We start from the raw sequence: 57,671 nt of genomic DNA on the forward strand, positions 1-57,671 counted from the left end.
ACCGCTCTTGATCTTGATCCCGGAGCGAAGGAACCCGAGCCTTAGCGAGGGCCGTACGTCAGGGCAAAAGACCTTTGGTTACTTTGGGGCGTTTGCCAAAGTGACCCGCCGTAAGGGCGGAACCCTAAGCAGCCGTTACCGCAGCAACGGATATGCCCCCAAAACCCAAATCAATCAGAGCGACGCAAACCACTGCGATACATAAAAACCAAAGCCAACCCCAGGCAAACCATCGCCAACACCCGAGAAAACGAAAGCTCAATCGCCGGATTCCCCAACCAGCCAAAATTATCAATCAGCATCCCCATCCCCAGCTGCCCGACAATCACCGCCACCGTCGCCACAGCCGTCCCCACCACAGGCACCGCCCCAACCATCACCATCATGTAAACCACCCCAAAAAGCGCCCCGGTAAGCTGCCACTTGGGCACGTCCAAAAGACTCACCGCCTGCGCCGGCTCAAAAAACAAAATCAACAACCCGGTCGAAACCGCACCCACCACAAACGTCAGCAAACTGCTGCGCAACACCCCGACCGTCTCACCGAGGCGCCCATTGATCGCCGCCTGCACACTCAACACCGCACCGGCCAGCACCACCACTGCCAACAAAATAACCAGACTCATCTCATCAACCCCGCGCAATCAAAACAAGTGCCACCACAATCAACCCCAACGCCAGCCAGCGCTCGGCATTGACCTTCTTGCGCGTCGCGCCGAACCAGCCGAAATGGTCGATCAACACACTCTTGCCAACCTGACCGGAAAGAATCGCGATCATCGTCATCGCAATGCCGATATGCGGCGTCGCCAACGTCAGCACCACCACATACATCGGCCCCAGAAATCCGCCAATCAACTGCCAGCGCGGCAGATCGGTCAGTGCCGGGCCTTTCTGCGGCCCTGCAAACAACAGCAGCAAAAACAGAATCGCCGACCCGACGCCGAAGATGCTCAAGGTCGCCCACAGATGTCCGACCTGCGCGCCCAACGGCCCGAGCAACCCCGCCTCCACCGACAAACCCATGCCTGCCAGAATCACCAGCGGCAACAGCAACAAACGCAACCCCGGTTTGACCGCCGGCGCGCTCACACTCACTTCATCCAACGTCTGCATCACAAATACCCAAGCCAATAAACGATGGCGCGAATTATGGGTTGGCGCCGCTGTGCGATAAATGGGAGCATCCGGACAACACTTTTGCGTAACTCGCACAGCAGGATGATCCATGCACGGGCTCAATGAACTGGGATTCAAGGCACTCAGGCTGTTTGTGGCGGTGCTCGACCACGGCAGTTTTTCCGAAGTCGCCCGCCGCGAAGGTGTAGCGCCCTCGTCGATCTCCCGGCAGATCCAGTTGATGGAGCAGGCGCTGAACCAGCAATTGCTCTACCGCCACACCCGCGCCGTGACTCCGACCGAAGCCGGGCGCATGCTCGGTCACCATGCGCGACTGGTGCTGGTGCAACTTGAAGAGGCCGAACAGGCGTTGCAGGAACAGCAAAGCGAACCCACGGGACTGGTGCGCATCAACGCCCCGGTAGTCTTCGGCCAGCGGCACCTGACGCCATGGCTCGGTCGCTTGTGCGAGCGTTATCCGAAGCTGCAACTGGATATTCAGCAGACCGACCACTACGTCGATCCGCTGCAGGAAGGCGCCGACCTGCTGTTCCGCATCGGCCCGCTGCACGACTCGAGCATGCAGGCACGGATTCTTGCGCCGCACCGCTTTCAGGTCGCCGCCAGCCCGGCGTACCTGCAACGCCACGGCACACCGCAGCATCCCGAAGATCTCGCCCGGCATCAATGCCTGGCCTACAAAGGCGCGACCGGCCAGCAGCGCTGGTTTTTCCGCCAGGGTCAGGAGGACTGGACGCCGTACTCGGTCAGAGGCCCGATCACCGGCAACCACGCCGACACCCTCACCCAAGCCGCCGAACAAGGCCTGGGGCTGGTGATGTTTCCGTCGTGGCTGATCGGCGAAGCAGTGCGCGAAGGCACGCTGGTGCCGGTGCTGGGGGATTATCAGGTGTCGAACAGTCTGGAGCCGCAGCAGATTGCCGTGCTGTGGCCGGGGAGCCGGCGGTTGTCGGTGAAAGTGCGGACGGTGATTGATTTCTTTATCGAATGCTTTGGCGAAGTGCCGTATTGGGACAGACCCTGAACTCGCCAAAGTCAAAAGCCAGCCCTCACCCTAGCCCTCTCCCGGAGGGAAAGGGAACCGATTGGGGGTATTGGAGAAATACGCCGACCTGAAAGATTTGCTTTGAATCCACAATCGGCTCGGTCGTTCAGGTCGGCGTTTAGCGCAAGACACTGCGGTCAGTCCCCTCTCCCTCCGGGAGAGGGCTAGGGTGAGGGGGCTTTCAGGGGTCAGATCCGGAACTGACCCACCAACTTGCCCAACCGCTGCCCCAACTCCGCCAGACTGCGCGAAGTCTGCGCCCCCAACTGTGTCTCATCCGCCACGCTGTCCACCGCCACCGCAATCTGATGCACGCTGCGGTTGATCTCTTCGGCCACCGCCGTCTGCTCTTCCGCCGCACTGGCGATCTGCGCGTTCATCGAGTTGATCGTCGCGATCAGCTCGGCCATCGTATCCAGTGATGCACCGGCCTGATTGGCCTGCGCTGAAGTGCCATCCCCCGCCTCGCTGGAACGGCGCATCGCCTCGACCGCCGACTGCGTGCCGGCCTGCAAGCGATCGATCATGCCCTGAATTTCCTGGGTGCTGATTTGCGTGCGACTGGCCAGCGCACGCACTTCATCGGCCACCACCGCAAATCCGCGCCCGGCTTCACCAGCCCGCGCCGCTTCGATCGCCGCGTTCAATGCCAGCAGATTGGTTTGCTCGGCAATCGAACGAATCACCCCGAGCACACCGACAATCGAGGTCACGTCCTGCTGCAGGCTGTCGAGTGACACACCGCTGTTGCGGATGTCATCGACCAGCGCATGAATCTGTTTGATGCTGCCGGCCACCACACGTTTGGCGCTCTGGCCTTCTTCATCGGTTTGTTGTGCCGCGACGGCAGCGTTCTGCGCGCTCTTGGCGACTTCCTGAGCGGCGGCGGACATTTCGTTGATTGCCGTGGCGACCTGATCGGTCTCGTGACGCTGACGTTCCATCGCCTGATCGGAGCGCTGAGCCTGATCCGATACCTGCGTGACCAGCCCGGTCAGTTGCGTGGTCATCTCGGTGATCTGCCGCACCAGGCCATGGATTTTGTCGACGAAGCGATTGAACGAGCCGGCCAGCTCGCCGAGTTCGTCCTGGCTGGTGATGTTCAGACGCCGCGTCAGATCGCCCTCGCCCGCCGCGATGTCGTCGAGGTTGGCTTTCATCAGGGTCAGCGGGCGCAGAATGGTATTGGCCAGCAGCATTCCCGCAGCCGCGATCACCAACAGCACCACCACCGCGACGCCGACGATGCTCAGCACCACGCCTTGCATGCGTTCCTGCACTTGCGCCTCGACCAGCGCAACTTGCGCTTCGATGCCGTCGAGATTCACCGACGTACCCACGGCCATGTCCCACTTTGCCAGGTATTCGGTGTAACCGAGTTTCGGCACCAGTACCTGGGCGTTGCCCGGCAGTGGAGAGCTGTATTGCAGGTAGTGAGTGCCATCCTTGGCCACGCTGACCAGACCGCGATTGACGTAGACGCCATTCGGATCGCGGTTGTCCTTGAAGCTTTTGCCCACGCCTTCGGGGTCGTTGGCCTTGAACAGGCGCACGGTCTCGGAGTCGTAGCCGAAGAAGTAGCCGTCCTTGCCGTAGCGAATGCCCGACAAAAGCTTGATCGCCTGCGCTCGCGCCTCGGCGTCACCGGGAGCGGCTGCGTCGTACAGCGGTTTGATGGTGGTCATCGCCACGGCGACGTAACTTTGCAGGGTGGCTTTGGCGTCGGCGAGCAGACGTTCGCGGGTCTGCTCAACCTCTTTGTGCGCCTGCTCCTGGAGGATGAACAGCGTCGTCAGGCTGATGACCAACGCAAAGAGCAACACCGGAAGGACGGCAAGGGACAGGACTTTAGCCTTGAGGCTCAGGCGCATGGGGGGCTCACTCTTTTGATTTTATTGGCGTGGTTAAAGGCTTTAACGGCACACGCAAGCAAAAGTTGAGTCTGGAGATGCCTCACATCCCAGTGGGAGCGGGCTTGCTCGCGAAGGCGGTGTATCAGAAACACAAATGTTGACTGACACGACGCCTTCGCGAGCAAGCCCGCTCCCACAGTTTGGGATTTGTGGTGGTCAGAGGATCATCGCGGCCACCCAGCCGAACGCCAGCAGCGGCAGGTTGTAGTGCAGGAACGTTGGCACCACGGTGTCCCAGATGTGGTGATGCTGGCCGTCGATGTTCAGGCCTGAGGTCGGCCCGAGGGTCGAATCCGAGGCTGGCGAACCGGCGTCACCCAGTGCGCCGGCCGTGCCGACGATGCAGACAATGGCCAAGGGGCTGAAACCCAGTTGCACGCACAGCGGCACGAAAATCGCTGCCAGAATCGGCACGGTGGAGAACGACGAACCGATGCCCATGGTCACCAGCAACCCTACCAGCAACATCAGCAAGGCACCGACACCCTTGCTGTGATTGATCCACGACGCCGACGACTCGACCAGGGTCTGCACTTCACCGGTGGCCTTCATCACTTCGGCAAAACCGGAGGCGGCGATCATGATGAAGCCGATCATCGCCATCATTTTCATGCCTTCGGTGAACAGGTCATCGGTCTCGCGCCACTTGACGATGCCGGACACCGAGAAAATCAGGAAGCCGGCCAGCGCACCGATAATCATCGAGTCCAGCAACAACTGAACGATGAACGCCGCTGCGATGGCCACGCCGGCGATCATCAAGCTCATCGGGTTGTATTGCACCGCGACCTGCTCGACCTGTTCGATCTTCGTCAGGTCGTACACACGCTTTTGGCGGTAACTGATGAACGCCATCGCCAGGCCGAACACCATGCCCAGCGCCGGAATGCCCATGGCGTGGGTGACATTGATGCCGCTGATGTCGACGCCGCTGCGTGCAACGTTGGCCAGCAGAATCTCATTGAGGAAGATGTTGCCGAAGCCCACCGGCAAAAACATGTACGGGGTGATCAGGCCGAAAGTCATGACGCAGGCAATCAAGCGGCGATCCAGTTGCAGCTTGGTCAGCACATATAGAAGAGGCGGCACCAGCAGCGGAATGAACGCAATGTGGATTGGCAGGATGTTCTGCGAGGCAATCGCCACCACCCACAACAGGCCGATCAGCAGCCATTTGACGCTGCCGCCACCGGTGCTGTGCTGCCGGTCGACCATCGCCAGAGCTTTATCGGCCAACGCATGGGCCAGGCCCGACTTGGCAATCGCCACGGCGAAAGCGCCGAGCAACGCGTAGGACAACGCCACCGTCGCGCCGCCGCCCAGCCCGCTGTTGAACGCCTTGAGCGTGGCGTCGATGCCCAGACCACCGGTCAGGCCGCCGACCAGCGCACCGACGATCAGAGCGATCACCACGTGCACGCGGGACAGGCTGAGGATCAGCATGACGCCGACTGCTGCAATCACTGCATTCATTTCACTACCTCAAAAACACTGCGATGGAAACATCACCGCCAGACAGGATGAGTCCGCCAACGATTCACCGGCGGATTTGCAAAGAGGGTCTTATTAGAAGGGCGCGCACTGTGCCGCAGAGTGGCGGCGGTGTCAAAACAACTGCCTGCTGCGCAATGGCTGAAATCTTTCTGTAGATAAGATATTCCCTGTGGCGAGGGGATTTATCCCCGTTGGGTGGCGAAGCCGCCCCATGCGATCGTTCAGGAAAAATCGTATTGGCAGGTTTTACGACTGCTTCGCAGCCGAACGGGGATAAATCCCCTCGCCACAAGATACACGAACGCAAAAAAGGGGATTCCAGCCACAACATGCGGCAATTGGTCATATTGTGTTTCAAGGATAAAGAAAGCCGAAACACGGCCGTTACATTGCAAAGTCTCAGATATTTATCGAATAAGGACGTCTCCATGTCGCTCAGACAACTTTCCATCCAATGGAAAATCACCCTGCTCGCCGGGCTGTGCCTGGCCGGTATCGTGACCCTGTTGGTGGGTCTTTCGCTGTACCGCATGGAGCACAGCTCCGAGCTGGTGAAGGCCTCCAGCATGGAGATGCTCACCGAATCGGCGCAGGCGCGCATCGAGTCTCAGGGCGAAGTGCAAGCCGCCGGCATTCGCCAGCAATTCATGGACGCCTATCAGTACGGCCACGGTTTCTCGCGTCAGGTGCTGTTCCTGCGTGAACAGGCCGAGAAGCGTTTCCTTGATGCCTTCGACCTGCGCGAAGACATGACCCGTCAGGTCAAATCGGCCCTGCAAGCCAACCCGGATCTGCTCGGTCTGTCGCTGGTGTTCGAAGCCAACGCACTGGACGGCAAGGACGAACTGTTCGCCGGGCAAGCCGAACTCGGCAGCAACGACAAGGGCCGCTTCGCCCTTTACTGGTCGCAGCCGACACCGGGCAAAGTCACCTCGATGGCGCTGCCGGAAAGCGACATGGCCGACACCAGCACCGGCCCTTCCGGCCAGGCAGCCAATGCGTGGTTCACTTGCCCGCGCGCCACCCTCAAACCGTGCGTGATCGAACCGTACTTTTATGTGATCGACGGCCAGAACGTGCTGATGACCAGCATCGTCTTCCCGCTCACGGTCAACGGCAAAGTCATCGCCTCGCTGTCGGTCGACATCAACCTCAACAGCCTGCAGGCGATCAGTCAGGGCGCGAGCAAAAAGCTCTATGACGGCCAGACCGCCGTGAGCATCATCAGCCCTGCCGGCCTGCTCGCCGGTCACAGCCCGGACGCCGGCAAACTCAGCCAGCGCCTCGACGCAGTGGACAAGGCCAGCGGCAGCGAATTGCTGCGTATGCTGGCCGCCAGCACCAGCGTCAGCAGCCTGCACACCAACGGTCAGTTGAAAGTGCTGTCGCCGTTCCAGCCAATCCCGGGCGGACCGGCGTGGGGCGTGTTGCTCGACGTACCGGAAAAAGTCCTGGTCAGCCGTGCCGAAGCCCTCAAGCAGCAACTGGACGCGAGCAACACGTCCGGCACGCTGATCGAACTGAGCCTCGGCGTACTCGCCGCGCTGATCGGCCTGTTGCTGGTGTGGCTGATGGCGCGCAGTGTGACCCGACCGATCCTCGGCGTGGCGCACATGCTCGAAGACATCGCTAGCGGTGAAGGTGATCTGACCCGCCGCCTGGCCTACGACAAAAAGGACGAACTCGGTCAGTTGGCCGGCTGGTTCAACAAGTTCCTCGACAAGCTGCAGCCGATCATTGCCGAGGTAAAACACTCGGTGCAGGACGCACGCAACACGGCCGACCAGTCTTCGGCCATTGCCACCCAGACCAGCGCCGGCATGGAACAGCAATACCGCCAGGTCGATCAGGTTGCCACTGCTTCCCACGAAATGAGCGCCACGGCGCAAGACGTCGCCCGCAGCGCCGCGCAGGCCGCCGAAGCCGCCAAGGATGCCGACCGCGCCACCCGCCAAGGCCTGACCGTGATCGACCGCACCACCGCGAGCATCGATACCCTCGCCGCCGACATGAGCGCGGCGATGATCCAGGTTGAAGGTCTGGCCGCCAACAGCGAGAAGATCGGCACCGTGCTGGAAACCATCCGCGCTATCGCCGAACAGACCAACTTGCTCGCGCTCAACGCCGCGATTGAAGCGGCGCGCGCCGGTGAAGCCGGACGCGGTTTTGCCGTGGTCGCCGACGAAGTGCGCAACCTCGCCCGCCGCACGCAAGAGTCGGTGGAAGAAACCCGTCAGGTGATTGAGCAACTGCAAACCGGCACGCAAGACGTGGTCGGTTCGATGGGTAATAGTCACCGTCAGGCGCAGGGCAGCGTCGAGCAGGTGGGTCAGGCCGTGACTGCGCTGCGCCAGATCGGCGACGCAGTGACGGTGATCAGTGACATGAACCTGCAGATCGCCAGCGCGGCGGAAGAACAGAGCGCGGTGGCCGAAGAGATCAACAACAACGTGGCGACGATCCGTGATGTGACAGAGTCGTTGTCCGGGCAGGCGAACGAATCGGCGCGGGTGAGCCAGTCGCTCAATAGCCTGGCGAATCAGCAGCAGAGTCTGATGGATCAGTTCCGGGTTTGATTCGCAGGTTGCGGGGTGTCAGTAGGATACCCCCCTCACCCCAACCCTCTCCCCCCAAGGGGGGCGAGGGGGAAAGGGAGCTGATTTGTGTTCTGTTCAAAACCTGAGTTCGTCTTGATAGTTCAGGTCGGTGTAATTCGAACAAACAACACCGTCAGTCCCCTCTCCCCCCGGGAGAGGGTTAGGGTGAGGGGTTTTTGATGGTTAGAACGCGCCCATGTAATCGCGCTTGCCCACTTCAACACCGTTATGACGCAGCAGCGCGTAAGTGGTGGTGACGTGGAAGAAGAATTGCGGCAGGCCGTAGGTCAGCAGGTAAGACTGGCCGCTGAAGCGCTTCTCTTTCGGCGTGCCCGGACGGGTGACGATTTCGATGCCTTCCTTGCCATTGATCTGCTCTGGCTTGATCTCGCCGATGAAGGCCAGAACCTTGGCGATCAGGGCTTGCAGCTCGGCGAAGGTGGTTTCGGTGTCGTCGTACTTCGGCAGTTCGACTTCAGCCAGACGTGCGGAAACGCCTTTGGCGAAGTCGACGGCGATCTGTACCTGACGCACCAGCGGGAACATGTCCGGGTACAGGCGCGCTTGCAGGAAAGCGTTCGGGTCGATGTTTTTCTCGGTGGCGTGGGCTTCAGCCTTCTTCAGCACATCGCTCATGGCGTTGAGCATTTGTTGAAAAACCGGGACGGATGCGGCGTACAGGGAAATGGTCATGGCAGTCTCGTGTGGTGGCTGGGTGGAACGTGGAGGCGATTATAGCCATGCTTGATGACCACACGGCTTGCCTTTTGTTTGGCAAGGATTAGGCTAGGCGCCTTCGACTGCAAAGGGAACGCGCGATGACCACCGAACAAGAATCCACCTTCGACGAGCCACGGCTCAACGCCACGGAAATCCGTATTCTGGGTTCGCTGATCGAGAAACAGGCGACCAGCCCGGAAACCTATCCGCTGACCCTCAACGCCCTGGTGCTGGCCTGCAATCAGAAAACCAGCCGTGAGCCGGTGATGAACCTGACGCAAGGTCAGGTCGGCCAGAGCCTGCGCGCCCTGGAAGGTCGCGGTTTTGCCAGACTGGTCATGGGCAGTCGCGCCGACCGCTGGGAGCACAAGGTCGACAAGGCGCTGGAATTGGTGCCGGCACAGGTGATTCTGAGTGGACTGATGTTTTTGCGCGGCCCGCAAACCGTCAATGAACTGTTGACCCGCAGCGGCCGCATGCACGATTTCGAGGATGCCGAGCAGGTCGTGCATCAGCTGGAACGCCTGATCGCGCGCGGCCTGGCGGTGCTGATTCCGCGTCAGGCCGGTCAGCGCGAGGATCGCTATACCCATGCGCTGGGCGATCCGGCGGACATTGAGGCGATTTTGTCGGCGCGGCAGAATCCTCAGGAGCGCGGTGCGAGTGGCGGCGTCTCGGTCGAACGCATTGAAGAGCTGGAGGCGAGGATTGCCGCGCTGGAAGAACGCCTGGCCCGCCTCGAGTAACCAACACGAATCCCATGTGAGAGCGGGCTTGCTCGCGAATGCAGTGGATCAGTCAAATCCGTTTTGAATGACCCACCGCCTCCGCGAGCAAGCCCGCTCCCACAGGGGGTTATTCATCAATTTTGGTATCTGCGTACTACTCGCCGTCCCAGTAATCCACCCCATCCGCCTGCCGCGCCACGGCAACGAAGCCTGACGCATTGCCCTCGGCATCGACCGTGAAGTTATCCATCACCGCGTATTTATTCGAATCCGGGTACTCACAAATCTCCGGTTGCTGCTGGGTACTCACCGCCAGGTAACGCAACTCGGCCTGGCTGGTATTGATGATCTGATGGGCCATTTCCGGGCCGCCCGGCGGGCAGGCGATGACGTCGCCTGCGCGAATCGGAAAACGCTCCGCGCCCAGACGTACCTCGCCCTCCCCGGCCACCACGTAAAACATTTCCTCATTGACCCGATGGCTGTGAAACGGACTGCCGCGCATGCCCGGCGGTAGCGCGTACAAACGATAACCGAGCTTCTGCGCACCGAGTTGCTGACCGACGCGGGCCATGCGCTGCTGGTAACGCCCGGCGGTTTCGCCTTCTGGCGCCAGGGCTTGCGGGAGCGGTTCGAGTTCGACCTGATGCAGGTTGAGGATGCGTGGATGCATGGCGGGCCTCGGTCACGTTTTTTTTGTGGGGCGCAAGTCTGTGCTTGCCGGGGAGGCAGTATAGGCGAACAGGATCTGACACCGCGTCGCGGCATTCGCGAGCAAGCCCGCTCCCACACAGGATCTCCAGTCAACACAGAATCCAGATATGGCCGAGATCACCTGTGGGAGCGGGCTTGCTCGCGAAGAGGCCAGCGCGACCTCCCCCATCAATCAGCTGCGGGCAAATGCCACCGCCGCCTGAAACTGCTCCTCGGTCGGCCGCACACCGGTGTACAACACAAACTGCTCCAGCGCCTGGATCGCAATCACTTCCAGCCCGGTAATCACCCGCTTGCCCTCCGCTCGGCCGCGCACGATCAACGGCGTTTCCGACGGAATTGCCACCACATCGAACACCGTCTCTGCCGCTTCGATCACTTCAGGCTCAAAGGACAACTGCCCCGCTTCCGGGCCACCGTCCATGCCCACCGGAGTCACGTTGATCAGCATCTGCGGCCGCTCTTCGCCCAGGTCAGCCTGCCAGCGGTAGCCCAGCGAGTCCGCAAGGGCGCGCCCGGCGCGTTCATTGCGGGCGACGATCAGACCATTTTTATAACCACCGTCGCGCAACGCGCTGGCCACCGCTTTGGCCATGCCGCCACTGCCGCGCAGGGCAAATGTCGAGTCCTTGGGTACCGCGTGGGTTTCGAGCAGTTGGGCGACGGCGATGTAATCGGTGTTGTAGGCCTTGAGATACCCCTGAGTGTTGACGATGGTGTTGATCGACTGAATCGCCGCCGCCGAGGCGTCCAGCTCATCGACCAGTGCAATGCAGGCTTCCTTGAACGGCATCGACACGCCGCAGCCGCGAATACCCAAGGCACGGATCCCGCCGACCGCGCCAGTCAGGTCCTGGCTGCTGAAGGCCTTGTAGTAGAAATTCAGGCCCAACTGCTCATACAAATGGTTATGAAAACGCAGACCGAAATTCCCCGGCCGCCCTGACAGGGACATGCACAGCTGAGTGTCTTTGTTCGGGTTCATCTGCATGAAACTTCTCCTTCAAACGCACTTTCGGATGGACGGGATTAGCCAGCCCATCGGGTTCTGAACGATCATAGAGGCCTGTTTACAGCGTGTTGAACGGCCATGAAACGGCCCGTTAAAGAAGCCGGTACAGACCTTACACAAAATTTACCCGGCGGCTGTGCTGAATTTCAGAATTTCGCTGTCATAGAAGTATCCCCGCGACAACTGTGGGCCTGGTGCAGGCCCAGCCGCCGGGTCGAAGAACCGAGGAACTATCATGATTCGTAAACTCCCTATCGTGGCCCTGCTGATCGGTGCATTTGCTGTCGCAGGGCAAGCAGAAGCCCATGGCGGCAACTACTGGCAAGGCCCGGCGGTGTTTGGCGCGATCGTCGGCTCGGCCATCATCGGCTCGGCGCTCATCAACCAGGATCGCCCGGTATACGTGCAGCAGGCACCGGTGTATGCGCAACCGGCCCCGGTTTACGTGCAACAGCCGCCACCACCGGTCTACTACCAGCCCGCGCCGGTGTACGTGCAACAACCGGTTTATGTGCAACCGGCTCCGGTGTATTACGGCCCGCCGCGTGGTTACTACGGTCGGCCACACTATTACGGCGGCCCACGCTGGTAATCGCAGACAAAGCCCCGCTTTTACAGCGGGGCTTTTTTATGACCGTCGGTCGGCCAGCGTCTGAAAAAATCGTCTCAATGTCGCTGTGAGGACAGTTTCAACCGCTAAAGTCGGCATGATTGAGTTGACCGTTATGTACTTTTCCACAAAACGGTCATTTTTTTGTCATGACGGAACTGCAATCTGAATCCGTCCGTAAACAACAGGTTGATAACAACAAGGACGACGACATGCCTACGCAAAACCCCCACCGCATAGTCGGCCTGTGCACCTCCAGCAAGGTGTACAGCGCGCTGACCGAGCTCAAGCATCTGGAAGGTCACCGCTGCGCCAAGTTTCTTTCGCTGCTGGCGGAGAATCTGGTGCACAAAGGCTTGCTCAACGAACGCGAAGTCATGCAGATGCTCGATCAAGTGGTCGATTGAACCCAGCCCTCACTGGCGTCAATGACCACTATCGAAAGCGTTGATTGTCCCTGAGAACAGCGATTCCCTAAGGTAGCCCCATCGTTTGATGGAGGTTCTTGTCATGGCTCAGGTTCAAATCATGTCTGTCATCGGCAGCGCCGTTCCGGCACCGCTCAGAGCGCTGGGATTGCTCGCCTGCTGGTATGTGGTGCGCGATGGCGAGGCGATCAGCGGCCCGCTGACCTCATTGCCGGCCGCCCAGGCGTTGTCGCAGCAAATGCTCGGCGCGCCGTTTCACGCCTAAGGCAGCTGGACTTTGGGCTTGGTCTCAATGAACAGCGCCCAGCTCGACATGAACAGCGCGGCAATCAACGGCCCGATGACAAAGCCGTTCAGGCCGAACACCGCCAGCCCGCCCAGCGTCGAGATCAGAATCATGTAGTCGGGCATGCGCGTGTCCTTGCCCACCAGAATCGGTCGCAGCACGTTATCCACCAGACCGATCACGAACACCCCGAACAGCCCCAGCACCACGCCTTGCCAGATCATCCCGCTGAGCAGGAAGTACACCGCCACCGGCGCCCAGACAATCCCCGCCCCCACCGCCGGCAACAGCGACAGAAACGCCATCAACACCGCCCACAGCAACGCGCTGGGGATATCGAGAAACCAGAAAATTGCCCCGCCCAGTGCCCCTTGGGTGATTGCCACCACCAGATTGCCTTTGACTGTCGCACGCACCACGCGGTTGAACTTCAGCTGCAAACGGCGCTTGTGATGCTCTTCCAGCGGCACCGCAATGCGCACCTTGCGCACCAGTTCGGCGCCGTCACGCAGAAAGAAAAACAGCAGGTAGAGCATGATGAAAAAACTCACCACGAACTCGAACGTGCCCTGACCGAAACTAAATGCCTGACTGGCCAGCACCTGGCTGCCCTGCATCGCCGTTTTGACGATTTTCTCGCGCACACCGTTGAGTTCGCCCATGCCGAAGCGGTCGAGCAAGTGCTGAAAATACTGCGGCAGGCTGTGTTTGAATTGCGCCAGGTACGCGGCGACGTCCAGCTTGCCGCTTTCGATGTTGCTGTAGAGCATCGCCCCTTCCTGTACCAGCAACACACTGAGAATGATCACCGGCAAAATCGCGATCACCAGACAGATGCTCAGGGTGCACAGTGACGTTACGTTGCGTTGCCAGCCGAATTTCATCTGCAGCCGGCGTTGCATCGGCGCAAACAGAATGCCGAGGATCACCGCCCAGAACACCGCACCGTAGAACGGCAACAGGATCCAGATGAAGGCCACCGTGACCAGCACCAACAGTACGGTGAGGGATTTGAATTGAAAACTCTTTACGTTCATGTCCGGTCCATGTCAGTCAGGCGTCATGCACGCCCCGGTTGTTAGTCCGCCGGGGCGTGCACGAGTGCCATCTTTATTCATGGAGCATAGTTGCGGATCGGCACCGGCTGTTTATCGAACCGGCAGCTTGACGATCTGCCCGGTGCTCAGCACGTCACCGAAGGTGTCTTCGATTTCCGCCAGCGCTGCCTTGTGCAGCGCGTCCTTATCGATGGAAGCACCGTTGGCGCGAGTGATTGCACGGGTTGCCGAGGCATCGGACGCGACGATCACGTTGTAGCCCAGCGGCGCGGCATCCCGTGCGGCGCCGGCGACACAGGCGTGGGTCATCAGGCCGGCGACGATCACTGTTTCAATCCCGGACTGCTTCAGGCGCTCATTCAGGTCGGAGCTGCCGAACACACTGACCGTGTTCTTTTGCAGCACCACGTCAGTGGCGCGTGGCTGCATATCCTTGTGAAACTTCACCGTCTCGCCATCGATGGCAAACACCGGCGAACCGGCCGGAGCGACGTGCTGAACGTGGAACACCGGAATCTTGTGGCTGTCGGCGAAAGCAATCAGCTCACGGGTTTTCGCCAGCGCCGCCGCGCCGTCCGGGATCGGCATCTTGCCGCTGAAGTATTCGTTCTGGAAATCGATCACCAGCAGTGCGGATTTGCCCGCCGGCAAATGATCGGTCGGCGTAGCGCCGGACATCGCCCGGATGGTCGGATGGCTGTCGGCCACGGCGGTGGTGCTGGCCAACACACCGGAAAATGCACAAGCAGCGAGGAGACGACGGGTAAAACGTTGCATGGGGCAATCCTTTTTGAGTGGAGTGGATGAGCCAAGATTAAGCAGGCCTGGCCTCCTCGAACACCGCGAAACCGGCACATGATCTGTGCTGCTTTTGCACAGACCCGCCCCACGCATCGAAACGTAGACACAGATCAATAAAACGCGCCGTCACTCGCATTACCCTGCCGCGCTTTTGTGATCGACGCCGCCATGACTCCTACGCCTGCCCTCACCGCCCCGGAACTGCTCGCCCCCGCCGGCACCCTGAAAAACATGCGTTACGCCTTCGCCTATGGCGCCGATGCGGTCTATGCCGGGCAACCGCGTTACAGCCTGCGAGTGCGCAACAACGAGTTCGATCACGCCAATCTCGCGCTCGGCATTCGTGAAGCGCAGGCGCAGGGCAAGCGCTTCTACGTGGTGGTCAACATCGCGCCGCACAACGCCAAACTGAAGACGTTCCTCAAAGACCTGGCGCCGGTGATCGAAATGGCGCCGGACGCACTGATCATGTCCGACCCAGGCCTGATCATGCTGGTGCGCCGGCACTTTCCGCAGATGCCGATTCACCTGTCGGTACAGGCCAACACGGTGAATTGGGCGAGCGTCGAGTTCTGGCAGCAACAGGGTTTGAGCCGGATCATCCTGTCGCGCGAACTGTCGCTGGAAGAGATCGGCGAAATCCGCGAACACGTGCCGGGCATGGAACTGGAAGTGTTCGTCCACGGCGCGTTGTGCATGGCCTATTCCGGTCGCTGCCTGCTGTCGGGATACATGAACAAGCGCGACGCCAATCAGGGCACATGCACCAATGCCTGTCGCTGGAAATATTCGGCGCAGGAGGCCACGGAAAATCAGCTCGGCGAAATCGTCCAGACCTTCCAGCCCGAGCCGACCCTGGGCCTCGGCGCGGCGACTGATCAGGTGTTTCTGTTGCAGGAAGCCAATCGCCCGGACGAATTGATGCCAGCCTTCGAGGACGAACACGGCACTTACATCATGAACGCCAAAGATTTACGCGCGGTCCAGCACGTCGAGCGACTCACGCGCATGGGCGTGCATTCGCTGAAGATCGAAGGCCGGACCAAATCGCACTTCTACTGCGCGCGCACTACTCAGGTCTATCGGCGGGCGATTGATGACGCGGTGGCCGGGCGCGAGTTTGATCGCAGCCTGATGAGCGATCTGGAGTCACTCGCACAACGCGGCTACACCGAAGGCTTTCTGCGTCGTCATGTGCACGACGAGTACCAGAATTATCAGAACGGCAGCTCAGTTTCGGAGCGCCAGCAGTTCGTTGGCGAACTGACCGGTGAACGACGGGAGCGTCTGGCCGAGGTCAAGGTGAAGAACCGCTTTGCGCTGGGCGATCACCTGGAACTGATGACGCCCAAGGGCAATTTCCACTTCGACCTGCACGAACTGCACAACCTCAAGGGTGAAGCGATTGAAGTCGCGCCGGGAGATGGTCATACGGTGTACGTGCCGATTCCGGATGCGGTGGATTTACGCTTCGGGTTGTTGATGCGGGATGTGAGCGGCGCCTGAGGGGGACTCCCGCCGCACTGCTCCCGGATTACCCCTGAGCCGAAAACCGGTCACGGCTGTTGGTCAGGTGCAGCCACATGGCTGCGCGCGCGGCGTCCGGATCCTGACGCTTGATCGCATTCAGGATCGCCTCGTGTTCAAGATTGGCCAGTTGCCCGAGCTTGCTCAGATCCACCGCGCCACGCTCAGCCGCATTGACCCGGGTTCGCGGAATCATCGCGCTGCCCAGGTGCTGCATGATTTCGCTGAAGCAGACGTTGCCGGTGGCTTCGGCGATCAGCAGGTGAAAGCGCCGGTCGGCCTCGACGCAACTGTCGTTATTGGCCAGCAAGCGCTGATAGTCATCCAGTGCCTGACGCATGTGCAGCAGTTGCTGCTCGCTGCGTCGTTGCGCGGCCAGCGCCGCCGCTTGTGTCTCCAGGCCCATGCGCAATTCAAGAATGCTGCGCACCCCCAGCGCCGTGTCGACGTTCAGGCGCAACCCCTGCTCCGGCGCGCGCTCGATCACGAACGTGCCGATGCCGTGCCGCGTCTCGACCAGACCTGAAGCCTGCAATTTGGAAATCGCCTCGCGCACCACCGTGCGACTGACACCGTATTCCTGAACGATGGCGTTTTCCGACGGCAACTTGTCACCGGGCAACATCTGCCCGAGCAGGATGCTCTGGGTGAGTTTTTCCACCAGGTCGTGGGCCAGGTTGTGCGCACGTTTGCGGGCGGGGGCGTCGAGGTCTTCTTGCATGGTCGGTTCCGGTGAGCGGGGCTTGCGGATCGTAGCACCGAGCGGGGGCTGACACGTTCGATTTTAGTCGTGAAAGAGCGATCAACTTGTATGACAACACTCAAACAACTTCATCAAACGATTGCTAAACCGTAGTGCGATACGGCTCAACGCCCTCACCTCGTTAAAAATCTCACACCCACAAACCCCAACATATACGGTTATTAAAATCGAAAAAAGCATAAAGAACACTGCCTTCAGAGAAAATTAATCAGCTCATCCCACTTGTAGGACAAAAAATCTCAGTTGTATGATGTCTATCAACAACGCAGCACCTAGCTTCGCCCCGCATAAAAATAATCAGTGGGAGAAAACCAAGTGAAAACCTCCGTCTCCGGAATGAACGACGGCGTTGATGCAACGCTGGCGTCCGCCATCTCGAAAGTGAAACGCCACGTCCTGCCGCTCTTCGTGATCATGTTCATCGTCAATTACATCGACCGGGTCAACATCGGTTTCGTGCGCACGCACATGGAACACGACCTCGGCATCGGTGCGGCCGCCTACGGCTTCGGCGCCGGGCTGTTCTTTATCGGATACGCACTGTTCGAAGTGCCGTCCAACCTGCTGTTGCAGAAAGTCGGCGCGCGCATCTGGCTGACCCGGATCATGCTCACCTGGGGCCTGGTCGCCGCCGGCATGGCCTTCATCCAGAACGAAACCCACTTCTACGTGCTGCGCTTCTTGCTCGGCGTGGCCGAGGCCGGGTTCTTTCCCGGAGTGATTTATTACTTCACTCGCTGGCTGCCCGGCGTCGAGCGCGGCAAGGCGATTGCGATCTTCCTCAGTGGCTCGGCCGTAGCCTCGCTGATATCCGGCCCATTGTCCGGCCTGCTCCTGCAAATCAACGGGCTGGGCATGCACGGCTGGCAATGGATGTACTTCATTGAGGGGATGTTTTCGGTGTGCCTGTGCGTATTCGTCTGGTTCTGGCTCGACGCCAAACCCCACGACGCGAAATGGCTGACCCGCGCTGAGCAGGATGCTCTGGTCAACGCCATCGACGACGAACAAAAGGCTCGCGAGGCCGCCACACCGATCCGCCCTTCGATGGGCAAACTGCTCAAGGATCGGCAGATCATCCTGTTCTGCCTGATCTACTTTTTCATTCAATTGACGATCTACGCCGCGACATTCTGGCTGCCGAGCATCATCAAGAAAATGGGCGAGATGAGCGACTTCCAGGTCGGCCTCTTCAACTCGATTCCGTGGCTGCTGTCGATCGTCGGCATGTACGCCTTTGCGTCGCTGTCCGCCAAGTGGAAACACCAGCAGGCGTGGGTGGCCACCGCGCTGTTGATTGCGGCGGCGGGGATGTTCATGTCCACCACCGGCGGGCCGGTCTTCGCCTTCGTCGCGATCTGCTTCGCAGCACTGGGTTTCAAATCCGCTTCGTCGTTGTTCTGGCCGATTCCCCAGGCGTATCTCGACGCACGAATCGCTGCCGCCGTGATCGCGCTGATCAACTCGGTGGGCAACCTCGGTGGCTTCGTTGCGCCCACCACGTTCGGCCTGCTCGAAGAACACACCGGCTCGATCCAGGGCGGTCTGTATGGATTGGCCGCCACGTCGATCATCGCCGCGATCATCGTCTTCGCTGCACGTACCACACCGAAACCCGCCGCTGAAATCGCCGTGGCCGATGCCGCGCCAAAACACGCCTGACTGCATTTTTAAAGACTGCGTATTCGAAGGATAAAAACCATGACCGCACACGACACTGCCAAAGCCCCGATCATCACCGACATGCAGGTCATTCCGGTGGCCGGCCACGACGGCATGCTGCTCAACCTGAGTGGCGCCCACGGGCCGTTTTTCACCCGCAACATCGTCATTCTCAAGGACAACGCCGGCCACACCGGCGTCGGTGAAGTGCCCGGTGGCGAACGCATTCGCCAGACGCTGGAAGACGCACGCAGCCTGGTGATCGGCAGCCCGATCGGCACGTATCAGAAGATCCTCAATCAGGTGCGCCAGACCTTCGCCGACCGCGATGCCGGCGGCCGTGGCCTGCAGACCTTCGACCTGCGCATCACCATTCACGCGGTCACGGGTCTTGAAGCCGCGCTACTGGATTTGCTCGGCCAGCACCTCGATGTACCGGTGGCGGCCTTGCTCGGCGAAGGTCAGCAGCGCGACGAAGTGAAGATGCTCGGTTATCTGTTTTATGTCGGCGATCAGCGCGAAACCACCCTCGCCTATCGCAGCGAACCGGACGCCGACAACGACTGGTTTCGCGTGCGCCACGAGAAAGCCATGAGCGCCGACGCGGTGGTGCGCCTCGCCGAAGCGGCGCATGCGAAATACGGTTTCAAGGACTTCAAACTCAAGGGCGGCGTGCTCAGCGGCGATGCTGAAATCGAAGCGGTGACGGCGCTGGCCGAACGCTTTCCCGAGGCGCGCATTACCCTCGATCCGAATGGCGCCTGGTCACTGAAAGAAGCCATTCGTTTGTGCCGCGATCAGCACCGCGTGCTGGCCTACGCCGAAGACCCGTGTGGCGCGGAAAACGGTTATTCCGGCCGCGAAGTGATGGCCGAGTTCCGCCGCGCCACCGGGCTGAAAACCGCCACCAACATGATCGCCACCGACTGGCGCGAGATGGGCCACGCGATCCAGTTGCAGTCAGTCGACATCCCTTTGGCTGACCCGCACTTCTGGACGATGCAGGGTTCGGTACGCGTGGCGCAGATGTGCCACGAGTGGGGGCTGACCTGGGGTTCGCACTCCAACAACCACTTCGATATTTCCCTGGCGATGTTCACCCACGTCGCGGCGGCGGCCCCGGGCGACATCACCGCCATCGACACCCACTGGATCTGGCAGGACGGCCAGCGCCTGACCAAGGCACCGCTGCAAATCGTCGACGGCTGCGTACAGGTCCCGCAGAAACCGGGGCTGGGCGTGGAGCTGGACATGGATCAGTTGGCCAAGGCCCATGAACTGTACAAAGGCATGGGACTGGGCGCGCGGGATGACAGCGTGGCGATGCAGTTTCTGATTCCTGGGTGGACGTTTGATAACAAGCGGCCGTGTCTGGTGCGCTGATCATCCATTAAATCCACCACTGTCCCTGTAGGGGGGTATTTATTTCAACCGGAGATGTGCAGCAGCCAGTCCTTGAACGCTGTCATCGCTGCGGTCTCCGGCCGCGACTGCAACCGCGTCAGCCAATAACTGCCGGTGGTGATTTCAATCGCAAACGGCTGGTAAATCGTTTCCGCCGCCAGTTGCCGGGCGAACATCAGCGGTGGCGCCAGTGCCACCCCGCCACCCTGCAACGCAACTTCCATCATCGCCAGCGAGGAATCAAAGACCATGCTCTGCGGCGGCGCGGCCTGCGTCGCCAGCCCGGCCGCATGGAACCACTCTGGCCACTCATCGGTGCGAAACGAGCGCAGCAGCGTCTGTTGCAACAGATCGCCCGGCGTGTGCAATTGCCGGGCGATCTCCGGCACGCACAGCACCGACAACGGCGCATCAAGCACGCGCGTCGCCTCGATGCCGTGCCACGCCCCGGCGCCAAAACGGATTGCATAATCCAGCCCTTCAGCGGCGACATCCACGCGGTTGTTGTGGGTTGAAAGGCGCAAATCTATGAGCGGATGTTTCGCCCGAAAGTCCGCCAGTCTCGGCATCAGCCACCCTACCGCGAACGTCCCGACCGCGCCGACGGTCAACATTTCACGGTATTGACCACCGGCGAGGCGTTCGAGAATCTGTGCGATGTGGTCGAAGGATGTGCTCAACACCGGCAACAGCGTTTCGCCCTCACCAGTCAGCATCAGCCCACGGGGCAAGCGTTTGAACAAGGTCACGTTAAGTTGCGCCTCGAGGCTTTTGACCTGATGGCTGACGGCAGCCTGGGTGACACACAGTTCCACGGCGGCGCGGGTGAAGCTCAAATGCCGCGCCGACGCCTCGAAGGCACGCAGCGCATTGAGCGGCAATTGTGGTCGAATCATGCCATGCCCCAAGTTTTTCTAATGGCTCATGCGAAATTTCGTCGTTTGTCGATTGCCACCGGACTGCCTAAATTAGCCGCGCTGATCAGCCGTCCCAGTGGGAAAATCGCCCGCAGTGTAGCGGGATAAAACAATCAACACTCATGGAGAGTGATTCATTCATGCCATCCATCCCTTCGAGCAAAGCCATTTCCTGCAGCGCTTTCGGCCTTTTCTTTGGCGCCACCGCTTGCCTGGCCGCCACACCCACCGACGCGCAACTGCAAGCGCTGGTCAACGAGGCGGTCAAACCGGTGATGCAGCAACAGAACATCCCCGGCTTGGCCGTAGCGCTGACCATCAACGGCCAGCCGCATTACTTTAACTACGGCGTAGCCGCCAGGGACACCGGGCAGAAAGTCAGCGAAAACATCCTGTTCGAAATCGGCTCAGTGAGCAAAACCTTCACCGCGACCCTCGCCGGTTACGCCCAGGCGACGGGCAAACTGGACCTGTCGACCAAGGCCAGCCAACTCTGGCCGGCGCTCAAAGGCAGCGTTTTCGACAACATCAGCGTGCTGCAACTGGGCACCTACAGCGCCGGTGGTTTGCCGCTGCAATTCCCTGACGAGGCAGATTCGGCAGACAAGATGCTCGGCTACTACCAGCAATGGAAACCGGCGTATCCGCCGGGCAGCCATCGTCTGTATTCCAATCCGAGCCTGGGCCTGTTCGGTTACCTGACGGCGAAAAGCCTCGGCCAGCCATTTGCTCAGGCGATGACAGAAACCCTGTTGCCGCAGCTGGGCCTCAAGCACACCTTTATTCAAGTACCCGCTTCCGAAGAGAACCTCTACGCCAAGGGGTACGACAAGAACGACCAACCCGTGCGAGTCAGCCCCGGCGCTCTGGACGCCGAAGCCTATGGCATCAAGACCAGCGCAGCGGACTTGCTGCGCTACGTCGAGGCGAACCTGAAACCGGCCAGTCTGCAACAACCGCTGCAAAACGCCGTCGCCGCCACCCATACCGGTTACTACCGCGTTGGCGACATGACCCAAGGCCTGGGCTGGGAGCGTTATGCCTACCCGATCAGCCTGAGCCAATTGCAAGCCGGCAACTCGACGCCGATGGCGATGGAGGCGCACAAGGTCAAATGGCTGAACCCACCGCAGTCGGAACCAGCGAATGTGCTGTACAACAAAACCGGCGCGACCGGTGGTTTTGGCGCGTACGTGGCGTTTGTGCCGTCGAAGGATCTGGGCATCGTGATCCTGGCCAACAAGAATTACCCGAATGCGGAACGGGTGAAGATTGCGCATGAGATTTTCAGCGCACTGAAGGATTGATCCAAAGCTGTGGCAAAGTTTGGGGCAAACAGCATGCAAAAAAATGGGCGACCTCAAGGTCGCCCATTTTCGTTTCAGTCGTTATAGCCACGCCTGTAGCTTTCATTTGTCCCTGGGTCGCAGGGGGGTAAGTCAGACATTTCGACAGGCACATGTTGCAACTACTTTTGATGAGCGACTGAATTTGTTGTATCTACACTGCACCGAATCAATCCGTGGCCGGGGATGACATAATGCGCGGCAAAGCATGCAAATCGACTGACCGCCAAAGGGCGATGTAATGGACATTTTCAGTTTCAAGCTTAAAGACATTGGACGATTTGCTGATTTATACATTCGGTTAGCACCAATGCCTCAGCATCCCTCAAACGTCACTGTATTTGTAGGGAACAACGGTGCTGGAAAAACTACCCTTCTAAAATCACTTGCCACATCGCTTAGTTGGTTAGTGGCCAGAATCCGCACCGAAAAGGGTAATGGAAGCCATATCGCAGCTGAGGACATTCGGAACGGCGCGTCGAGAGCATTGATTCTGCTGGCTGTCGTAGATGAAACAGTGGCAACTACAATCCCTCCTGAAATTGACCCTGAAGAAGTATTGTTTAATTGGGGGGTGGCCCGCGCTAGGCAGGGACGGAAGTCGTCGGTTCAAAGCACCCTAACTGAAACCACTCGCCTCGCAGACCACTACCGCAGTCTATTGACCGAAAACGACAAAGCTTCCCTCCCCTTGATCGCCTACTACCCGGTCGAACGCTCCGTCCTCGAAATCCCGCTGAAAATCCGCACCAAACACACCTTCGACCAACTCGACGGCTACGACAACTCGCTCAACCGAGGCGTCGATTTCCGCCGTTTCTTCGAGTGGTTCCGCGAGCGCGAAGACAGCGAAAACGAGACCGGCATTTCCGACACCGCTCTGGCCGAAATCTCCGAGAAGTTCGGCACCGACAGCGACGTCTGGAAAACCCTGGCCAATCTGAAAGCCTCTTCCCGCGACCGCCAGCTGACCGCCGTGCGCTCGGCCATCGCCGCCTTCATGCCCGGCTTCAGCAACCTGCGCGTCCAGCGCAAACCGCGCCTGCACATGGCCATCGACAAGGACGGCGTCACGCTCAACGTCGCCCAACTCTCCCATGGCGAGAAGTCGATGATGGCGCTGGTCGGCGACATTGCGCGTCGACTGGCAATGATGAACCAGTCGCTGGACAACCCGCTGCACGGCGACGGCATCGTGCTGATCGACGAGGTCGATCTTCACCTGCACCCACGATGGCAGCGCAGCCTGATCCGACAGTTGAGTGAAACCTTCCCCAACTGCCAGTTCGTCCTGACCACCCATTCGCCGCTGGTAATCAGTGATGCCAAAGACGTGCTGGTTTATGTGCTCAATGACGGTGAAATCCACGAACATAACGGCCTTTATGGGCTGGACGCCAATCAGGTGCTGCTGGAAGTCATGGACACTGACATCCGCAACAGCGAAGTACAAAAGCGTCTGAACCGCTTGCTGGAGCGCCTGCAGGACGGCGATCTGGAGGAAGCCAAAAAACTGTTTGCCGAACTGGCTGACGAACTGCCGGATGGCCATATCGAACTGGCCAAAGCCGCGCTGCTGTTGCGCAAGCTGGAGTTACGTCGTGCGTAAGATCACAAAAGGAATTGAACCTGCGTTACTCACTCAATGGAAGCGCGCCAACAAGACTTCAACCTACAAGGATTTACCCGCCGAAGAGCGGCAATCGGTACGTGCCGCCTGCATCACCGAACAGTTGGGGCTGTGCGCTTATTGCTGCCAGTCCATCAACGTTAAAGCGGCACATAACGAACACGTTGCCGCGCAGGATCGCTTCCCGGCACGTACTCTGGACTTCACCAATATCGTCGCCAGTTGCGAAGGCCCGAAACATTGCGGGCATCAACGCAAAACCCGGCTTCTGAACCTGACACCGTTCATGAGTGAATGCGAGACCGAACTCAAGTTCCAGATATCGGGACTGGTGGTGGGCAAAACCCGACGCGCCGAAGAAACCATTGAAGCGCTGAATCTGGGTCACACCGAGGAGAGTAATCGCGGCCTCATCGAAAAACGCAAACGAATGGTGGATGACCTGATTTTCACCAAAGGCATGAAACCCACCGAACTGTTTCTCGAAGACGAAGAGCTTCTGGGCCTGCTTCTGGAGGAACTGGACAAGCCTGAGGACGGCCAGTTGCAGCCCTTCTCACCGGTATTGGTCAATGTCATTCGCCAATACCTGGTTACCCCCTGAAAAGATGACGGCACCGCACGTTCATTGCTGACGGCTCCGGCCACTTCGCGAGCAGCCCTGCGTCTACAGGGTTGTTTGCAGAGCCGCCCAATCTTGCATCCCCCCACAAACCAAGTAGCATCGCGCTCTTTTTTCGCAGCCCTTGGCCACGCATCCGATCTGCCGCGCCGTCCATGGCGTGCGGACTATGCTGAAACAGGGCATGAGGGCTGATCGATGAAAGTGCTGTTGGTCGATGATCACGCGGTGGTACGCATGGCAGTCGGGATGATCCTGGCCCGTGAAGGGCATGAGGTGGTCGGCGAGTGCGACAACGGCGTCGAGGCGTTGAGCAAGGCGTTCGAGCTCAAGCCTGATGCGATTGTGCTCGATCTCGATATTCCGCAACTCGATGGCATGGCGGTGATCGACCGTTTGCGCATCGGTGGCAGCACCGCTCACGTGGTGGTGCACACTGGTCTGAAAAGTCCCGCCTACGCGGCGCAGTGCCTGCGGGCCGGGGTCGCGGGTTTTCTGTCCAAAGGTGATGATCCGGCAGAAATAGTCACTGCGCTCAAAGCCGTGGCCAGTGGCAAGAGCTGGTTTCCGGTCGGCGCACTGAGGTCGGTGCGTCACAGCGACTTCGCGCAGGACGATGCGCAACTGCTCGACGGCGTCTCGCGGCGCGAACTCAAGGTGTTGCACGGCCTGGCGCAGGGCAAGAGCAACAAACAGATCGCCGATGACATGCTGCTCAGCAACAAGACCGTCAGCACCTACAAGACCCGTCTGATGCAAAAGCTCAATGCGAGTACGCTGCTTGAGCTGATCGACTTCGCCAAACGCAATCACCTGGTCTGACCATGGGACACTGCCGACAACTGCTCAGTATTTTCATTCTGGGGCTGCTGGCACTGGCGGTGTGTGCCGAGCCGCTGACCTTGCTCAGTCGCACCACCGACGAACAGCTGACGCCACCGCTGAGCGGTGCGCAACGGCAATGGCTGACGCACAAAGCGGTTCTGCGCGCCGGGGTCTATGCACCGGATCGACCGCCGCTGGACATCACCGCCAATCAAAAGGATTACGAAGGCATCTCGGCCGATTACCTGCAGATTTTTGTCCACGCCCTGGACTTGCGTGTGCAGGTCGAACACTTTGCCAATCAGGCCGAAGCCCTCGCCGCCCTGCAGCGCGGTGATGTCGATCTGGTGCCGCGCATCAACCACCTCGAAAACCACTACAGCGATCTGCGCATGAGCGCACCTTACGCTTACGACCAAGCGGTACTGGTCAGCCGCTTCGGTACCCACTGGGCCAACAATGCACCGCCAACCGGCACCACGGTGCTGTTCGATCCGGACTGGATGCTCGAGAGCCGGGTCGCGGCAATGTTTCCCGATTATCCGCACGAAGCCGTCGCATCGACGCAGGTTGGCCTGGGGCTCGTGGCCTACAGCGAAAACAAAGTGCTGCTGACCGATGCAATTTCTGCGCAATACCTGCTCGAACGCAGTTACCAGCAAAGCCTGAAACAAACCGTCCAGCGCGACTCCGAAGGGCTCGGTTTCAGCTTCGCCGTGCAACGCGATCAAGTGCAGTTGCTGAACCTGCTCAACAGCGTGCTGGCGCGGATCTCGCCGCAGGAGCGCGCGCACATTGCCCGGCGCTGGGGCATCGGGGCCAATCCGAAGCTCGGTTACAACCGCTTGCAACTGACGCCTGCCGAGCAGCAGTGGATCAAGGAACATCCGACGCTCGATGTACTGGCCAGCGACTTGTATTCGCCCTTCAGCTTCTTCGATGCGCAAGACCAGTTGCGCGGCATGTCCGCCGATTTGCTGGAGATGATCAACGACCGCACCGGGCTGGTGTTCCAACCGCGCAAGATCACCTCGGTCGACGCGATGACCCGCCGCGTTCAACACAACCCGGCCAGCCTGATCGCCGCCATCACCTACAGCGAACGCCGTGAAAAAGACATGGCGTTCTCGCGCCCCTACGTGGTCAATCCGTTTGTGCTGGTGACCCGCGTTCAGCCCGAGCACGAAGGCATGAGCGGGATCAAAGGCCAGTCGGTCGCGATCATCAAAGGCTCGGAAGCCGCCAATTGGTTGCGACGGGAGTGGCCGGACGTGCGCACCGTGGAAGTCGATACCGCAATTGAAACCTATGAATTGCTCGCCGAGGGCCAGGTCGAGGGCGTGATTCAGCCGCAGATGGGCGCCGCCTATCTGATCGACCGCTACTTTCGCGGACGCCTGCAAATCGACTCGGTGCTTGGCTCACAACCGGCGCTGATCAGCTTCGCCACCGGTAAACAGAACGCCACGCTGGTGTCGATCCTCGACAAGGCCTTGCTCGACATCCCGCCCGGCGAATTCAGCGACCTCGCCAACCGCTGGCAAAATCCGCAAGACAGCGATGGCGGCTGGAGCACTTATAAACACTGGATACTGCGGGCGCTGATGCTGCTGGTGGCGGTGCTGCTCGGCATCGTCGCGTGGAACCTTGGCCTGCGCCGGCAAATCGCCGAACGGCTCAAGGCGCAGAAAGCCCTGAGCGATCAGTTGCTGTTCATGCAGGCGCTGGTCGACGGCACGCCGCACCCGATCTATGTGCGCAACCGCAAAGGCCTGCTGCTGAGTTGCAACCGCGCCTACCTGCAGGTGATGCAAGTAGAGCTTGCGCAGGTGCTGAACAAGGGCCTGATCGAGGCCGACATCCTGCCGCTCGACAACGCCCACAATTACAAACGCATCCACCGCGCGACACTGGAAAGCGGCGAGCCTTCGTTCGACAATTTTCCGCTGCGGGTCAAGGGCCACACCTACCACATCTATCACTGGGCTCTGCCCTACCGCGACTCCGACGGCGCCATGACTGGCGTGATCGGTGGCTGGATCGATCTCACCGAACAGCAACATTTGCAGCACGCCCTGCTTTCAGCCAAACAGCAGGCCGAAGCGGCGAACCGGGGCAAGAGTCATTTTCTGGCGGTGATGAGCCATGAGATTCGTACGCCGATGAGCGCACTGGTCGGCGTGCTTGAACTGCTGCGCAATCGGCATCCGCAACACGGCGAAGAGGCCGAGTTGATCGACATCGCGCAGAAGTCCGCCGGCGGCATGATGGAGTTGATTGGCGAAATTCTCGACCTGACCAAGATCGAATCCGGTCAGTTCGAACTGCGCAACAGTCGCTGCAATCCACAGCGTCTGGCGCGCACCGTGGTGCAGGGGTTTGCCAGCCTCGCGCAGCAAAAACACGTCGAGCTGACGTTCAATGCGGTCGATGCCGATCAGGCCGTGGAGCTGGACTCGCTACGCTTTCGGCAGATTCTTTCCAATCTGTTGAGCAATGCGATCAAGTTCACCGAGCAAGGCTCGGTCAGTGTCGAATTGAGCCTGCGGGTCAAAGGCGACATCGCGCAGTTGTACCTGAGCGTGCGCGACACCGGCGTCGGCATGGACGAGCCGCAGCGATTGCGCCTGTTTCAGCCTTACACCCAGTTTGAATACAGCGACCGCGAAGTGCAGATCGGCAGCGGTCTGGGCTTGTCGATCTGTCAGCAACTGACGGAACTGATGGGCGGCCAGCTCACCTGCGAGAGCCAGCCGGGACAAGGCTCGTGCTTCACCCTGAGCCTCAGCCTGCAACGCTTGCCCGATGAACCAACACCGCCGCAAATGCTCGGCGAATCCCTGCCGCCTCTGCCTTCGCGGCATGTGCTGATCGTCGAGGATCACGAGTTCAATCGCGTGGTGCTGCAACGGCAACTGGAGTCCTTGGGAATGCGCGTCAGCTGTGCCGAGAACGGCCTCGAAGGTCTGCGCCTGTGGGCAGAAGACGACTTCGACTACCTGATCACCGACTGCAACATGCCGCTGCTCAATGGCGACAAGATGACCCGCCAACTGCGCGCCATCGAAGCCGCCGAAGGACGCGCTCCGACCCACGTTCTGGGCCTGACCGCCAATGCCCAGCCACAGGAAATCCAGCGTTGTCTTGAAGCCGGGATGAACGATTGTCTGTTCAAGCCGCTGACCCGCAGTGTGCTGGAGCGCTACCTGCGCGAAGCCGAGCAGGTGCGGCAAACCACGGCACCGTGTTTCGATCCGTCGAAGGTCAGCGCCATCACCGCCGGTGACGCGGCACTGACGCGGCAATTGCTGGCCACTGTTCTGCGCACCAATCAGCAAGACTTTGAAACGATGCAGGCGCTGTTCGCCGCTGGCGATTTTCAGGCCATGGCCCGCTGCTGCCACAAGATTCTCGGCAGTGCGCGAATCATTCAGGCCACGCCACTGATCGCCGCGTGCGAACAGCTGGAAAGCGCCTGCGAGTCGAGCACCACGCGCCAGGAAGCCCACCGTCTGTTCGAAAGGTTCGTCCAGCAAATGAAGCGCCTGCAAACGGCGCTGAAGGATCAGTCGATCAACTGCGACTGAACGGCTGCGCAGTGGGCACCCATCGTGTGTGCGACAGAAAAGCCTGCTTTTTGTAGGACGCTTCCCACAAAAACTTGGGACGTGTCTGCGTTCAACCGTCCTTGCACCTGAGCAGAATCCGCCGTCTCTTCTCCCTGTAGTCGGCGGATCATTATGTTTGCGTTGGGTGTACGGTTTTCACGGGTTTCGGTATCGGCTGCCTTGTTGATTCTGGGGGCCGCGCCAACGCGGGCCGACGCCGCCAGTTGTGACTCGACAACTTGCCTGACCACGCCACAAGCCAACGTGCGGGTCGATGACGGTAGCTGGTTCGCCGTCGGCACTGGCGGTGTGCTCAGCGCCAGCGCTGTGAGTCTCGGCACGATCCGCCTGCTCGATGAAGGCAAAGCCACGCAAATCACCGTGAGCAACAGTGGCAGGCTGGAAGTCCTCGAGAACGGCCAGATCGATAACACCCTCGTCGAAGACGGCGTGATGGTTGTCGCCGGCGCGGCCACGGCATTGACCACCCATGTTCTCAATGGCGATCTTGAAGTGGCGCAGCAAGCGGTGATCAGCGATACCGGAATCGACGGCGGCAGGCTGTACGTTTACGGCGATGGGTTGGCCAAGAACACACGGGTGAGCAACAGCCAGGTGACGGTGTACCAGTCCGGGACGATGCAGCGCACGCTCATCAATGCGGGCGGCGAGGTCTCCCTCGCCGACTCCGCGACCGCCATGGACACCGAGGTCAACAGCGGCGCGGTGTTGAGCAGCATGGCGGGCACTTCGGTGTTCAACACCACCGTCAACTCCGCCGGCCTGATGGTGCTCGGCGCCGGCGCAGCGGCCAGCGACTCGACAATCAACGCCGGCGGGCGCTTGCAGCTCAAGGGCGATGCAACCTTGCACGGCGCCAACCGCGTCGACGGTCAGGTCGAGTTCGCCGACCCGGCCGTGACCGGCGCATTCCACACATTGAACATCGACGGAGCGTTGAGCGGTAACGGGCACTTTTTGATGAGCACCGATCTCGCTGCCTTGCGCGGTGACCTGCTCAAGGTGCAAGGCCCCATCAGTGATGTGCACACCCTGGTCGTCGCCGATTCCGGCAATGTGCCCAGCGGCACGCAGCAATCACTGTTGCTGGTCGATGGCAACGGTGGCAGCGGTGACTTCCAGCTCTACGGCAACACCGTCGATGCCGGGGCGTATCGCTATTCGCTGCAGAAACAGGGAGACGACTGGTATTTGGGCAAACCACCGGAAAACATTCCGGATGTGGACATCGAAGATCCACAGACACCCGGAAGTCCTGATCCCGTCGTGATTCAACCGCCGACCACTCCACCCGTTTCGCCACCACAAAACCAGGCCGACACCTTGAGCAAAGGTGCCAACGCCGCCGTCGCCGGGCACGCGGCGAGCGCCGCACTGCTCGACGCGCAGAAGCACAGCACTCAGCAACATCTTGCCGATCTGCGTTCCGGGCGAGATCAGGGTGGCGTGTGGCTTCGTGGGTATGGCGCCGAGCAGCATATCGACAGCGGCAGCAGCCGTGCCTTCGAGCAGCAAGTCAACGGAATGGAAATCGGTGCCGACCAGGCGTTTGCCCTGGCTCACGGCACGCTGTATGTCGGCGGGCTCTTCGGTCAGGGCCAGGGACGGCAGGACTTCGGCGAACGCAGCAAAGGCAACATCGACAGCACCACACTCGGAGCCTATGCCAGTTATCAGGCACACGAGGGGATTTACGTCGATGGCGCGCTGAAGTACTCGCGGCTGGACAACGAAATCAGAATCACCGGCAACCTCGGCGATCCGGTCAAGGCTCACTACGACAGCCATGCGGTCACTGCCGAAACACAGATTGGCAAGGCAATCGAGTTGGGGCGCGGCTGGTTTGTCGAGCCACAGGCCGGGCTGCAAGTGGCGCGAATCAGCGGCGGGCATTACACCGCCAGCAATGGCTTGTCGGTCAATCAGGGAACCATGACTTCGCTACAAAGCCGGGTCGGCGGGCAATTCGGCCGCGAACTGCAACTGGACAAGGGTTTACGTATCAAGCCTTACGTGAAAGCGACATGGGTGACTGAGCATGCTGGCGACAGTTCGGTGCACGTCAACGGCGCAACACTCGACAGCCGACTGCCGGGGTCACGAGGGGAACTGGGCGGGGGCGTGATGCTGACCGTTGCGCAGAATCAGCAGATGTATGTCGAGGGGCAGTACGTCAAAGGTCGCGATATCGAACAGCCATGGGCGGTCAGCGTCGGTTATCGCTACAACTGGTAATCACCGAAAGGATTTCAATACGGGAGCGGTCTTGCCCGCTCCCTCAGAAACTCAATGCGACCTTGATTCAGTCATCCGGCATTTCCGGTGGCTTGGCCGGTTTGGCGGGTTTTGTCGGTTTGGCACCTTTCGCGCCTTTCGCGGCCGGTTCGGTGGCTGCTGGTGTAGTCGCCACGGACGGCGGTGCGATGTCCTTCTCGGTCGCCGGCAAGGCATCGACGGTGTCGAAGATTTTCTTCAGATCGACCGACTTCGCTTCATCCCCCGACGCCGAGAGTTTGGTCTCGCCGTCCTTGCCCAACAGGAACACTTTCGGGTACGCCCCGGCGCCCAGCTTCAGTGAGCGCAGCAACGCCATGGTGTCCTGCTGGCCGAGATCCTTGCCGTCCAGCTGACCGGCCATATTGAGGATGGTGTAGACCTTGATGTTGCGATCGGCGACGCCCTTCTTGTTCGCCGGATCTTCCAGCGACTTTTTCAGGCCGACCCACACGGGGTCAACGGTGCTTTGCGCGATCACGATCAGGGGTCGGGCGCGGCCCATGTCCCCGGCAATCGGGGAATCGTTGTCAGCGGCGAACAAGGGGCCGGCAATCGCCAGCAAGAGTGTCAGGGTCAGTGACCTGATGAGCATGCGCATCTCCTTTTGATATCCACGCTCTAATGATTGCGCATCGTGGCGATTGTTCCGGGCGCGCCCGGCAAATATGTTTCGCCTTGTCAGAAGCTTAGGTCAGGCCCGACATTGCGCAACCGCAACGCTGCGATCACGACTTGGATTTGATTACCTTTTATGACCACATTAGGGTGGTCGTTTCGCAGACGAAATGGAGTTCACCCGCATGCACATCGATTACCTGTGCGACCACCCCGAACTGATTGAAGAACTGGCCACCCTCAACTTCAAGGAATGGGGCGAGTTTCGTCCTGGACAGACCGTTGAACACCGTATCGAACACATGCGCGCGTCGTGCGGCAAGGGCGCGATTCCCAGCGTGGTGGTGGCGCTTGATGGTTCGCGGTTGCTGGGCGGCGCGCTGCTGATCGAAAAAGATCTGAAGCTGCGCCCGAACCTGACGCCATGGCTGGCCGGGGTTTACGTGAAGGCTGAAGCGCGCAATCGCGGAATCGCTTCGCAACTGGTCAAGCGTGTGGTTGCAGAAGCGGCGGCACTGGGTGTGCCTGAGTTGTACCTGTACACCGACACCTCGCAGTCGCTGTATGCGCGACTGGGTTGGCAGGTGGTTGAAAAGTTGGTGTACGAGGACTTGCCGGTGACGGTGATGAAATACACCACTCAGAACGCCAGTTTGTAACCGATCAACACCAGCATCGTCGCCAGGCACGGGCGCAGGACTTCGTCGGAAATGCGCCCGGTCAGGTGGCTGCCGAGCCAGATGCCTGGCAGCGAGCCGACCAGCAAAAAGCCCAGCACGCCCCAATCCATATTGCCCATGCTCGCGTGGCCAAGCCCTGCGACCAGGGTCAGCGGCACGGCGTGGGCGATTTCCGTGCCGACCAGGCGACGGGTCGGCAGCAGCGGATAAAGAATGAACAGCGCAACCGTGCCCAATGCTCCGGCGCCAATTGACGTCAGCGCAACCATGGTGCCGAGGATCAGACCGGTGATCACGGTCATCACGTTCAGCCGCGAACCGCTCGGGTTGTAGTTGCCACCGGCGCGTTTGTGAGCGAATTCGAGCAAGCGCTTTTTGAAGAAAATTGCCAGTGCCGTGGCGAACAGGACAAAACCCAACGCCTGCTTGATGATGGCGTTCATCGCGTCCGGCGCGGTGTGCAAGGTACTGAGGAACCACAGGGTCATGGCCACCGCCGGCACGCTGCCGAGGGTCAGCCAGCCGGTGATGGCCCAGTCGATATTTTTGTTCTTGCGATGCACCAGGACACCGCTGGATTTGGTAATGGCGGCGTACAGCAGGTCAGTGCCGACCGCCGTTGCCGGGTTGATGCCGAACCACAGCAGGATCGGCGTCATCAGCGAACCGCCGCCGACACCGGTCATGCCGACAATAAAACCCACCACCAGCCCGGCGATCACCAGGCCGAAATTTGCCAATTCCATTAAACCGTCCAGAAAAACGACAGGAAAAATCTGGCCCGCAGCATAGCGATTTTTCTTATAACCACATATATCGATGCGGTCTATCGTTATGCCATATCGCAATCATCGGGATCCCTTGTGGGAGCGGACTTGCTCGCGAAGGCAGTGTCTCATTCAACTCATCTGTCGACTGGCACGTCCTCTTCGCGAGCAAGCCCGCTCCCACAGGGGTTATGTGGTGCCTGGTGAATCAATGCACCCGCCGCCCCGGTTTGAAGCTGTGGGTTTTATTGATCCACACCGTCGCCAGGGCGATGAGGGACAGAATCAGCAGCGCCCACGGAAACGACATCGCCCCTGCCCGATCCAGCAACAAACCGCCAAACAAGCCGCCGCCGGCAATCGCAACGTTCCATGACGTGGTAAGCATGGCCTGCACCACATCGACGTGCTCACCGGCCGAATCCGCCGCTGAAGTCAGCAGCAACGTAGCCGAACCGCCAAACGACAACCCCCACACCGCCATGCACGCGTAAATGATCAGCGGTGAAGGCGCAGCCAGCGCCAGCACCAGCGCCGTCAGGGCAAATACCGCGAGGCTGATCAACGTCAGCCAGCGCAACCAGCGATCCACCAGCAAACCTATGATCCAGATCCCCACCAGCGAGCACAGGCCAAATACCAGCAGCACCAGATCGACCCGCTCAGCGAGGCCGGCCTGCATCAGAAACGGCGAGATGTAGGTATAGAGAATGTTGTGCCCGAGCATCCAGGTCAGCACCACAAACAGCACCGGCCGAACGCCCGGCAATCGCAATGATTGCAGCAACGGCAGGCGCTCGGCGCTGGGCTGACCGGGGCGATCCGGCACTGCCACGACAATCCACGCCGCCAGTACCAGAGCCAGCGCCGACATGATGCCGAACGAAGCGCGCCAGCCGATCAGATTGCCCAGCCAAGTCCCCGCCGGCGTACCCAGTGACAACGCCACCGGGGTTCCCAGCATGGCAATGGCCAGCGCCCGCCCCTGCTGATGCACCGGGACAATTCCGCGCGCATAACCGGCCATGATCCCCCACGACAGTCCCGCCGCCATGCCGGCAAGAAACCGCGAAGCGAGGGTCAGCCCGTAATGGCTGGAAAACGTGGTGACGGTGTTGAACAGCAGAAACCCACCGACCGTCATCAGCAGTACCCGCCGCCGAGGCCAGCCGCGTGTGGCCACGGTCAGTGGAATCGCCGCGACAATCGAACCCAGCGCGTAGAGCGTCACCAGTTGCCCGGCGAGCACTTCGCTGACGTTCAGGCCCGCACCGATTTGCGGCAAAAGGCCGGCCGGCAGGGTTTCGGTAAGGATGGCGATAAAACCGGTCATGGCGAACGCCAGCAACGCGGCATAGGGCAATTTGTCCGCGCGGGTGGCGGCGTGGAGGCGAGTGAAATCGGCGCTTGCGGGGTCGGTCATGACAGGTGCAGCTCCCTTTGAGTCGAATATGGCGAAGAATTGTATACAACCTATCCGACCGCCACTCTACCCGACTCGGTTCACTGCACCGGCAAAAAATTCAGGAACAGCAGACTTTGCGCGTAATTCAAGCCGATCCGCCGATAGCGCTCGTCGAGCATTTGCGTGAGCAGATCGAGACGCGCGACGACTTTGCCGAACTCGGTGGCGAAGCTCAGGTTGCTGCCCTCCTCCGAAATCTCATTGGAGAACAGCAGCGGCTGGCCCTCCTTGTTCTGCCGCTGGGACAGAATCCAGGTGGCCTTTTCGATGTTGCGCGCGGCGTTGTGGACGAAGGTCGGGTTGATCGCATCGGTCATGTAGAACTCGATGCGATTGCCGTGGGCGGTCACCAGCATGCTGCCGATGGCATAAATGAATGCGCCGACACGGTCGCCAAGAAACTCCGGGCTCATGGCATAACTGAGCGCGGCCAGATCCTTGCGCCCCCCCAGCACCGGCAACGGTTGTTGCTGCTCGATGGCCAGGCGCACCTGTTTCACGGCGGTATTGATGTTGAGGAAACCGGATTTGCGCAGCTCTTCGGGGTTGCGCAGGTACAGCTTGCCCATCAGGCGATAAAGACTGTTGAGGTTGTCGCGCATAGCCAGCGTGGCCATGCGGTCGACGCTGGTCTGCAGAAATTCCTGCGGCTGCCCGTCACGCATCTGGGCGAAGAAACCGTTGCCGTCCTGATGCGTGCAACCACTGAGCAACAGCGACGACAGGCACCCCAGCAGCAGGCATGGACGGGGAAGAACACGGGTGATCCAGTGAAAAACTCTCGGCATGAATTCTCGAACAGGCACATTCCTGTGCGGCGGGAGTCACCGCATCCTGGCCATGGATAGAGCCGTCGATTGCAAAAAAGTGCAGTGCCGACGCCGTTTCCCGACCTTCGGCGCTATGCCCTCATTGATTTAGTCGGACTTTATTTTTGCAATAAACGTTTAATCCGCTATAAATTTTCACTCGCAGCTCAATTAGCATGACTATTAATCCGATTTGAAAACAACAACAAAAAGGAAGGTCAACCATGCTTCAATCCCGTCACCTGCTCTCCGGCCTCGGACTGTCCCTGATGATCGCCACCCTTTCTGCCAATGCGGCGGGCCTCAGCGCCGAACACAAAGCCTTCGGCAAAACCAACGACGGCACCGCCGTCGAGCAATACATCCTGCGCAACAGCCACGGCATGCAAGCGACCGTCATCACCTACGGCGCGACCCTGCAATCGCTGAAAGTGGCGGACAAGCACGGCAAATTCGACGACGTCGTACTCGGCTTCGATGATGTCCAGGGCTACCAGAAAGGCACCGCCTACTTCGGCGCGACCATCGGCCGCTTCGGCAATCGCCTCGCCGAAGGTGCGTTCGAACTCGACGGCAAGCGCTACCAAGTGCCGCGGAACGACAAAACCAACGCGCTGCACGGCGGCACGCTGGGCTTCGACAAGAAAGTCTGGAAAGCGCAGGAAACCAGGGACAAGGATTCGGTCGGCGTCACCCTGACCTATCTGTCGGCGGACGGCGAAATGGGTTTCCCCGGCAATCTCACCACCGAGGTGACTTATCGCCTCACCGACAACAACGAACTGCGCATCGACTACAAGGCCAGCACCGACAAACCGACCGTGCTCAACCTGACCAACCACAGCTACTTCAACCTCGCCGGCGCCGGCAATGGCGACGTGCTCAAACAGGTCGCCACCCTGCACGCCAGCCATTACACCCCGGTCACCGCCAAACTGATCCCGACCGGTGAACTGGCACCCGTCGCCGGCACGCCGATGGATTTCACCCGCCCCACCGCGATCGGCACGCACATCAAGGCTGATCATCCGCAGTTGAAGTTCGCCGAACCGAAACAGGGTGGCTTCGATTTCAACTGGGTGCTGGATACAAAGGGGGATATCGGCAAAGTCGCCACCGAGGTCAGTGATCCGCAGACCGGTCGGCATCTGCAGCTGTTCACCACGGAGCCGGGGGTGCAGTTCTACACCAGCAATTTCCTCGACGGCACGGTCAAGGGCAAGGGTGGCAAGGTGTATCCGCACTGGGGCGCGTTCACCCTGGAAACCCAGCACTATCCTGATTCGCCGAATCAGCCAGCGTTCCCCAGCACCCGCCTCGATCCGGGGCAGACCTATGCCCACAGCGTGATACTCAAGTTCTCCGCAAAATAACCTGCCCGCTGTAGCTGATTGTTCCCACGCTCCGCGTGGTAACGATCAGCCTCTCATCTGGAAGCTTTCGGAACCCCTGGGCTATCCTGCTGCCCACTAAAGGTATCGACACTTTCAGATAGGAGGTTTGAATGCGTACCCTCGAATTGGCCGGCGTGCAGGTTCCAGTCATCGGTCAGGGCACTTGGCGCATGGGCGAAGACCGCTCGGCGCACAAACGTGAAGTTGCCGCGTTGCGCACGGGTATCGAGCTGGGCATGACCCTGATCGATACGGCAGAGATGTACGCCGAGGGCGGTGCCGAAACAGTCGTCGGCGAAGCCATTTCCGGCATTCGCGATCAGGTGTTTCTGGTCAGCAAGGTCTACCCGCACAACGCCAGTCGCAAGGGCATCCCGCAGGCTTGCGAGCGCAGCCTGCGCCGGCTCGATACCGACTACATCGACCTTTATCTGTTGCATTGGCGCGGCCAGTATCCGCTGGAGGAAACCGTCGAAGCGTTTGAACGCCTGCGCGAGGACGGCAAGATCGGCCGTTGGGGTGTGTCGAACTTCGACGTCGATGACCTCGAAGAACTCTCAAGCTCAGCCTGCGCGACCAATCAGGTGCTCTACAACCTGGAAGAGCGCGGCATCGAATTCGACCTCCTGCCGTGGTGCCAACACCAGCGCATGCCGCTGATGGCGTACTGCCCGATTGGCCAGGGCGGTGCGATGCTGGCTGAACCGCTGCTGAATCAGATTGCCATTCGTCATGGCGTCACTCCCGCACAGGTTTCGCTGGCGTGGATTCTGCGTCAGGATGGGGTGATTGCGATTCCCAAGGCTGTGCGCCCCGAACACGTGCAACTCAATGCACAAGCGGCGCAGCTGCAACTGGATGCCGGGGATCTGACGGCGCTGGACCAGGCGTTTCAAGCGCCACAACGCAAGCAGCGGCTGGCCATGGTCTGAGCCGCCGACTGGCGAGGGCTTCGCAATGAGAAGCACGGATCAGCACGACCCCTTCAATCTGCAACGTTTCATCCAGGCTCAGGACCCGGTGTTCGAACGGGTCCAGCGCGAACTCGACGAAGGCCGCAAACGCAGCCACTGGATGTGGTTTGTCTTCCCGCAGCTCGCCGGGCTGGGCGGCAGCGAAATGTCCCGACGCTTCGCCATCGGCTCGGCCGATGAAAGCCGCGCTTATCTGGATCATCCATTGCTCGGCGCGCGGCTGCGCACCTGCACGCAACTGGTGTTGAATGTGCAGCAACGCTCGATTGCCGAGATTTTCGGCCATCCCGATGACCTGAAATTCCATTCTTCGATGACCCTGTTCGCCCAGTTCGCCGATGAAGACAGCCTGTTCAATCAGGCGCTGGAGCGCTACTTCCACGGCATCCTCGATGAGTGGACGCTGCAACTGCTCGACTCAAAACAGGCCCAGTTGCCCCCCGATCAGGGTTGAGAAGTCGTCGTCGACAAACGGCAGGATCGCGTCCGCCACCGGTTGCAGTTGCCGGGTGATGTAGTGGTCGTAATCGATGGCGGCGCGGCGCACCTCCAGCGGCTCGGGTCCGGCCAGGGTAATGACGTAGCTGATCCATCCGCCGTTCTGGTATTGCCGTGGGCGCCCGTGCTGCGCGTTGTAATCGTCGGCCAGTCGCGCCGCGCGCACGTGTGGCGGCACGTTGCGTTCGTAGTCGTCGAGGGTGCGGCGCAGGCGTTTGCGATAGACCAGTCGATCATCGAATTCACCGGCCAAGGTCTTGCGCACGTAGTCACGCACATAATCCTGATAGGGCTTGCGCTGGAAGATCCTTTCGTAAAGCTCCTGCTGGAACTGGCGGGCCAGCAGCGACCAGTCGGTGCGCACGGTTTCCAGGCCTTTGTAGACCATTTCATCATTGCCGTCGGCGCGGGTGACCAGCCCGGCGTAGCGCTTCTTGCTGCCCTCTTCCGCGCCACGAATGGTCGGCATCAGAAAGCGCTTGTAGTGAATTTCAAACTGCAATTCGAGGGCACTTTCCAGCCCGTATTCTTCGCGCACATGCTCGCGCCACCAGTCGTTGACGTGCTTGACCAGCGCATGGCCGATGTTCGCCGCTTCTTCCTGCCCGTGGGGGCGACGCAGCCAGACGAAGGTCGAGTCGGTATCGCCGTAGATCACTGCATGGCCCTGCTCTTCGATCAGCTTGCGCGTGCGCAGCATGATCTCGTGGCCACGCAGGGTGATCGACGACGCCAGGCGCGTATCGAAGAAGCGGCAACCGCTGGAGCCGAGCACGCCGTAAAAGGCATTCATGATGATTTTCAGCGCCTGCGACAGCGGCGCGTTGTGCTCGCGCTTGGCCGTCTCGCGCCCCTCGGCGACTCGCGAGACGATGGCTGGCAGGCAATGCCTGCTGCGCGAGAAACGTGCGCCCCGGAAACCCGGCACTGACTCGGCATCGTCCGGGTGCTGCAAACCTTCGATCAGCCCCACCGGATCGATCAGAAAGGTGCGGATGATCGACGGATACAGACTCTTGTAATCGAGCACCAGCACCGATTCGTAGAGGCCCGGTTGCGAGTCCATGACGAAACCACCGGGGCTGGCCTGCGGCGGGTTGGTGCCCAGGTTCGGCGCGACGAAACCCTGCCGGTGCATCAGCGGCATGTACAAATGGGTGAAAGCCGCCACCGAGCCACCGCTGCGATCCGCCGGCAGGCCGGTTACGCTGGCGCGTTCGAGCAAAAAGGTCAGCAGTTCGGTCTTGGCGAAGATCCGTGTGACCAATTCGCAGTCCTTGAGGTTGTACTTGGCCAGCGCCGGTTTGTCCTCGGCGAACATGCGGTTGATTTCGTCCATGCGCTGGTACGGATTGTCGATGGACTTGCCTTCGCCGAGCAGGGTCTGCGCGACGTTCTCAAGGCTGAACGAAGGGAAACTCCACGTTGCCGAGCGCAGGGATTCGATGCCATCGATGATCAGCCGCCCCGCCGCCGAGGCGAAGTAGTGGTTGCGACTGCCGTGTTCGCGCCACTGCATTTCTTCGCCGCCGCGGCCGATTTTCAGTGGCACGCCGAGACGTCGCGCGTGTTCGTGGAGGATACGCAGATCGAACTGCACGACGTTCCAGCCGATGATCGCGTCGGGGTCGTGCAGCGCAAACCAGTCGTTGAGCCTCTTAAGAATGACGGTGCGCGAGTCGCAGTATTCGAGGTCGAAGTCGACAATGCTGGCATCGCCGTTCGGCGCGCCGAGCATGTACACCTGGCGCTGACCGCAGCCCTCCAGAGCAATGGAATACAACTCGCCGGTTTCGGTGGTCTCGATGTCGAGCGAGACCAGACGCAGTACGGGTCGGTACTTGGCATCGGGTTTCAATTGGGCGTTGAGCAAAACGCCGTCGGTATCGGCAGTGCCGTTGAACAGTACCGGCGCGGTGATGAAACGCTCCATCAGGTAGCGTTCCGGCGGGCGTACGTCCGCTTCGAAGACATCGACGCCGGCGCGGTTGAGCGCGGTTTCCAGACGCATCAACTGGCCGTGTTGCTGGCAATACAGGCCGAGCACCGGGCGATGTTGGAAATCCTGCAGGGCCAACGGGCGCAGTTCGACGTTCTTTTCGTCATGCAGCAGGCGTTCGGCCGCTTCACGCTGCCCGGCAGGGATAAACGCCACCGACGGCTGATGCGGCAAGCGCACACGACGCGGCCCGGCGTCCGTCGCCAGCCAGAACTCGACTTCAGTGCCCGCCGGCGTATCGCGCCAATGTCGCGTCAGGACGAAGCCCTGCTGTAAATCCACCACTGCGACCTCAGGAATTGAAACAGAGGGGCATTCTACGCTGCCCCTTCATCGCCCGCGTTTTCAGTTTGGAATACTTTGTGGTGGAAGGACTTATCTGTAATGAGAGGATTTATCTGTGGCGAGGGGATTTATCTGTGGCGAGGGGATTTATCCCCGTTGGCCTGCGCAGCAGGCCCAAAAAGAGACAACCGGGTTTTACTGATACACCGTGTCGAATGGTTCTGGGGCTGCTTCGCAACCCAACGAGGATTTATCCCCTCGCCACAGGTCATCTTTCACCGGGTGATGGGCGTTTTTTTTGGAAATGACGTTTTTTGCGTGCTATCTGCCGCTTTGCCACCTTGCCCTGCGCGCTTGCGTCTACGATGCTTGGATAACAACGACAACACCTGAGTAACCGCCATGAAGACCGTCGCCCAACTGCTCAAGCTCAAAGATCAGAAAAATCAGGAAGTGCACCAGATCAAACCTGATCACATGGTGCTCGAAGCGCTGATGAAGATGGCCGAGAAAAACGTCGGCGCCTTGCTGGTGGTGGAAAACGACGAAGTGGTCGGCATCATCAGCGAACGCGATTACGCGCGCAAACTGGTGCTGCATGGCCGCTCTTCGGTCGGTACGCCGGTTCGCGACATCATGGTGGCGAACGTGATCACCGTGGATACCCACCAGACCGTCGACACCTGCCTGGGCATCATGTCCGACAAACGCCTGCGCCACTTGCCGGTGGTGGAGAACGGCAAGTTGATCGGCTTGTTGTCGATTGGTGACCTGGTCAAGGAAGCGATTGCCGAACAGGCTGAGCTGATCAAGCAGCTGGAGCAGTACATTCGCGGGGAGTAACCCCCGACACAGCAAAAATCTCCTGTGGGAGCGGGCTTGCTCGCGAATACGGTCTGTCAGTCAGAGATGTCTGGACTGATACAGCGCATTCGCGAGCAAGCCCGCTCCCACATTTGTTTTGCGTTGTTCAGGCTGGCCAATGCCGGGCGAAGACCGGCGCCAGCACGGGATGCCGGTCAATCCGCTGCAACCACGCATAGAAACCCGGTCGCGCCTGACGCAAATGCTCGCGGCTCCCGGCCCAGCGCGTCACCACGGCCGCCAGTACATCCAGCGCTCCGGGTGTTTCGTCGTCCAGGTACAACTCGCCGGAGAACTCGTCGGCGAACACCTCCCAACTCCAGTGCAAGCGCTCCCGCGCGCCGGCCATCAGGTTCTGTCGCGACGCTTCGTCAGGCATCACCAGCCAGCGCTCGGGATAATCGACAACGCCGATGGCGGCGTAGCAGTTGCTGACAATGTAGATCAGACCGCGAATCGCCTGATCGCGAGCGGCAGCCTGCGCCGGCAGCAAACCGGACTTGGGAAACGTCAGTCCCAGATGAATCAGGATCGCCGCACTCTCGGTGATTGCACTGCCGTCGGGCAACTGCAGGGTCGGGATCTGTTTCATCGGATTGAGCTTGGCCAACGCTTCAGCCGCCTCGGCACTGGCCTCGATATCAATGAAGCGATAAGCGATCTGGCACAACTCCAGCGCCGCTTCAATCGCGGCTGCGCCTGAATTTCTGTGCCCGTAGAGCTGGTACATAGCCGATCCCCCGAATAAAGCCTCTGCCAAGGGTAGATGGCGGAGGGCCCAGTGTAGAAAAAATCTGCGTGTGTATCGGTTTTGGCACGCTTTTCCCATGCATCCGCGACTTGCGAATTCAACCCTCGCAAACAGCGCTCACGGTGCCCATCCCGCACCAAGAGCAATCATCGGACGCTATCCGCGTTCTTGTAAGGTGCGATACCGAATCAAAAGTTCGTGTATCCGAGCTGGCAACAAGGAGTTCACCGCGTGAATCTTCAATCGCTTTGCCGCACTACCCTCTATTTACTCATTCGTGCACAACGCCGGGTTCATCTGAACAATCCCGGCGGCCTTCGCAATTACTTTATTACCTGACATCACGACAGCGCACTGCCTTCGGTAATGAGTTATTAGCCGATGGTTGCGTGCTATTTAATTTTTAAATATGAGTCGAGAGTTTATTTGCGCAAACGCAGATTGATTGAACGGCAACAGGATTGTCGAACAATAACTTCCCGCCTCTTTGCAAGTGCACCAAAACTGTTCCACCGACTTGAATCGCTCAACACTCCAGACATTGATTTCATTTAAACAAGAACAAGGAATATGCCTCGTGATCCGCTAAAACATTGACCTGCACCAATTCAGCCCGCCGCGCACCAGCAAGTGCCCTGGCCGCAAGCCAAGCCGCCGCTCTATTCCGTCAATCAGCCGGATAGTGCGCCCAGCCTGACTCGCCTTTAAGAAAGCTCCGCCAAACGGAGTAACGGGGATCCGTGCTCTAGAGAAAATGGCAACAACGTTAAAACTTATATAAATGCGACATGGGTAACACTGATGAAATAACAACTCTACATTTCAGCAATATCTGGCACAGCCGTTGCTATGTGTAACAGGTATGAGACACCCATAGCGGTCTCAGGCAATAGAAGAACACCAGGGAATGGCTGATGAACACACGAAGTCGATGGCGCTAAGCCATTAAGTTTGCACAAGCCTAATTAACCGGATAGTTCCACTATCGGCTTTTGCACACCCCAAAGAAAGTTGCACCCACCCACTCGAACATCACCCACATGTTCGGACGGCAGCTTATTGCCCTTCATCAACCCGAGGGAGCTTTAATGAACGATGCGGTAAAGCACAGAACCCTGCCGGGGCCGTTGCGGGAAGCGCCGGTCCCGCCGCCACCGGGCAGGCCGGCCTTTAAAGCCAATACCTCACAACCCGGTGGTTTGAACAAACAGCAAATGGTCTTGTTGGTGGCCGTGTCGGCGCTGATACATGGCAGTGCCTGGTGGTTTCTCCAGCAATCACGACCAGAACCGCTGCCAACGCCGCCACAGATCCCGGAAATGACTGTCGAGCTGACCAGCCCGACGCCACCCGCGCCGCCGACGCCGGAACCACCGCCGCCTCCACCACCGCCCGAACCCGAGCAACCAGTGGAAGACGAGGACGCGGTCAAGCCACCACCGAAACCGGTGGAAAAACCCAAGCCCATCGAGAAACCGAAACCGGTCGAGAAACCCAAACCGGTGAAAAAAGTCGAGCCGCCGAAAGCGCCGCCCGCCCCGGCACAACCGGCCGCCCCTGCCGCGCCCGCCACACCAAGCGCGCCACCGGCTCCGGCTCCGGCTCCGGCTGCGGCACCAGGCCCGGTGAAGGAATCAGCAGCAATTTCCGGCCTCGCCAGCCTCGGCAATCCGCCGCCGGAATACCCGTCGCTGGCGCTGCGGCGCAACTGGGAAGGCAGCGTGGTGTTGCGCATTCAGGTGCTGGCCAACGGTCGCGCTGGCTCGGTCACCGTGACCAAGTCCAGCGGCAAGCCGCAACTGGATGACGCGGCTGTCGCGGCGGTGAAGAACTGGAAGTTTATTCCGGCCAAGCGCGGTGACACGCCGATTGACGGCTTCGCCACCCAGACCATCGATTTCAAATTGCCGCAATAACCAACACTCAATCAACGCACAACCGAATAACGCAAGCGAGGTGTAACCATGAACGATTTGTCTTCGATGATTGTCCCCGGTGTGCTCTGGGGTCTGGTGCTGTTTTCCGTGGTCAGCTGGGCGATCCTGCTGGTCAAGTCGGCGCAATACCTGCGCCAGAAAACACAGAACAAACAATTCACCAAAGCCTTCTGGGGCGCGCCGGATCTGCTCACCGCCGCCGAACACGCCAGCCAGTATCCAGGTTCGCTGGCGCGCATCGCCAGCAGCGGTTTCGAGGCGCTGCTGGTGGAAGACTCGCCGCGCACCACGCAACAACTGGCACACACCATCAACCGCTCGGATCGGCTGGAGCGCAACCTGCGCCAGCAGATTCAGAAGGAACGCCGCTCGCTGGAAAATGGCCAGGCGATTCTCGCCAGTATCGGCAGCACCGCGCCGTTCATTGGTCTGTTCGGCACCGTGTGGGGAATCATGGAAGCGCTGAAAAGCATCGGCGAAACCGGTTCGGCCAGCCTTGAAGCGGTCGCTGGGCCTATCGGTCACGCGCTGATCGCCACCGGCGTGGGTATCGCCGTCGCGGTGCCGGCGGTGCTGATTTACAACTTCTTCTTGCGTCGCCTGAAACTCGCTTCGGCGGACATGGACGACTTCGCCCACGACTTCGACGCCCTCGCCTCGCGCAGCGCGTTTTCCATCAGCCGTCAGGCCATCGCCAGCAAAACCACAGCCGCCGTGCGGGAGGCCAGCTGATGTCTTTTTCCACTCAGGACAGCGATGAAGTGCTCAGCGAAATGAACGTCACGCCGCTGGTCGACGTGATGCTCGTGCTGCTGGTGGTGTTCATCGTCACCGCGCCGCTGATGACCAACGCGATCAAAGTGAACCTGCCGAAAACCGACGCAGTCGCCCCCGCCGAGAAAAAGGATCCGGTGGTGGTCAGCGTCGATCAGGACGGCAAGTTCTATCTGGCCAAAACCGAACTGGCCCCGGAATCGCTGGAGGCCAGCCTCAAGGAGGTCAAGGCCAAGGACGCCGAAGTGCGCGTGCAGTTGCAGGCCGATTCCTCGGTGAATTACGGCCAGGTGGCCAAGGCCATGGCGTCTATCGAGCGCTCGGGTATCAGCAAGATTTCGGTGATGACCACCCACTGAGTGCGGTGTCGGGCAGGCCTTAAACACGCCCGACACCGCTGATCGAATCCCGTCGCAACCTGCCGACCGAAAAACGTCGCGCGTCTTCGGAGGGGATCGGCTTGCTTGAAGAAAGTGGTTTTCCGCACGCGGTATCACCGGTGGCGGAGCAATGAGGGCTCACAAGGCCATTTCGATAAACGTCTAATAAAGTCGGAAACAACCATGCTGATGAACACTCCACGCTTCACGCTCAAACCTTTGGTGGCAACCATTTCTCGCCACCGTTTTGTTCCGTTGTATCTGGTGGCCATGGGGATGGGCGCCGGGACCGTGCAAGCGGCCGAGGACGACAACGCTGCCGCTCCGGCCGCTGCGGCGGTGGTTGCGCCCACCACGCAACTGCAACGGGTGGAAGTGACGGGTTCGGCGATTCGCCGGGTCGATGCCGAGACGGCCGTGCCGATCACCATTCTCAAGGCCGATGAGCTGCGTAAACAGGGCGTGACCACCACCGCCGAACTGGTGCAGCGCATCACCGGCAGCCAGTCGATCAACAACAGCGCCGGCTCGGTCGGTGCCGCCACCGGCGGTGCATCGTTCGCCGACATGCGCGGCATCGGCGCGAACAAGACGCTGGTACTGCTCAACGGCCGACGCCTGGCCAACAACGCCTTGTCCGGCACCAACTCGGCCGGCGGCGCGGTGGATCTGAACATGATCCCGTTCGCTGCCATCGAGCGCGTGGAAGTGCTGCGTGACGGCGCCTCGGCCCTGTACGGCACCGACGCCATCGGCGGCGTGATCAACTTCATCACCAAGAAATCCATGACCGACGGCCAACTCACCCTCGGCGGCGAAACCCCGACCCACAGCGGCGGCGGTGCGACCAAAGACATGAGTGCCAGTTGGGGCTACGGCGATCTGGAAGAAGACCGCTTCAACGTACTCGGCGTGTTCAACTACAACAAGCAGCAAAATCTCGACGCCAACGACCGCTCGTTCGCCACCGACTACGCCCCCGGACGCGGTCTCGACCAGACCTCCGGCACCGCGTTCCCCGGCAACTACAGCCAGAACGGCAACGCCACCAACCCGCTGGCCAACAGCAACTGCAACGGCCCCAATCTGATCGCCCGCGATGGCCTGTGCCGCTTCAGCACCCGTGAATTCATCGACCTGGTGCCACAAACCGAGAAGACCTCGTTCTTCGGCAAGACCTCCGGCAAACTCAGCGACGACCACAACGTCAATCTCGAATACTTCTGGTCGCGCAACAACAACGCCACCGCCGTCGGCCCGGCGCCGTTGACCGGTCTGAGCCTCGACTCGTCATCGCCCTACTACCCTGGCAACGGCATCACCCCGGCACCGACGGACTTCGCTCTCGACCCGACGCAACCGATCGATGTGAACTGGCGTGAAACCGCCGCCGGCCCGCGTGAATCGAAAGACCAGAACACCAGCCAGCGCTTTTTGCTGAGTTTCGATGGTCTGGTCGGCGGCTGGGACTACAACGTCGGCGCCTCGTATAACCAGAACAAAATCGTCTCCAGCGTTACCAGTGGTTATGTCAGCGATCAGGCGATGATCAACGGTCTGGCCAGCGGTTTGCTCAATCCGTTCGGCCCGCAGTCTGCTGCCGGCCAGCAGTACATCGACAATGCCGCGTACCACGGCGCCTACTCCACCGCTGTCGGCCGCGTGGCCGGTTTTGACGGGCGGATCAGCCGTGAAATCGGCGACTGGTTCGGGGCCGGCCCGTCCGGCCTGGCGTTGGGTGGCGAGTACCGCAAAGAGAAATTCCATCAGGACTTCGAACAGTTTGCCGGCGATATCCAGAGCCTCGGCATCGACCCGGCGGGCAGCGTCGAGGGTGATCGCAGCGTGAAAGCCGCGTACGCCGAAATCAACGTGCCGGTGCTCGACAGCCTCGAACTGTCGGCCGCCGTGCGCCACGACAAATACAGCGACTTCGGCAGCACCACCAACCCGAAATACTCGTTCCGGTATCAGCCACTCAAAGAGCTGGTGGTGCGTGGCGCGTACAGCGAAGGTTTCCGCGCGCCGTCGTTGTATGAGTTGTATTCGCCGCGCAGCATCACTTACACCCAGGGCTACTACAACGACCCAGTGCTGTGTACCGGCGGCGTGGTGCAACCGGGCGGCAATGGCGGGCGCGATTGCGGTCAGCAGTTCCTCAACCAGATTGGCGGCAACGAAGACCTGGCCCCGGAGAAAGCGCGCAACGTGACCCTGGGCTTCGTTTATCAACCGATCAGCAACTTGTCGGTCGGTCTGGATTTCTGGTGGATTCACATCTCCAACCAGATCCAGCCGTTCCCGGAATCCACCGTGTTTGATCAGGCTGGCAGCTACCCGGATCGCTTCGTGCGCAACGCCGATGGCACGCTCAATTACATCGTCACCGGGAATGCCAACCTCGGCATCGTCGAAACCAACGGTGTCGACGTCTCGCTCGACTATCGCTTTCCGAACACCCCGTACGGCCAGTTCGGTCTGGGGCTGCAAGGCACGTACGTCGACGAGTACGACTTCCAGAGCACCATCAAAGGCCCGTTCACCGACAAGGTCGGCGACTTCAAGGGTGACGGCGTGATCGCCCGCTGGAAACACAACCTCACCGGCAGCTGGACCTTCGGCGCGGCACGGGCGGCGCTGACCAACCGCTTCACCACCGGTTACAACGACTACGACCGCGACACCCACGCACGCGTGGCGTCGTATTCGGTGTGGGATCTGTCGGCCGGTTACACCTTCAACAAGGTGCTGGATGTCGATGCCGGGATGAAGAACGTGTTTGACCGCAACCCGCCGTTCTCCAACCAGGCTTACAACTTCCAGAGCGGCTATGACCCACGCTACACCGACCCGCTGGGCCGTACGTTGTTTGCGCGCATGACGTATCACTTCTAACCCACAACACCAGATGTCTCCCCTGTGGGGATGCTCCACCTGTGGGAGGGGCTTGCTCCCGAAGACGGCTTATCAGTGAAGGATGTGTTGACTGACACACCGCCTTCGGGAGCAAGCCCCCTCCCACAGTTTGATCTGTGTTGTTTCAGGGACTGAGGATTGATCTCATGAGTTTTTTGCGCAACATGGCTGCGCTGCTGTTCGGCGGTGCGTTGCTCTGTAACGTCGTAACGGCACTGGCCGACGGCAGCTACGCGATGACGGTGTACGGCGAGGCGCCGAAGTATCCGGCGAACTTCAAGCATTTCGATTTTGTCGATCCTGACGCGCCCAAGGGCGGTTCGCTCAGCCGCGCGTCGATGGAAATCGGCCAGTACAACTACATCGCGCCGTATGCCGATCAGGGCATTTCCGTGGTGCAGATCAACGACTGGGTGTACGCGCCCCTGGCGTTTCGCTCGCTCGACGAGCCCTACACCGTCTACGGGCTGGTCGCGCAACAGATGGAACGCGATCCTCAAGGCCTGTGGGTGCGTTTCACCCTGAACCTCAAGGCTCGTTTCGCCGATGGCACGCCGATCACCGCCGAAGATGTGCGCTACACCTTCAACCTGCTGATGACCAAAGGCAGCCTGAGCTATCGCCAGCAATACGCTGATGTGCAGGACGTGCTGATCGAAGGCCCTCGGCAGGTGCGCTTCACCTTCAAGAACAACCTCAACCGCACCCTAGCGCTGGATCTGGCGACGATGCGTATCGTCCCCGAGCACTGGTGGAAAACCCGCGACTTCGCCAATGGTGGTGGTTTTGAGCCACCGCTGGGCAGCGGCCCGTATCGGGTGAGCAAGGTCGACGCCGGACGCAGCATCAGTTTCGAACGGGACGCGAATTGGTGGGGCAAAGACCTGCCGGTCAGTCGCGGCATGTACAACTTCGATACCCTCACGGTGAATTTCTACGGCGACACCGACGTCGCCCGCCAGCTGTTGCAGGCCGGTGCGTTTGACTACAACCGCGAGTTTTCTTCCTCCGGTTACGTGGTCGGTTACGACAGCCCGGCGCTGCGTGACGGGCGTTTGCAGCAGTCGATCCTGGCCCCGGAAAAACCCACCGCCGCTCAAGGCTTCGTGTTCAACCTGCAGAACCCGATCTTTCAGGATCGCCGTGTGCGTCAGGCCATCAGCCTGTTGTGGGATTTCGAGTGGACCAACAAGCAGATGATGCGCGGCTTCTACGTGCGCCAGAACAGCTTCTGGCCGAAGAGTGAAATGGCCGCCACCGCGCTCCCGGACGCCGAAGAGCTGAAGATCCTCGAACCGTTGCGCGGGCAGATCCCCGACGAAGTATTCACCACGGTGTATGAGGCGCCGAAAACCGATGGCAGCGGCTACATCCGCGACAAGCAATTGCAAGCCTTGAAGCTGCTCGCCGAGGCGGGCTGGACAGCGAAAAACAATCGTCTGGTCAACGCTGCCGGCGAGCCGCTGGAATTCACCTTCCTCGACGGTCAGGGCGGTTTCGACCGCATGCTGCTGCCGTTCAAGCGCACCCTCGCGCAGATCGGCATCACCCTCAATCTACGGCGCATCGATTCGGCGCAATACGTCAACCGGCTGAATGCCCGGGACTACGACATGATCGTCACCAGTTTCCCGCGCAGTGGCGATCCGATCGTCTCGCCGGGGCGTGAGCTGTACAGCCTCTACGCCTCGCAAAGCGCCACGCAAGTCGGCAGTTCCAACTCGATGGTGCTGGCCAATCCGGCGGTCGATCAACTGATCGACGGGTTGGTGCAGGCCAACACCCGCGAAGCCATGGTGCATTACGCCCGCGCCCTCGACCGGGTGCTGCAATGGGGTTACTACATGATTCCCAACTACTACTCCAAAGGCACGCCGACGGTGTATCAGAACCGCTTCGGCATGCCGCCCGTGCAACCGGCGTACGACGAAGGCCTCAACACCTGGTGGGAGATCTCGGCGAAGCCATTGACCACGCAACAGATGCACAGCCAACTCGCGGGGGGCCAGTGACATGTTGCGCTACCTGAGTCGACGCCTGTTGCTGATCATCCCCACGCTGCTGTGCATTCTGGTGGTCAATTTCCTCATTGTGCAGGCCGCGCCGGGTGGCCCGGTGGAGCAAGCCATCGCCCGCCTGCAAGGCTTCGGCGGACACAGCATGGGTGGCGGTGGCGAGGTGGCCGCGATTGGCGGCGCCGGGCGCAGCAGCCGCGGGCTGGATCCGGCGCTGATCGAGGAGATCAAGCACCACTACGGCTTCGACAAACCCATGCATGAACGCCTGTGGCTGATGCTGAAAAACTACGCGCAACTGGATCTGGGCAGCAGTTTCTTTCGTGGCGCCAAGGTCACCGATCTGATCGCGCAGAAGCTGCCGGTATCGTTGTCGCTGGGTCTGTGGGCGACGCTGATTACCTACCTGATTTCGATCCCGCTGGGCATTCGCAAAGCGATCAAGAACGGTAGCGCGTTCGATATCTGGAGCAGCACGGCGATCATCATCGGTTATGCGATGCCGGCGTTTCTATTCGCGATCCTGCTGATCGTGGTGTTCGCCGGTGGCAGCTACGTCAACTGGTTTCCGGTGCAGGGGCTGGTCTCGGACAACTTCGACAGCCTCAGCACGCTGGGCAAGGTCGGCGACTACCTCTGGCATCTGGTGTTGCCAGTGGCGGCACTGGTGATTGGTGGTTTCGCCACATTGACGATCCTCACCAAAAACAGCTTTCTCAACGAGATCAGCCGCCAATACGTGATCACCGCGCGGGCCAAGGGACTGACCGAAAGGCGTGTGCTCTACGGCCATGTGTTTCGCAACGCCATGCTGCTAGTGGTCGCGGGTGTGCCGTCGGCGCTGATCGAGGTGTTTTTCGCCGGCTCGCTGTTGATCGAAACCATCTTCAACCTCGATGGTCTCGGGCGCATGAGTTACGAAGCGGCGGTGTCGCGGGACTATCCGGTGGTGTTCGGCGCGCTGTTTCTGTTCACCCTGTTCGGCCTGCTTATCAAGTTGATCGGCGACCTCTGCTACACCCTGCTCGACCCGCGCATCGACTTCTCGGCGAGGACTGCCTGATGTTCACACTCTCCCCTCTTGGTCAGCGGCGTGTGGCGCAGTTCAAAGCCAATCGACGTGGTCGCTGGTCGTTGTGGCTGTTTATCGGCCTGTGCCTGATCTGCCTCGGCGGTGAATTGATCGCCAACGACAAGCCGCTGGTGATCCGTTATCACGACGCGTTTTACTTTCCGATTCTCAGCGATTACCTGGAAACCGATTTCGGCGGCGAGCTGCCCTTTCAACCGGACTACGCCAGCAGCTACGTGCACACACTGATCGAAGATCAGGGCGGCTGGATGCTGTTTCCGCCGATCCCGTTCAGCTACGACACGGTCAATTACGACCTTACCGAACCGGCGCCGAGTCCGCCCTCGACGAGCAACTGGCTGGGCACCGACGATCAGGCGCGCGATGTGTTGGCACGGGTGATTTTCGGCACACGGATTTCAATTCTGTTTGCCTTGATCCTGACCGGTATCAGCGCCCTGATCGGCATTGTCGCCGGCGCGTTGCAGGGCTACTACGGCGGCTGGGTCGACTTGCTCGGGCAGCGCGTTCTGGAGATCTGGTCAGGCTTGCCAGTGCTGTACCTGCTGATCATTTTGTCCGGCTTCGTCTCACCGAGCTTCTGGTGGTTGCTGGGGATCATGGCGCTGTTCTCATGGCTGGCGCTGGTCGATGTGGTGCGCGCCGAGTTCCTCCGTGGGCGCAATCTGGAATACGTCAAAGCCGCACGGGCACTGGGCCTGACCGACAGCGAACTGATGCGCCGGCACATTCTGCCCAACGCGATGACCTCCACCCTCACCTACCTGCCGTTCATTTTGACTGGCGCCATCGCCACCCTCACTGCACTGGACTTTCTCGGCTTCGGCATGCCGGCCGGCACCGCGTCGCTGGGCGAGTTGATCGGTCAGGCCAAGCGCAATCTGCAGGCACCGTGGCTAGGGCTGACGGCGTTTTTCGCCCTGGCGCTGATTTTGTCTTTGTTGGTTTTTATTGGTGAGGCATGCCGCGATGCGTTCGATCCACGATCTTGATCCCCGGAGCTGACATGAAAGACCATTTGATCGAAATCCGCGACCTGCGCGTCGCCTTCGCCGGGCAGGAAGTGGTGCACGGTTTGAACCTGGACATCCGCCGTGGCGAGTGCCTGGCGCTGGTCGGTGAATCCGGTTCCGGCAAGTCAGTGACCGCACATTCGATCCTGCGCTTGTTGCCGGGCAAGAACGTCAGCAGCAGCGGCTCGATCAGCTACAACGGCGTCGACTTGTTGCAGGCCAGCGAGCAGCAGATGCGCGGTTTGCGTGGCAACCGCATCGCGATGATTTTCCAGGAGCCGATGACCTCGCTGAACCCGCTGCATACCGTAGAAAAGCAAGTCAGCGAAGTGCTGGAAATTCACAAGGGTTTGAAGGGGCGCGCTGCCCGCGAACGGACGTTGGAGTTGCTGGAACTGGTCGGCATTCGCCAACCGCTGCAGCGCTTGAAAGCCTATCCGCACCAGCTCTCCGGTGGCCAGCGGCAACGAGTGATGATCGCCATGGCGCTGGCCAACGAGCCCGAGCTGTTGATCGCCGACGAGCCAACCACCGCGCTGGATGTCACGGTGCAGCAGAAAATTCTCGAACTGCTGATCGAGTTGCAGCAACGTCTCGGCATGTCGCTGTTGTTGATCAGCCATGACCTCAATCTGGTGCGGCGCATCGCTCAGCGAGTCTGCGTGATGCGTCATGGCGAGATCGTCGAACAGGCCGATTGCGAAACGCTGTTCCGTGCGCCGCAGCATCCGTACAGCCGCTTGCTGATCGAGGCCGAACCGAGCGGCGCACCGGTGGCCAGTCAGTACGATCACAACCTGCTGGAAGTCGATGACCTGAAAGTCTGGTTCCCGTTGCCCAAGGCATTGTTCAGTCGTCAGCAGGATTACATCAAAGCCGTGGACGGGGTCAGTTTCACCCTGCAACGCGGCAAGACGCTGGGAATCGTCGGTGAGTCCGGTTCAGGCAAGTCGACGCTGGGTCAGGCGATCCTGCGGCTAGTGGAATCGGAGGGCAATATCCGCTTCGGCAACAAACATCTGAGCCTGCTCAACCAGCGTTTGATGCGGCCGTTGCGGCGGCAGATTCAGGTGGTTTTCCAGGACCCGTTCGGCAGCCTCAGCCCACGGATGTCGGTGCAGCAGATAATTGCCGAAGGGTTGCTGACCCATGGCATCGGCACTGAAGCCGAGCGCGAGGCGGCGGTGATTCGCGTGCTGGAGGAGGTCGGCCTCGATCCGCAGAGTCGCCATCGTTATCCCCACGAATTTTCCGGTGGCCAGCGCCAGCGCATATCCATTGCCCGAGCGCTGGTGCTGGAGCCGGCGCTGATTCTGCTCGATGAACCGACGTCGGCGCTGGATCGCACGGTGCAGAAGCAGGTGGTCGAGTTGTTGCGACAATTGCAGATCAAGCATGGGCTGACGTATTTGTTCATCAGCCATGATCTGGCGGTGGTGCATGCGCTGGCGCATGACTTGATGGTGATCAAGGATGGCAAGGTGGTTGAGCAGGGATCATCGCGGGACATTTTTGCAGCGCCGCAGCATCCTTACACCCGGGAACTGCTGAAAGCCTCCGGCCTGAAGTCCGACCCAGAACCCTGTAGGAGTGAGCCTGCTCGCGATAGCGGTATTCCAGTGACATAAGTGTCGGTTGACACGACGCCATCGCGAGCAGGCTCACTCCTACAGGGAGATTAACGGGTTTGAAATTTATTTTTCGGGTACTGCATCCAATTGCCTCCGCCACGGGTAGTCCCTGTAACAGCCCTCTTCGGCTGCCAGCGGTCTACCCTTTCGGAGAAACAACTGATGAACATCACTAAGCTGATCTGCCTCACCGGTTTGCTCGCAGCCACCTCCTCGGCGTTCGCTCAAAGCGGTCTGCCCGATAGCATCAAAGTCCCGGATGGCCACAAGGTCGCGATGGAAACCACCGGGGTCGGTGAGATCACTTACGAATGCCGCGACAAGCCCAATGCGGCCGGACAGACCGAATGGACGTTCGTCGGCCCCAAAGCCGTGCTCAATGATCGCAGCGGCAAACAGGTCGGCACCTACTTCGGCCCGCCGGCCACTTGGCAGGCCAAGGACGGTTCGAAAATCACCGGCACGCAACTGGCCGTGGCACCGTCGAGTCCGGGCAATCTGCCTTATCAACTGGTCAAGGCCAACCCGGCCGAGGGCAAAGGCGCAATGAGCGGCGTGAGCTACATCCAGCGCGTTGCACTCAAGGGCGGCGTGGCACCGGCAAGCGAATGCACGGTCGCAAACAAGGGCAAGCAGGAAGTGGTGAAGTATCAGGCCGATTATATTTTCTGGGCGGCGAACTGAGGTCACAGGCTCACACAATATTCGGCTACTGTGGGAGGGGGCTTGCTCCCGAATTCGGTGTGTCAGTGAAAGGGATGCTGGCTGACACACTGCCTTCGGGAGCAAGCCCCCTCCCACAAAGGCAATCCAGAAGGGAACCCAAACGTGCAATTCACAGGGCTGCCTACAAGGAAATTCTGGTTGTCTGGATGTTTGCGGAATGTGAGCTAGATTGCACGACATGTCATTGCCTGAAACCGTGTTCGACTATGAAGCCCGTCTCGCCGCCTGTGCCCGCGGCGAGCGCTCGGCTCTGCGCGATTTGTACGTGCAGGAAGGCCCGCGCCTGCTCGGCGTGGCCAAGCGTCTGGTGCGTGACACGGCGCTGGCGGAGGACATCGTGCATGAGGCCTTCATCAAGATCTGGAACGGCGCCGCCGGGTTTGACCCGGCGCGCGGTTCGGCGCGTGGCTGGATGTTCAGCGTGACCCGGCATCTGGCACTGAACCTGCTGCGTGATCAGGGTCGGGAAACGCCGTTCAGCGAAGAACATGAAGTGCCCGCGCACGACGATGATGCCTTCGAGGCCCATGCGCATTCGGCACGCATCCATCGCTGCCTCGAACAGCTCGATGCGCAACGCCGGCGCTGCATCCTTCACGCCTACGTCGACGGCTACAGTCACGCGCAGATATCCGCTCGCCTCGACACGCCGCTGGGCACCGTCAAAGCCTGGATCAAGCGCAGCCTCAACGCGTTGCGGGAGTGCATGGGATGACCACCGAATCGGCGCAGGAACGCGATGAACTGGCTGGCGAATACGTGCTCGGCACGCTCTCGGCCGAACAGCGCATCGAGGTACAGAAACGCCTGGCGCAAGAGCCGCAGCTGCGCGCAGCCGTGGATGCCTGGGAACGGCGGCTGCTGGAGCTGACGGATTTCGCCGCGCCACAACAACCGTCGACGCAGTTATGGCAGCGGATCGAGCGCAGCGTTGAACGCCTCACACAAAAGGCGCCAGCCACTTCATGGTGGAATCTGCTGCCGCTATGGCGCGGTTTAAGTGCTGCAGGGTTGGCCGCGACATTGGTATTGGGCTCGATCCTGCTGACCCAGACCACGCCGAAACCGAATTATCTGGTGGTGCTGGTCGCGCCGCAGGATAAGGCGCCGGGCTGGGTAATTCAGGCCAGCAATGCGCGAGAGATACAGTTGATTCCATTGGGTGTGGTCGAGGTGCCAGCGGACAAGGCGCTGGAGTTCTGGACCAAGGCTGACGGCTGGCAAGGCCCGGTGTCATTGGGTCTGGTCAAGCCGGGGCAAGCGCTGTCAGTGCCGCTGGACAAGTTACCGCCGCTGCAACCCAATCAGCTGTTCGAGCTGACGCTGGAGGGCGCCAACGGCTCGCCGATCGGCAAACCGACCGGGCCGATTCAGGCGATCGGGCGCGCGGTGAAGGTGATGTAAGGCTCTGACGCGGGGCTTGCGGCAATCATCATTGGCGTCGATGTTCACCATTACATCAATGAAGTTCTCATAAAAAATCCCGGGCGTAACATCGGCTCCACACCAACCAACAACACCCCCGGAGCACACCATCATGAAACGCCAAACCATCCTCGGCATCGCTTTTTCGGTTTTCGCAATCAACGCTTTCGCCGCTACCCCGGCCCACACCATGATCGCTGAAGGCGGTTCCGACAAACTGATCGAAAGCCGTGTGGCTGAAGGTGGTTCGGATCGTCTTATCGAACGCCGCGTCGCTGAAGGTGGTTCGGATCGTCTGATCGAACGTCGCGTCGCTGAAGGTGGTTCGGATCGTCTGATCGAACGTCGCGTCGCCTGAATGAATGGCGTTACCGCAACAACCCAGAGAAACCCGGCTGCCGTCAGCCGGGTTTTTTACGTCTGCCTGATTCAGCCGCCCTTGGCCATGCAGCGTTTGTAACGTTCATCCACGCGTTTGGCAAACCACGCCGTGGTGAGTGTTCGGGTGATTTTCGGGCTCTGCAGCACGATCCCCGGCAACACCGCACGCGGCAGCTTTTTCCCCTCCGCTTTCTCCGCCAATTCGAATACCCGTTGATAGAGACTGGTCTCTTCGAACTCCAGGGTTTTGCCCTTTTCCAATTGATCGCGAATGGTCGGGTTGCGCATGCCCAACGACTTGCCGAGGGTGCGTACCGCGAGTTCGGTGGTACCGGGCATGATCGAGTCGTAGCGAATCAAATCACCGTCGAGCGCCAGCGGAATGCCCGAAGCACGGCTCACCGCATTCTGAAACGCCGCATTGCGGCTCGCGTACCAACCGGCATTGAAGTCGGCGAAGCGGTACAGCGGTTCGCGATAGCTGACCGGATAACCGAGCAGATGCGCGATACCGAAATACATGCCGCCACGGCGGCTGAACACCTCATGGCGAATCGTGCCGTCCACCGGGTACGGGTAATCCTTGGCGTGCTGTTCGGCAAATTCGATGCTGACCTGCATCGGCCCGCCGGTGTGCACCGGGTTGAAGCCACCGAACAACGTCCGGCCCATCGGCACCCGACCAATGAAGTCGTCGAAAATCGCACTCAACTCTTTTTCACTGCGCGCCGCACCCAGGCGTTCGCTGTAGGTTTTGCCATTGGTCGAACGCACTTGCAGAGCGCCGCTGACCAGCAGGCTGGGAATATGCACTTTGGCGGCGCGACGGTCGATTTCGTCACGGGCGATTTTGCCAAGGCCGGGAACTGTCGGGTCGGCCTGAAAGGTGGATTCCTGTTCGGCCACAGCAAGCACCGAGCAGAGATTCTGTGTCGTCGGGCTGATGTTCTGTGCGGCGAACGCGGCATAGATATCCGTGGCCCAGCCTTGGCGGTCGGCGGTTTTCGCGGGCATCAGCCGCACGATCTCGGCCTTCACTTCGGCGGGGGCACGGGGTGCAGGCTCGCTGCTGCGCTGACCGGCGCAACCGGCCAGCACCAGCAACGCGGCGAGGGTAATCAGTAATCGAGG

At 60.2% G+C, this 57,671-nt stretch carries 49 protein-coding genes and 3 pseudogenes (1 of these 52 running past the window's edge); 33 read left to right on the forward strand and 19 right to left on the reverse strand.

The annotated features are described in order from the left end of the window. Window positions 1-170: 170 nt before the first annotated feature. Together F2P67_RS26780 and F2P67_RS26785 are read right to left on the reverse strand one after the other, a co-directional pair. Window positions 171-626: a DMT family transporter gene (locus F2P67_RS26780; RefSeq protein ID WP_166226067.1), complete on the reverse strand. Its 456-nt coding sequence runs from the start codon at window positions 624-626 to the stop codon at window positions 171-173. 4 nt (window positions 627-630) lie between these two features. Beyond that, window positions 631-1,116: a DMT family transporter gene (locus F2P67_RS26785; RefSeq protein WP_166226070.1), complete on the reverse strand. Its 486-nt coding sequence runs from the start codon at window positions 1,114-1,116 to the stop codon at window positions 631-633. A 112-nt stretch (window positions 1,117-1,228) separates the two neighbouring features. Here F2P67_RS26785 and F2P67_RS26790 point away from each other — a divergent pair, with 112 nt between their 5' ends. Continuing rightward, a complete protein-coding gene (locus tag F2P67_RS26790; protein ID WP_166226073.1) occupies window positions 1,229-2,164 on the forward strand; it encodes a LysR family transcriptional regulator in 936 nt (311 codons plus the stop codon). 209 nt (window positions 2,165-2,373) lie between these two features. Here the strand turns inward: F2P67_RS26790 and F2P67_RS28150 are convergent, their stop codons facing one another. The 3 genes and pseudogenes from F2P67_RS28150 to F2P67_RS26800 all read right to left on the reverse strand — a co-directional run bounded on the left by F2P67_RS28150 (window position 2,374) and on the right by F2P67_RS26800 (window position 5,571). Beyond that, entirely contained in the window at window positions 2,374-3,195 is an 822-nt protein-coding gene (locus tag F2P67_RS28150) for a methyl-accepting chemotaxis protein (protein ID WP_425511031.1), read from the reverse strand. Between the two features lie 36 nt (window positions 3,196-3,231). Further along, window positions 3,232-4,056: pseudogene (locus F2P67_RS28155) on the reverse strand (cache domain-containing protein); the annotation flags it as partial. 198 nt (window positions 4,057-4,254) lie between these two features. Beyond that, entirely contained in the window at window positions 4,255-5,571 is a 1,317-nt protein-coding gene (locus tag F2P67_RS26800; protein WP_166226079.1) for a Na+/H+ antiporter family protein, read from the reverse strand. A 1,592-nt stretch (window positions 5,572-7,163) separates the two neighbouring features. Between F2P67_RS26800 and F2P67_RS28160 the strand changes: the two are divergent. Next, window positions 7,164-7,310, forward strand: a pseudogene (locus F2P67_RS28160) (HAMP domain-containing protein); the annotation flags it as partial. 102 nt (window positions 7,311-7,412) lie between these two features. Continuing rightward, the gene (locus F2P67_RS28165; RefSeq protein WP_425511032.1) at window positions 7,413-8,168 is read left to right on the forward strand and encodes a methyl-accepting chemotaxis protein; all 756 of its coding nucleotides are present in this window, start codon (window positions 7,413-7,415) and stop codon (window positions 8,166-8,168) included. Window positions 8,169-8,372: 204 nt separating this feature from the next. Here the strand turns inward: F2P67_RS28165 and F2P67_RS26810 are convergent, their stop codons facing one another. Beyond that, window positions 8,373-8,882 (reverse strand): DUF1993 domain-containing protein, encoded by a 510-nt coding sequence (locus tag F2P67_RS26810; protein WP_166226085.1) that lies wholly within the window; start codon window positions 8,880-8,882, stop codon window positions 8,373-8,375. 125 nt (window positions 8,883-9,007) lie between these two features. Here F2P67_RS26810 and F2P67_RS26815 point away from each other — a divergent pair, with 125 nt between their 5' ends. Then, window positions 9,008-9,655 (forward strand): YceH family protein, encoded by a 648-nt coding sequence (locus F2P67_RS26815; protein WP_166226088.1) that lies wholly within the window; start codon window positions 9,008-9,010, stop codon window positions 9,653-9,655. A 136-nt stretch (window positions 9,656-9,791) separates the two neighbouring features. On the opposite strand, the gene F2P67_RS26820 is transcribed toward F2P67_RS26815, so the two are convergent. Then, on the reverse strand, window positions 9,792-10,310 hold the full coding sequence (locus F2P67_RS26820; protein ID WP_166226091.1) for a cupin domain-containing protein: 519 nt from the start codon (window positions 10,308-10,310) through the stop codon (window positions 9,792-9,794). A 213-nt stretch (window positions 10,311-10,523) separates the two neighbouring features. Next, on the reverse strand, window positions 10,524-11,342 hold the full coding sequence (locus F2P67_RS26825; RefSeq protein ID WP_166226094.1) for a shikimate 5-dehydrogenase: 819 nt from the start codon (window positions 11,340-11,342) through the stop codon (window positions 10,524-10,526). 256 nt (window positions 11,343-11,598) lie between these two features. On the opposite strand from F2P67_RS26825, the gene F2P67_RS26830 reads away from it, so the two are divergent. The 3 genes from F2P67_RS26830 to F2P67_RS26840 all read left to right on the forward strand — a co-directional run bounded on the left by F2P67_RS26830 (window position 11,599) and on the right by F2P67_RS26840 (window position 12,666). After that, on the forward strand, window positions 11,599-11,955 hold the full coding sequence (locus F2P67_RS26830; RefSeq protein WP_166226097.1) for a hypothetical protein: 357 nt from the start codon (window positions 11,599-11,601) through the stop codon (window positions 11,953-11,955). Window positions 11,956-12,185: 230 nt separating this feature from the next. Further along, complete coding sequence (locus F2P67_RS26835) at window positions 12,186-12,380, forward strand: hypothetical protein (RefSeq protein ID WP_115147320.1); 195 nt, start codon at window positions 12,186-12,188, stop codon at window positions 12,378-12,380. 103 nt (window positions 12,381-12,483) lie between these two features. Continuing rightward, window positions 12,484-12,666 (forward strand): hypothetical protein, encoded by a 183-nt coding sequence (locus F2P67_RS26840; RefSeq protein ID WP_166226100.1) that lies wholly within the window; start codon window positions 12,484-12,486, stop codon window positions 12,664-12,666. On the opposite strand, the gene F2P67_RS26845 is transcribed toward F2P67_RS26840, so the two are convergent. Beyond that, on the reverse strand, window positions 12,663-13,724 hold the full coding sequence (locus F2P67_RS26845; RefSeq protein WP_166226103.1) for an AI-2E family transporter: 1,062 nt from the start codon (window positions 13,722-13,724) through the stop codon (window positions 12,663-12,665). The genes F2P67_RS26840 and F2P67_RS26845 overlap by 4 nt on opposite strands. Before the next feature lie 111 nt (window positions 13,725-13,835). After that, a complete protein-coding gene (locus F2P67_RS26850; protein WP_166226106.1) occupies window positions 13,836-14,522 on the reverse strand; it encodes a cysteine hydrolase family protein in 687 nt (228 codons plus the stop codon). A gap of 192 nt (window positions 14,523-14,714) precedes the next feature. On the opposite strand from F2P67_RS26850, the gene trhP reads away from it, so the two are divergent. After that, window positions 14,715-16,052, forward strand: coding sequence for a prephenate-dependent tRNA uridine(34) hydroxylase TrhP (gene trhP, locus F2P67_RS26855; RefSeq protein ID WP_166226109.1), 1,338 nt, complete (start codon window positions 14,715-14,717; stop codon window positions 16,050-16,052). A gap of 28 nt (window positions 16,053-16,080) precedes the next feature. On the opposite strand, the gene F2P67_RS26860 is transcribed toward trhP, so the two are convergent. Next, a complete protein-coding gene (locus tag F2P67_RS26860) occupies window positions 16,081-16,794 on the reverse strand; it encodes a FadR/GntR family transcriptional regulator (RefSeq protein WP_166226112.1) in 714 nt (237 codons plus the stop codon). Between the two features lie 357 nt (window positions 16,795-17,151). On the opposite strand from F2P67_RS26860, the gene F2P67_RS26865 reads away from it, so the two are divergent. Together F2P67_RS26865 and gudD are read left to right on the forward strand one after the other, a co-directional pair. Further along, window positions 17,152-18,498: an MFS transporter gene (locus F2P67_RS26865; protein ID WP_166226115.1), complete on the forward strand. Its 1,347-nt coding sequence runs from the start codon at window positions 17,152-17,154 to the stop codon at window positions 18,496-18,498. A 39-nt stretch (window positions 18,499-18,537) separates the two neighbouring features. Beyond that, window positions 18,538-19,881, forward strand: coding sequence for a glucarate dehydratase (gudD, locus tag F2P67_RS26870; RefSeq protein ID WP_166226119.1), 1,344 nt, complete (start codon window positions 18,538-18,540; stop codon window positions 19,879-19,881). A 44-nt stretch (window positions 19,882-19,925) separates the two neighbouring features. On the opposite strand, the gene F2P67_RS26875 is transcribed toward gudD, so the two are convergent. Beyond that, entirely contained in the window at window positions 19,926-20,798 is an 873-nt protein-coding gene (locus F2P67_RS26875) for a LysR family transcriptional regulator (RefSeq protein WP_166226122.1), read from the reverse strand. 161 nt (window positions 20,799-20,959) lie between these two features. Here F2P67_RS26875 and ampC point away from each other — a divergent pair, with 161 nt between their 5' ends. The 6 genes from ampC to F2P67_RS26905 all read left to right on the forward strand — a co-directional run bounded on the left by ampC (window position 20,960) and on the right by F2P67_RS26905 (window position 31,106). After that, window positions 20,960-22,126: a class C beta-lactamase gene (ampC, locus tag F2P67_RS26880; RefSeq protein ID WP_166226125.1), complete on the forward strand. Its 1,167-nt coding sequence runs from the start codon at window positions 20,960-20,962 to the stop codon at window positions 22,124-22,126. Between the two features lie 280 nt (window positions 22,127-22,406). After that, window positions 22,407-23,774: an AAA family ATPase gene (locus tag F2P67_RS26885; RefSeq protein WP_166226128.1), complete on the forward strand. Its 1,368-nt coding sequence runs from the start codon at window positions 22,407-22,409 to the stop codon at window positions 23,772-23,774. Then, window positions 23,767-24,399, forward strand: coding sequence for an HNH endonuclease family protein (locus F2P67_RS26890; protein ID WP_166226131.1), 633 nt, complete (start codon window positions 23,767-23,769; stop codon window positions 24,397-24,399). Before F2P67_RS26885 ends, F2P67_RS26890 begins: the two co-directional genes overlap by 8 nt. A gap of 216 nt (window positions 24,400-24,615) precedes the next feature. Continuing rightward, window positions 24,616-25,239, forward strand: a complete 624-nt coding sequence (locus F2P67_RS26895) for a response regulator transcription factor (RefSeq protein WP_166226134.1) — start codon at window positions 24,616-24,618, stop codon at window positions 25,237-25,239. A gap of 2 nt (window positions 25,240-25,241) precedes the next feature. Continuing rightward, window positions 25,242-28,829 (forward strand): ATP-binding protein, encoded by a 3,588-nt coding sequence (locus F2P67_RS26900; RefSeq protein WP_166226137.1) that lies wholly within the window; start codon window positions 25,242-25,244, stop codon window positions 28,827-28,829. 153 nt (window positions 28,830-28,982) lie between these two features. Further along, window positions 28,983-31,106 (forward strand): autotransporter outer membrane beta-barrel domain-containing protein, encoded by a 2,124-nt coding sequence (locus F2P67_RS26905; protein WP_166226140.1) that lies wholly within the window; start codon window positions 28,983-28,985, stop codon window positions 31,104-31,106. Window positions 31,107-31,173: 67 nt separating this feature from the next. Here F2P67_RS26905 and F2P67_RS26910 read toward each other — a convergent pair whose 3' ends face one another. Further along, window positions 31,174-31,740: a DUF4174 domain-containing protein gene (locus F2P67_RS26910; protein WP_166226143.1), complete on the reverse strand. Its 567-nt coding sequence runs from the start codon at window positions 31,738-31,740 to the stop codon at window positions 31,174-31,176. A gap of 208 nt (window positions 31,741-31,948) precedes the next feature. Here F2P67_RS26910 and F2P67_RS26915 point away from each other — a divergent pair, with 208 nt between their 5' ends. Continuing rightward, a complete protein-coding gene (locus F2P67_RS26915; protein WP_166226146.1) occupies window positions 31,949-32,422 on the forward strand; it encodes a GNAT family N-acetyltransferase in 474 nt (157 codons plus the stop codon). Here F2P67_RS26915 and F2P67_RS26920 read toward each other — a convergent pair. The 3 genes from F2P67_RS26920 to F2P67_RS26930 form a co-directional block, all read right to left on the reverse strand. After that, window positions 32,404-33,189 carry a sulfite exporter TauE/SafE family protein gene (locus F2P67_RS26920; RefSeq protein ID WP_007918673.1) on the reverse strand — a complete coding sequence of 262 codons (786 nt, stop codon included), beginning with the start codon at window positions 33,187-33,189 and terminating at the stop codon, window positions 32,404-32,406. The genes F2P67_RS26915 and F2P67_RS26920 overlap by 19 nt on opposite strands. 229 nt (window positions 33,190-33,418) lie before the next feature. Further along, window positions 33,419-34,633: an MFS transporter gene (locus tag F2P67_RS26925; RefSeq protein ID WP_166226149.1), complete on the reverse strand. Its 1,215-nt coding sequence runs from the start codon at window positions 34,631-34,633 to the stop codon at window positions 33,419-33,421. Between the two features lie 80 nt (window positions 34,634-34,713). Then, on the reverse strand, window positions 34,714-35,463 hold the full coding sequence (locus F2P67_RS26930; protein ID WP_166226152.1) for a hypothetical protein: 750 nt from the start codon (window positions 35,461-35,463) through the stop codon (window positions 34,714-34,716). Window positions 35,464-35,708: 245 nt separating this feature from the next. Here F2P67_RS26930 and F2P67_RS26935 point away from each other — a divergent pair, with 245 nt between their 5' ends. From F2P67_RS26935 to F2P67_RS26945, 3 genes are all read left to right on the forward strand, one after another. Further along, a complete protein-coding gene (locus F2P67_RS26935) occupies window positions 35,709-36,857 on the forward strand; it encodes an aldose epimerase family protein (protein WP_166226155.1) in 1,149 nt (382 codons plus the stop codon). A 131-nt stretch (window positions 36,858-36,988) separates the two neighbouring features. Continuing rightward, window positions 36,989-37,810: an aldo/keto reductase gene (locus tag F2P67_RS26940; RefSeq protein ID WP_166226158.1), complete on the forward strand. Its 822-nt coding sequence runs from the start codon at window positions 36,989-36,991 to the stop codon at window positions 37,808-37,810. Between the two features lie 25 nt (window positions 37,811-37,835). Then, the gene (locus F2P67_RS26945; RefSeq protein WP_166226161.1) at window positions 37,836-38,306 is read left to right on the forward strand and encodes a DUF1810 domain-containing protein; all 471 of its coding nucleotides are present in this window, start codon (window positions 37,836-37,838) and stop codon (window positions 38,304-38,306) included. Here the strand turns inward: F2P67_RS26945 and F2P67_RS26950 are convergent. Further along, window positions 38,271-40,631: a DNA polymerase II gene (locus F2P67_RS26950; protein WP_166226164.1), complete on the reverse strand. Its 2,361-nt coding sequence runs from the start codon at window positions 40,629-40,631 to the stop codon at window positions 38,271-38,273. The genes F2P67_RS26945 and F2P67_RS26950 overlap by 36 nt on opposite strands. Before the next feature lie 405 nt (window positions 40,632-41,036). Between F2P67_RS26950 and F2P67_RS26955 the strand changes: the two genes are divergently transcribed. Further along, window positions 41,037-41,477, forward strand: a complete 441-nt coding sequence (locus F2P67_RS26955) for a CBS domain-containing protein (protein WP_103306656.1) — start codon at window positions 41,037-41,039, stop codon at window positions 41,475-41,477. A gap of 127 nt (window positions 41,478-41,604) precedes the next feature. Here the strand turns inward: F2P67_RS26955 and F2P67_RS26960 are convergent, their stop codons facing one another. Next, window positions 41,605-42,228, reverse strand: coding sequence for a glutathione S-transferase N-terminal domain-containing protein (locus F2P67_RS26960; protein ID WP_166226167.1), 624 nt, complete (start codon window positions 42,226-42,228; stop codon window positions 41,605-41,607). 1,109 nt (window positions 42,229-43,337) lie between these two features. On the opposite strand from F2P67_RS26960, the gene F2P67_RS26965 reads away from it, so the two are divergent. The 12 genes and pseudogenes from F2P67_RS26965 to F2P67_RS27020 form a co-directional block, all read left to right on the forward strand. After that, window positions 43,338-44,165 (forward strand): energy transducer TonB, encoded by an 828-nt coding sequence (locus F2P67_RS26965; protein ID WP_166226170.1) that lies wholly within the window; start codon window positions 43,338-43,340, stop codon window positions 44,163-44,165. Window positions 44,166-44,231: 66 nt separating this feature from the next. Continuing rightward, a complete protein-coding gene (locus F2P67_RS26970) occupies window positions 44,232-44,918 on the forward strand; it encodes a MotA/TolQ/ExbB proton channel family protein (RefSeq protein WP_425511033.1) in 687 nt (228 codons plus the stop codon). Then, entirely contained in the window at window positions 44,918-45,319 is a 402-nt protein-coding gene (locus tag F2P67_RS26975) for an ExbD/TolR family protein (RefSeq protein WP_166226175.1), read from the forward strand. The genes F2P67_RS26970 and F2P67_RS26975 overlap by 1 nt, the downstream gene beginning before the upstream one ends. Window positions 45,320-45,523: 204 nt before the next feature. Continuing rightward, entirely contained in the window at window positions 45,524-48,235 is a 2,712-nt protein-coding gene (locus tag F2P67_RS26980) for a TonB-dependent receptor (protein WP_166226178.1), read from the forward strand. A 167-nt stretch (window positions 48,236-48,402) separates the two neighbouring features. Beyond that, a complete protein-coding gene (locus F2P67_RS26985) occupies window positions 48,403-50,268 on the forward strand; it encodes an extracellular solute-binding protein (protein ID WP_166226181.1) in 1,866 nt (621 codons plus the stop codon). A 1-nt stretch (window position 50,269) separates the two neighbouring features. Further along, window positions 50,270-51,334, forward strand: a complete 1,065-nt coding sequence (locus F2P67_RS26990; protein WP_166226184.1) for a microcin C ABC transporter permease YejB — start codon at window positions 50,270-50,272, stop codon at window positions 51,332-51,334. Next, on the forward strand, window positions 51,334-52,356 hold the full coding sequence (locus F2P67_RS26995) for an ABC transporter permease (RefSeq protein WP_166226187.1): 1,023 nt from the start codon (window positions 51,334-51,336) through the stop codon (window positions 52,354-52,356). Before F2P67_RS26990 ends, F2P67_RS26995 begins: the two co-directional genes overlap by 1 nt. Before the next feature lie 14 nt (window positions 52,357-52,370). Further along, window positions 52,371-54,005, forward strand: a complete 1,635-nt coding sequence (locus F2P67_RS27000) for an ABC transporter ATP-binding protein (RefSeq protein WP_166226190.1) — start codon at window positions 52,371-52,373, stop codon at window positions 54,003-54,005. A 165-nt stretch (window positions 54,006-54,170) separates the two neighbouring features. Continuing rightward, window positions 54,171-54,692, forward strand: a complete 522-nt coding sequence (locus F2P67_RS27005) for a DUF3455 domain-containing protein (RefSeq protein ID WP_166226193.1) — start codon at window positions 54,171-54,173, stop codon at window positions 54,690-54,692. A gap of 220 nt (window positions 54,693-54,912) precedes the next feature. Then, window positions 54,913-55,449 carry a sigma-70 family RNA polymerase sigma factor gene (locus F2P67_RS27010; RefSeq protein WP_166226196.1) on the forward strand — a complete coding sequence of 179 codons (537 nt, stop codon included), beginning with the start codon at window positions 54,913-54,915 and terminating at the stop codon, window positions 55,447-55,449. Continuing rightward, entirely contained in the window at window positions 55,446-56,138 is a 693-nt protein-coding gene (locus F2P67_RS27015) for an anti-sigma factor (RefSeq protein ID WP_166226199.1), read from the forward strand. Before F2P67_RS27010 ends, F2P67_RS27015 begins: the two co-directional genes overlap by 4 nt. A gap of 133 nt (window positions 56,139-56,271) precedes the next feature. After that, window positions 56,272-56,514, forward strand: a pseudogene (locus F2P67_RS27020) (hypothetical protein); the annotation flags it as partial. 74 nt (window positions 56,515-56,588) lie between these two features. Here the strand turns inward: F2P67_RS27020 and F2P67_RS27025 are convergent. Continuing rightward, window positions 56,589-57,671, reverse strand: partial view of a DUF1615 domain-containing protein gene (locus F2P67_RS27025; protein WP_166226205.1) — the 3' portion only. It continues 9 nt past the right edge of the window; only the last 1,083 of its 1,092 coding nucleotides appear in the window; its start codon lies beyond the right edge, outside the window; it ends in the stop codon at window positions 56,589-56,591.

It is taken from the genome of Pseudomonas atagonensis (assembly GCF_011369485.1).
Taxonomy (GTDB): Bacteria; Pseudomonadota; Gammaproteobacteria; order Pseudomonadales; family Pseudomonadaceae; genus Aquipseudomonas; species Aquipseudomonas atagonensis.

Coding starts and splice junctions, on each gene's coding strand:
- F2P67_RS26860 (WP_166226112.1), bottom strand. CDS start 16,794: ATGCAAGAAGACCTCGACGCCCCCGCCCGCAAACGTGCGCACAACCTG.
- F2P67_RS26980 (WP_166226178.1), top strand. CDS start 45,524: ATGCTGATGAACACTCCACGCTTCACGCTCAAACCTTTGGTGGCAACC.
- F2P67_RS26820 (WP_166226091.1), bottom strand. CDS start 10,310: ATGCATCCACGCATCCTCAACCTGCATCAGGTCGAACTCGAACCGCTC.
- F2P67_RS26930 (WP_166226152.1), bottom strand. CDS start 35,463: ATGCCGAGAGTTTTTCACTGGATCACCCGTGTTCTTCCCCGTCCATGC.
- F2P67_RS27000 (WP_166226190.1), top strand. CDS start 52,371: ATGAAAGACCATTTGATCGAAATCCGCGACCTGCGCGTCGCCTTCGCC.
- F2P67_RS26800 (WP_166226079.1), bottom strand. CDS start 5,571: ATGAATGCAGTGATTGCAGCAGTCGGCGTCATGCTGATCCTCAGCCTG.
- F2P67_RS26900 (WP_166226137.1), top strand. CDS start 25,242: ATGGGACACTGCCGACAACTGCTCAGTATTTTCATTCTGGGGCTGCTG.
- F2P67_RS28150 (WP_425511031.1), bottom strand. CDS start 3,195: ATGACCACGCAACTGACCGGGCTGGTCACGCAGGTATCGGATCAGGCT.
- F2P67_RS28165 (WP_425511032.1), top strand. CDS start 7,413: ATGGAACAGCAATACCGCCAGGTCGATCAGGTTGCCACTGCTTCCCAC.
- ampC (WP_166226125.1), top strand. CDS start 20,960: ATGCCATCCATCCCTTCGAGCAAAGCCATTTCCTGCAGCGCTTTCGGC.
- F2P67_RS26905 (WP_166226140.1), top strand. CDS start 28,983: ATGTTTGCGTTGGGTGTACGGTTTTCACGGGTTTCGGTATCGGCTGCC.
- F2P67_RS26940 (WP_166226158.1), top strand. CDS start 36,989: ATGCGTACCCTCGAATTGGCCGGCGTGCAGGTTCCAGTCATCGGTCAG.
- F2P67_RS26850 (WP_166226106.1), bottom strand. CDS start 14,522: ATGCAACGTTTTACCCGTCGTCTCCTCGCTGCTTGTGCATTTTCCGGT.
- F2P67_RS26960 (WP_166226167.1), bottom strand. CDS start 42,228: ATGTACCAGCTCTACGGGCACAGAAATTCAGGCGCAGCCGCGATTGAA.
- F2P67_RS26840 (WP_166226100.1), top strand. CDS start 12,484: ATGGCTCAGGTTCAAATCATGTCTGTCATCGGCAGCGCCGTTCCGGCA.
- F2P67_RS26965 (WP_166226170.1), top strand. CDS start 43,338: ATGAACGATGCGGTAAAGCACAGAACCCTGCCGGGGCCGTTGCGGGAA.
- F2P67_RS26995 (WP_166226187.1), top strand. CDS start 51,334: ATGTTCACACTCTCCCCTCTTGGTCAGCGGCGTGTGGCGCAGTTCAAA.
- F2P67_RS26815 (WP_166226088.1), top strand. CDS start 9,008: ATGACCACCGAACAAGAATCCACCTTCGACGAGCCACGGCTCAACGCC.
- F2P67_RS26915 (WP_166226146.1), top strand. CDS start 31,949: ATGCACATCGATTACCTGTGCGACCACCCCGAACTGATTGAAGAACTG.
- F2P67_RS26895 (WP_166226134.1), top strand. CDS start 24,616: ATGAAAGTGCTGTTGGTCGATGATCACGCGGTGGTACGCATGGCAGTC.
- F2P67_RS26990 (WP_166226184.1), top strand. CDS start 50,270: ATGTTGCGCTACCTGAGTCGACGCCTGTTGCTGATCATCCCCACGCTG.
- F2P67_RS26785 (WP_166226070.1), bottom strand. CDS start 1,116: ATGCAGACGTTGGATGAAGTGAGTGTGAGCGCGCCGGCGGTCAAACCG.
- F2P67_RS26955 (WP_103306656.1), top strand. CDS start 41,037: ATGAAGACCGTCGCCCAACTGCTCAAGCTCAAAGATCAGAAAAATCAG.
- trhP (WP_166226109.1), top strand. CDS start 14,715: ATGACTCCTACGCCTGCCCTCACCGCCCCGGAACTGCTCGCCCCCGCC.
- F2P67_RS26830 (WP_166226097.1), top strand. CDS start 11,599: ATGATTCGTAAACTCCCTATCGTGGCCCTGCTGATCGGTGCATTTGCT.
- F2P67_RS26925 (WP_166226149.1), bottom strand. CDS start 34,633: ATGACCGACCCCGCAAGCGCCGATTTCACTCGCCTCCACGCCGCCACC.
- F2P67_RS26790 (WP_166226073.1), top strand. CDS start 1,229: ATGCACGGGCTCAATGAACTGGGATTCAAGGCACTCAGGCTGTTTGTG.
- F2P67_RS26835 (WP_115147320.1), top strand. CDS start 12,186: ATGCCTACGCAAAACCCCCACCGCATAGTCGGCCTGTGCACCTCCAGC.
- gudD (WP_166226119.1), top strand. CDS start 18,538: ATGACCGCACACGACACTGCCAAAGCCCCGATCATCACCGACATGCAG.
- F2P67_RS26885 (WP_166226128.1), top strand. CDS start 22,407: ATGGACATTTTCAGTTTCAAGCTTAAAGACATTGGACGATTTGCTGAT.
- F2P67_RS27010 (WP_166226196.1), top strand. CDS start 54,913: ATGTCATTGCCTGAAACCGTGTTCGACTATGAAGCCCGTCTCGCCGCC.
- F2P67_RS26845 (WP_166226103.1), bottom strand. CDS start 13,724: ATGAACGTAAAGAGTTTTCAATTCAAATCCCTCACCGTACTGTTGGTG.
- F2P67_RS26920 (WP_007918673.1), bottom strand. CDS start 33,189: ATGGAATTGGCAAATTTCGGCCTGGTGATCGCCGGGCTGGTGGTGGGT.
- F2P67_RS27015 (WP_166226199.1), top strand. CDS start 55,446: ATGACCACCGAATCGGCGCAGGAACGCGATGAACTGGCTGGCGAATAC.
- F2P67_RS26945 (WP_166226161.1), top strand. CDS start 37,836: ATGAGAAGCACGGATCAGCACGACCCCTTCAATCTGCAACGTTTCATC.
- F2P67_RS26970 (WP_425511033.1), top strand. CDS start 44,232: ATGATTGTCCCCGGTGTGCTCTGGGGTCTGGTGCTGTTTTCCGTGGTC.
- F2P67_RS26935 (WP_166226155.1), top strand. CDS start 35,709: ATGCTTCAATCCCGTCACCTGCTCTCCGGCCTCGGACTGTCCCTGATG.
- F2P67_RS27005 (WP_166226193.1), top strand. CDS start 54,171: ATGAACATCACTAAGCTGATCTGCCTCACCGGTTTGCTCGCAGCCACC.
- F2P67_RS26985 (WP_166226181.1), top strand. CDS start 48,403: ATGAGTTTTTTGCGCAACATGGCTGCGCTGCTGTTCGGCGGTGCGTTG.
- F2P67_RS26975 (WP_166226175.1), top strand. CDS start 44,918: ATGTCTTTTTCCACTCAGGACAGCGATGAAGTGCTCAGCGAAATGAAC.
- F2P67_RS26875 (WP_166226122.1), bottom strand. CDS start 20,798: ATGATTCGACCACAATTGCCGCTCAATGCGCTGCGTGCCTTCGAGGCG.
- F2P67_RS26810 (WP_166226085.1), bottom strand. CDS start 8,882: ATGACCATTTCCCTGTACGCCGCATCCGTCCCGGTTTTTCAACAAATG.
- F2P67_RS26825 (WP_166226094.1), bottom strand. CDS start 11,342: ATGCAGATGAACCCGAACAAAGACACTCAGCTGTGCATGTCCCTGTCA.
- F2P67_RS26780 (WP_166226067.1), bottom strand. CDS start 626: ATGAGTCTGGTTATTTTGTTGGCAGTGGTGGTGCTGGCCGGTGCGGTG.
- F2P67_RS26910 (WP_166226143.1), bottom strand. CDS start 31,740: ATGCTCATCAGGTCACTGACCCTGACACTCTTGCTGGCGATTGCCGGC.